The organism is Streptomyces sulfonofaciens (assembly GCF_014656295.1).
Taxonomy (GTDB): domain Bacteria; phylum Actinomycetota; class Actinomycetes; order Streptomycetales; family Streptomycetaceae; genus Streptomyces; species Streptomyces sulfonofaciens.
The window spans coordinates 1-57,379 of record NZ_BNCD01000031.1 but is presented as its reverse complement, the minus strand read 5'-3'; the positions used below and the strand labels follow the sequence as shown (position 1 = coordinate 57,379).

General features: G+C 72.9%; 47 protein-coding genes and 3 pseudogenes. 27 read left to right on the top strand and 23 right to left on the bottom strand.

What is annotated here, in order from left to right:
- Positions 1-248: 248 nt before the first annotated feature.
- Both IE313_RS31940 and IE313_RS31935 read right to left on the bottom strand, forming a co-directional pair.
- Positions 249-1,316 carry an asparaginase gene (locus IE313_RS31940; RefSeq protein WP_189938418.1) on the bottom strand — a complete coding sequence of 356 codons (1,068 nt, stop codon included), beginning with the start codon at positions 1,314-1,316 and terminating at the stop codon, positions 249-251.
- A gap of 69 nt (positions 1,317-1,385) precedes the next feature.
- The gene (locus IE313_RS31935; RefSeq protein WP_229925126.1) at positions 1,386-1,991 is read right to left on the bottom strand and encodes an RsiG family protein; all 606 of its coding nucleotides are present in this window, start codon (positions 1,989-1,991) and stop codon (positions 1,386-1,388) included.
- A gap of 191 nt (positions 1,992-2,182) precedes the next feature.
- Between IE313_RS31935 and dtd the strand changes: the two genes are divergently transcribed.
- Positions 2,183-2,728 (top strand): D-aminoacyl-tRNA deacylase, encoded by a 546-nt coding sequence (gene dtd / locus IE313_RS31930; RefSeq protein ID WP_189938417.1) that lies wholly within the window; start codon positions 2,183-2,185, stop codon positions 2,726-2,728.
- Positions 2,729-2,881: 153 nt separating this feature from the next.
- On the opposite strand, the gene ygfZ is transcribed toward dtd, so the two are convergent.
- The 3 genes from ygfZ to IE313_RS31915 all read right to left on the bottom strand — a co-directional run bounded on the left by ygfZ (position 2,882) and on the right by IE313_RS31915 (position 5,085).
- Entirely contained in the window at positions 2,882-3,847 is a 966-nt protein-coding gene (gene ygfZ, locus IE313_RS31925; RefSeq protein ID WP_189938415.1) for a CAF17-like 4Fe-4S cluster assembly/insertion protein YgfZ, read from the bottom strand.
- An 11-nt stretch (positions 3,848-3,858) separates the two neighbouring features.
- Positions 3,859-4,338, bottom strand: coding sequence for a Fur family transcriptional regulator (locus tag IE313_RS31920; RefSeq protein ID WP_229925125.1), 480 nt, complete (start codon positions 4,336-4,338; stop codon positions 3,859-3,861).
- A 174-nt stretch (positions 4,339-4,512) separates the two neighbouring features.
- Positions 4,513-5,085 (bottom strand): heme-binding beta-barrel domain-containing protein, encoded by a 573-nt coding sequence (locus IE313_RS31915; RefSeq protein ID WP_189938412.1) that lies wholly within the window; start codon positions 5,083-5,085, stop codon positions 4,513-4,515.
- 261 nt (positions 5,086-5,346) lie between these two features.
- On the opposite strand from IE313_RS31915, the gene IE313_RS31910 reads away from it, so the two are divergent.
- The gene (locus tag IE313_RS31910) at positions 5,347-5,709 is read left to right on the top strand and encodes a DsrE family protein (RefSeq protein WP_189938410.1); all 363 of its coding nucleotides are present in this window, start codon (positions 5,347-5,349) and stop codon (positions 5,707-5,709) included.
- Positions 5,710-5,958: 249 nt separating this feature from the next.
- Here the strand turns inward: IE313_RS31910 and IE313_RS31905 are convergent, their stop codons facing one another.
- The 7 genes and pseudogenes from IE313_RS31905 to IE313_RS31875 form a co-directional block, all read right to left on the bottom strand.
- Positions 5,959-6,216 (bottom strand): DUF3099 domain-containing protein, encoded by a 258-nt coding sequence (locus tag IE313_RS31905; RefSeq protein WP_189938408.1) that lies wholly within the window; start codon positions 6,214-6,216, stop codon positions 5,959-5,961.
- A 302-nt stretch (positions 6,217-6,518) separates the two neighbouring features.
- Positions 6,519-6,806 (bottom strand): DUF1416 domain-containing protein, encoded by a 288-nt coding sequence (locus IE313_RS31900; RefSeq protein WP_189938407.1) that lies wholly within the window; start codon positions 6,804-6,806, stop codon positions 6,519-6,521.
- 111 nt (positions 6,807-6,917) lie between these two features.
- Entirely contained in the window at positions 6,918-7,763 is an 846-nt protein-coding gene (locus IE313_RS31895) for a sulfurtransferase (RefSeq protein WP_189938405.1), read from the bottom strand.
- A 938-nt stretch (positions 7,764-8,701) separates the two neighbouring features.
- Entirely contained in the window at positions 8,702-9,451 is a 750-nt protein-coding gene (locus IE313_RS31890) for an LmeA family phospholipid-binding protein (protein WP_189938403.1), read from the bottom strand.
- A gap of 442 nt (positions 9,452-9,893) precedes the next feature.
- Positions 9,894-10,802 (bottom strand): annotated as a pseudogene (locus IE313_RS31885) (hypothetical protein); the annotation flags it as partial.
- An 18-nt stretch (positions 10,803-10,820) separates the two neighbouring features.
- Complete coding sequence (locus IE313_RS31880; protein WP_189938401.1) at positions 10,821-11,075, bottom strand: MoaD/ThiS family protein; 255 nt, start codon at positions 11,073-11,075, stop codon at positions 10,821-10,823.
- Positions 11,075-12,208 (bottom strand): alpha/beta hydrolase, encoded by a 1,134-nt coding sequence (locus IE313_RS31875; RefSeq protein ID WP_189938399.1) that lies wholly within the window; start codon positions 12,206-12,208, stop codon positions 11,075-11,077. The genes IE313_RS31880 and IE313_RS31875 overlap by 1 nt, the downstream gene beginning before the upstream one ends.
- Positions 12,209-12,373: 165 nt before the next feature.
- Between IE313_RS31875 and IE313_RS31870 the strand changes: the two genes are divergently transcribed.
- The 5 genes from IE313_RS31870 (at position 12,374) to IE313_RS31850 (ending at position 18,961) form a co-directional block, all read left to right on the top strand.
- A complete protein-coding gene (locus tag IE313_RS31870; RefSeq protein WP_189938397.1) occupies positions 12,374-13,231 on the top strand; it encodes a winged helix-turn-helix transcriptional regulator in 858 nt (285 codons plus the stop codon).
- Positions 13,232-13,544: 313 nt separating this feature from the next.
- On the top strand, positions 13,545-14,576 hold the full coding sequence (locus IE313_RS31865) for a LacI family DNA-binding transcriptional regulator (RefSeq protein WP_189938395.1): 1,032 nt from the start codon (positions 13,545-13,547) through the stop codon (positions 14,574-14,576).
- A 259-nt stretch (positions 14,577-14,835) separates the two neighbouring features.
- On the top strand, positions 14,836-15,918 hold the full coding sequence (locus IE313_RS31860) for a S1C family serine protease (RefSeq protein WP_189938394.1): 1,083 nt from the start codon (positions 14,836-14,838) through the stop codon (positions 15,916-15,918).
- Between the two features lie 794 nt (positions 15,919-16,712).
- Positions 16,713-17,438: a response regulator transcription factor gene (locus IE313_RS31855; protein ID WP_189938392.1), complete on the top strand. Its 726-nt coding sequence runs from the start codon at positions 16,713-16,715 to the stop codon at positions 17,436-17,438.
- Between the two features lie 116 nt (positions 17,439-17,554).
- Positions 17,555-18,961, top strand: a complete 1,407-nt coding sequence (locus tag IE313_RS31850) for a sensor histidine kinase (RefSeq protein WP_229925129.1) — start codon at positions 17,555-17,557, stop codon at positions 18,959-18,961.
- 314 nt (positions 18,962-19,275) lie between these two features.
- Here the strand turns inward: IE313_RS31850 and IE313_RS31845 are convergent, their stop codons facing one another.
- The gene (locus tag IE313_RS31845) at positions 19,276-19,827 is read right to left on the bottom strand and encodes a TetR family transcriptional regulator (protein ID WP_189938389.1); all 552 of its coding nucleotides are present in this window, start codon (positions 19,825-19,827) and stop codon (positions 19,276-19,278) included.
- 145 nt (positions 19,828-19,972) lie between these two features.
- Positions 19,973-21,805, bottom strand: coding sequence for a bifunctional metallophosphatase/5'-nucleotidase (locus tag IE313_RS31840; RefSeq protein ID WP_229925123.1), 1,833 nt, complete (start codon positions 21,803-21,805; stop codon positions 19,973-19,975).
- A 302-nt stretch (positions 21,806-22,107) separates the two neighbouring features.
- Between IE313_RS31840 and mshD the strand changes: the two genes are divergently transcribed.
- From mshD to IE313_RS31820, 4 genes are all read left to right on the top strand, one after another.
- The gene (mshD, locus tag IE313_RS31835) at positions 22,108-23,145 is read left to right on the top strand and encodes a mycothiol synthase (RefSeq protein WP_189938388.1); all 1,038 of its coding nucleotides are present in this window, start codon (positions 22,108-22,110) and stop codon (positions 23,143-23,145) included.
- A 370-nt stretch (positions 23,146-23,515) separates the two neighbouring features.
- The gene (locus IE313_RS31830) at positions 23,516-25,885 is read left to right on the top strand and encodes an RNA degradosome polyphosphate kinase (RefSeq protein WP_189938387.1); all 2,370 of its coding nucleotides are present in this window, start codon (positions 23,516-23,518) and stop codon (positions 25,883-25,885) included.
- Between the two features lie 208 nt (positions 25,886-26,093).
- Positions 26,094-27,326, top strand: a complete 1,233-nt coding sequence (locus IE313_RS31825; protein ID WP_189938386.1) for a CHAD domain-containing protein — start codon at positions 26,094-26,096, stop codon at positions 27,324-27,326.
- Between the two features lie 167 nt (positions 27,327-27,493).
- The gene (locus IE313_RS31820) at positions 27,494-27,958 is read left to right on the top strand and encodes an NUDIX hydrolase (RefSeq protein ID WP_229925128.1); all 465 of its coding nucleotides are present in this window, start codon (positions 27,494-27,496) and stop codon (positions 27,956-27,958) included.
- Between the two features lie 96 nt (positions 27,959-28,054).
- On the opposite strand, the gene IE313_RS31815 is transcribed toward IE313_RS31820, so the two are convergent.
- Positions 28,055-28,654, bottom strand: a complete 600-nt coding sequence (locus IE313_RS31815) for a TetR/AcrR family transcriptional regulator (RefSeq protein ID WP_189938384.1) — start codon at positions 28,652-28,654, stop codon at positions 28,055-28,057.
- Between the two features lie 81 nt (positions 28,655-28,735).
- On the opposite strand from IE313_RS31815, the gene IE313_RS31810 reads away from it, so the two are divergent.
- The 5 genes from IE313_RS31810 to pstB all read left to right on the top strand — a co-directional run bounded on the left by IE313_RS31810 (position 28,736) and on the right by pstB (position 34,447).
- On the top strand, positions 28,736-29,659 hold the full coding sequence (locus tag IE313_RS31810; protein ID WP_189938382.1) for an NADP-dependent oxidoreductase: 924 nt from the start codon (positions 28,736-28,738) through the stop codon (positions 29,657-29,659).
- A 644-nt stretch (positions 29,660-30,303) separates the two neighbouring features.
- Positions 30,304-31,428 (top strand): phosphate ABC transporter substrate-binding protein PstS, encoded by a 1,125-nt coding sequence (pstS, locus tag IE313_RS31805; RefSeq protein WP_189938380.1) that lies wholly within the window; start codon positions 30,304-30,306, stop codon positions 31,426-31,428.
- A 103-nt stretch (positions 31,429-31,531) separates the two neighbouring features.
- Positions 31,532-32,536 carry a phosphate ABC transporter permease subunit PstC gene (pstC, locus tag IE313_RS31800; RefSeq protein WP_189938378.1) on the top strand — a complete coding sequence of 335 codons (1,005 nt, stop codon included), beginning with the start codon at positions 31,532-31,534 and terminating at the stop codon, positions 32,534-32,536.
- Positions 32,533-33,597: a phosphate ABC transporter permease PstA gene (pstA, locus tag IE313_RS31795; protein ID WP_189938377.1), complete on the top strand. Its 1,065-nt coding sequence runs from the start codon at positions 32,533-32,535 to the stop codon at positions 33,595-33,597. The genes pstC and pstA overlap by 4 nt, the downstream gene beginning before the upstream one ends.
- Before the next feature lie 73 nt (positions 33,598-33,670).
- Complete coding sequence (pstB, locus tag IE313_RS31790; protein ID WP_189938376.1) at positions 33,671-34,447, top strand: phosphate ABC transporter ATP-binding protein PstB; 777 nt, start codon at positions 33,671-33,673, stop codon at positions 34,445-34,447.
- Positions 34,448-34,652: 205 nt separating this feature from the next.
- On the opposite strand, the gene IE313_RS31785 is transcribed toward pstB, so the two are convergent.
- Positions 34,653-35,651, bottom strand: coding sequence for an inorganic phosphate transporter (locus IE313_RS31785; protein WP_189938375.1), 999 nt, complete (start codon positions 35,649-35,651; stop codon positions 34,653-34,655).
- Between the two features lie 6 nt (positions 35,652-35,657).
- Positions 35,658-36,278: a DUF47 domain-containing protein gene (locus tag IE313_RS31780; RefSeq protein WP_189938450.1), complete on the bottom strand. Its 621-nt coding sequence runs from the start codon at positions 36,276-36,278 to the stop codon at positions 35,658-35,660.
- A gap of 396 nt (positions 36,279-36,674) precedes the next feature.
- On the opposite strand from IE313_RS31780, the gene IE313_RS31775 reads away from it, so the two are divergent.
- Positions 36,675-37,178, top strand: a complete 504-nt coding sequence (locus IE313_RS31775) for a metal-sensitive transcriptional regulator (protein WP_373317109.1) — start codon at positions 36,675-36,677, stop codon at positions 37,176-37,178.
- 543 nt (positions 37,179-37,721) lie between these two features.
- Here the strand turns inward: IE313_RS31775 and IE313_RS31770 are convergent.
- Together IE313_RS31770 and IE313_RS31765 are read right to left on the bottom strand one after the other, a co-directional pair.
- A complete protein-coding gene (locus IE313_RS31770) occupies positions 37,722-37,964 on the bottom strand; it encodes a hypothetical protein (RefSeq protein ID WP_189938458.1) in 243 nt (80 codons plus the stop codon).
- 216 nt (positions 37,965-38,180) lie between these two features.
- Complete coding sequence (locus tag IE313_RS31765; protein ID WP_189938373.1) at positions 38,181-39,020, bottom strand: SCO4651 family lipoprotein; 840 nt, start codon at positions 39,018-39,020, stop codon at positions 38,181-38,183.
- Positions 39,021-39,141: 121 nt separating this feature from the next.
- On the opposite strand from IE313_RS31765, the gene IE313_RS31760 reads away from it, so the two are divergent.
- Together IE313_RS31760 and IE313_RS31755 are read left to right on the top strand one after the other, a co-directional pair.
- Complete coding sequence (locus IE313_RS31760; RefSeq protein WP_189938449.1) at positions 39,142-39,354, top strand: hypothetical protein; 213 nt, start codon at positions 39,142-39,144, stop codon at positions 39,352-39,354.
- 621 nt (positions 39,355-39,975) lie between these two features.
- Positions 39,976-41,544, top strand: coding sequence for an FAD-binding oxidoreductase (locus IE313_RS31755; protein ID WP_189938372.1), 1,569 nt, complete (start codon positions 39,976-39,978; stop codon positions 41,542-41,544).
- A gap of 573 nt (positions 41,545-42,117) precedes the next feature.
- Here the strand turns inward: IE313_RS31755 and IE313_RS31750 are convergent.
- Both IE313_RS31750 and IE313_RS31745 read right to left on the bottom strand, forming a co-directional pair.
- Positions 42,118-42,822: pseudogene (locus IE313_RS31750) on the bottom strand (phosphatase PAP2 family protein); the annotation flags it as partial.
- A gap of 276 nt (positions 42,823-43,098) precedes the next feature.
- On the bottom strand, positions 43,099-44,115 hold the full coding sequence (locus IE313_RS31745; RefSeq protein ID WP_189938370.1) for a bifunctional lytic transglycosylase/C40 family peptidase: 1,017 nt from the start codon (positions 44,113-44,115) through the stop codon (positions 43,099-43,101).
- A gap of 294 nt (positions 44,116-44,409) precedes the next feature.
- Between IE313_RS31745 and IE313_RS31740 the strand changes: the two are divergent.
- Positions 44,410-44,622 (top strand): annotated as a pseudogene (locus tag IE313_RS31740) (DUF397 domain-containing protein); the annotation flags it as partial.
- 560 nt (positions 44,623-45,182) lie between these two features.
- Here IE313_RS31740 and IE313_RS31735 read toward each other — a convergent pair.
- Positions 45,183-45,836, bottom strand: coding sequence for a cysteine hydrolase family protein (locus IE313_RS31735; protein ID WP_229925122.1), 654 nt, complete (start codon positions 45,834-45,836; stop codon positions 45,183-45,185).
- 983 nt (positions 45,837-46,819) lie between these two features.
- On the opposite strand from IE313_RS31735, the gene IE313_RS31730 reads away from it, so the two are divergent.
- From IE313_RS31730 to IE313_RS31700, 7 genes are all read left to right on the top strand, one after another.
- A complete protein-coding gene (locus IE313_RS31730; protein ID WP_189938368.1) occupies positions 46,820-48,337 on the top strand; it encodes a hypothetical protein in 1,518 nt (505 codons plus the stop codon).
- Between the two features lie 334 nt (positions 48,338-48,671).
- On the top strand, positions 48,672-48,980 hold the full coding sequence (locus IE313_RS31725) for a DUF8827 family protein (protein ID WP_189938366.1): 309 nt from the start codon (positions 48,672-48,674) through the stop codon (positions 48,978-48,980).
- 369 nt (positions 48,981-49,349) lie between these two features.
- On the top strand, positions 49,350-50,222 hold the full coding sequence (locus tag IE313_RS31720; protein WP_189938364.1) for a DUF8175 domain-containg protein: 873 nt from the start codon (positions 49,350-49,352) through the stop codon (positions 50,220-50,222).
- Entirely contained in the window at positions 50,212-51,558 is a 1,347-nt protein-coding gene (locus IE313_RS31715; protein WP_189938362.1) for a hypothetical protein, read from the top strand. The genes IE313_RS31720 and IE313_RS31715 overlap by 11 nt, the downstream gene beginning before the upstream one ends.
- 32 nt (positions 51,559-51,590) lie before the next feature.
- Positions 51,591-53,132 carry an SCO6880 family protein gene (locus IE313_RS31710; protein ID WP_189938359.1) on the top strand — a complete coding sequence of 514 codons (1,542 nt, stop codon included), beginning with the start codon at positions 51,591-51,593 and terminating at the stop codon, positions 53,130-53,132.
- A gap of 131 nt (positions 53,133-53,263) precedes the next feature.
- Complete coding sequence (locus tag IE313_RS31705) at positions 53,264-54,676, top strand: ATP-binding protein (RefSeq protein ID WP_189938357.1); 1,413 nt, start codon at positions 53,264-53,266, stop codon at positions 54,674-54,676.
- Positions 54,677-54,719: 43 nt separating this feature from the next.
- Positions 54,720-56,588 (top strand): type VI secretion protein, encoded by a 1,869-nt coding sequence (locus IE313_RS31700; protein ID WP_229925121.1) that lies wholly within the window; start codon positions 54,720-54,722, stop codon positions 56,586-56,588.
- On the opposite strand, the gene IE313_RS31695 is transcribed toward IE313_RS31700, so the two are convergent.
- Entirely contained in the window at positions 56,585-57,166 is a 582-nt protein-coding gene (locus IE313_RS31695; protein ID WP_189938356.1) for a GNAT family N-acetyltransferase, read from the bottom strand. The two genes, IE313_RS31700 and IE313_RS31695, sit on opposite strands and share 4 nt — an antisense overlap.
- Positions 57,167-57,379 lie beyond the last annotated feature (213 nt).

Genomic DNA, 57,379 nt, shown 5'->3' with positions numbered 1-57,379 from the left:
GGCCCGCCGTGAGCACGGGAACCGCGTCGACGCACTCCCGACCGCCGGCCTGCACCGAGCGGACCGAGCACCACGCCCGCCGGGATCGAGTACTGGCGGCTTGTGGGCGTGCCCCGGCGCTACCGCCTACCCGGGCCGGTACCCCGCCATCGACCGGTAGTCATGAGGAGCCGGGACAGGAGCGGGGACAGGAGCGGGGACAGGAGCGGGGACAGGAGCCGGGAGCCCGGGCGGGGGCTGGGGCGGGCTCAGAACGCCGTCCGCACCTCGCCCACCACACGGCCGCCGCCCAGCAGCGGGCCGTGCCCGATCCGCGTGAGGACGTCCGCACGGACGCCCGCGAGGGTCAGGGCGCGGGCCAGTACCGGGCCCAGGGCGCGCTGACCCCCGTCATCGATCTTGAACGCGAGGGCCCGGCCGTCCGGCAGCGCCACCGCCTGCACCGCCTCCGCGCCCACCTTGGCGAGCACGCCGGGCACCTCCCGCATCAGCCAGGTGTCGGAGCGGTTCGTCCCCGCGACGTACTCGGGGTGGGCGCGCATCGCGTCGGCGACCCGGCGCTCGGGGCTGCCGGGGTCGGCAAGCACGAAGCAGCGGAAGGCGCGCGCCAGACCGGTGAGACTGATGGCCATCAGCGGCGCACCGCAGCCGTCCGTCCCCACGGCGGCCACCGGCTCGTCCGCGGCCTCCTCGACCACGGTGCGCACCAGCTTCTGGAGCGGATGGGCGGGGTCGAGGTAGGAGGCCGTGGGCCAGCCGGCGCGTACGCAGGCGGCGAGCATGGCGGCGTGCTTGCCGGAGCAGTTCATCGTGACCCGCTCCCGGCGGCCGCCCGCGAAGAGGTGCGCCTCCCGCTCGGTCGCGTCGAGGGGCAGGTCGGGCGGGCACTGGAGATCGTCCACGGTGAGCCCGTGCTCGGCCAGCACCTGCTGGACGAGCGCACGGTGGAAGCCCTCGCCGGAGTGGCTGGCCGCGGCCATCGCGAGCCGCTCACCGGTCAGCTCGGCCCCGGCGTGCAGCACCGCGGCGGCCTGCATCGGCTTGTTCGACGACCGGGGGAACACCGGCGCCGCCACCTCTCCGAGCGCCAGCTCCACGCCGCCGTCCGGCGCCAGCAGCACCAGACTGCCGCGGTGCAGCCCCTCGACGAACCCGGAGCGCACCACCTCGGCGAGCACGGGGTGCGCGGTGGCGCCGGCGGAGGCCGTGGGCGCCCCTGGCCTGGCCCGGGGGCCGGGGCCGGGGACCCCCGTGGCGCGCGGCGCCGTGTGCGCCGGAGCGTCCGAGGAGTGCGGTGCGGGGATGTCGGCGGGCATGGGTGCGGCCTTCCGGGGTGGCGGTGGGGCCTGCCACCCGCACGGGCGCCGGGGTCGCCGGGTGCCGCGTCAGGCGAGCAGGTCGTCTACTTGCGCTTCGCCCTCACGGTACCTGCGGGCGATCTCGGCACTGCACCCGTCCGCCGTGTGCTGGACCTGCTGGCGGCGCCGGGAGACCTGCTGCTCGTACCCGACGAGCCGGCCCATGGCCGCGCGCAACTCGTCGCCGGTGCGGGCGTCCAGGTCGGAGAGGGCGACCTCGGCGAGCATGTCGGCGGCCAGTCGTCCGTACTCCTCGCTGTGCGGCGGGCCGAGCGTCACGTGCCGGGCGGAAGAGCGCTGCCGGGCCGGCTGGTCCGCGAGGATCTCGGGGAGCCGGCCGACCAGCGGAGTCGTGCGCTCCGCACGGCGCGCCAGCTCGGCACGCAGGATGTCGACCCGGCCCTGCACGAGGCGCCGCACATAGCTCAGGTCGGCCTCCTCGCGCTGGGCGGCACGGCGCAGCTCCCGCAGTTCGGCGAGGCTGAGGTCGGCGAGGCCGGGCTCGGGCAGCGCGGGCAGCCGGGGGCCGCCGGACTCGCCGCGCACCGGTCCCGTCCGGGAGGGCCGGGACGTCATCCTGGTGGCGGACACCGTGCCGCGGGGCTGCCCGGCCCCGGTACTCGCTGTGCACATGCGGCTTGCTCCACTTCGCATCGCCGGGCTCCCCCCGTGTGAGGCTCATCGTGCCACCACCGGTGCGCGCCATGTGACCGAGAAGCCGTGATCCTCCCCGGATGGGGGGCTTGGGGGCTCATCGGTGGCCCGGATGGGGGGCGCCCGGGCGGCGCGTGGGACGGACGGGGCGGCAGGGCATGATGGTCCGCATGCGTGCGGTGGTGCAGAGGGTGGACGGCGCGAGCGTGCTCGTGGAGGACGGGAACGACCGGAACGGCGGGAACGAGAACCACGAGAACCACGGGAACGACGGCAACGGCGGGGAGGCGGGCGCGCAGGGGCCGGACGGGGCGGCGGGGGCCGCAGGCGGCGGTGGCCCGCGGACCGTGGGCGAGATCAGCGGGGAGGGCCTGCTCGTCCTGGTGGGCGTGACCCACGACGACACCAGGGAGAAGGCCGCGCAACTGGCCAGGAAGCTCTGGTCGATCCGCATGCTGCGGGACGAGAGGTCGTGCTCGGACGTCGGCGCCCCCCTGCTGGTGGTGAGCCAGTTCACGCTGTACGGGGACGCCAGGAAGGGCCGGCGGCCGACGTGGAACGCGGCGGCGCCCGGCGAGGTGGCCGAGCCGCTGGTGGACGAGGTGGTGGCCCGGCTGAGGGCCCTGGGCGCGACGGTCGCCACGGGCCGCTTCGGGGCGCGGATGCGGGTGTCCCTGACGAACGACGGCCCGTTCACGGTCCTGCTGGAGGTCTAGCCCGGCCGGACGGCGGACGGACGGCGGACGGACGGCGGACGGACGTGCGCTGCGGCCGGACGTGCCGCGGGTGTGCCCCGCCGGGGCGGGGCACACCGGTCGCGCGGGCGCACGGGTCGCGCGGGGTCCGTGGGCCGGACGCCCGCGCGTGCGTCACGGCTGGACGACGGTCTCCTGCGCCGCCGCCGTGGTCTCGGCGATCAGCGGGGCGTCCGGCGGAACACTCCGCTTGACCAGCGCGAGCGCGATCGGGCCCAGCTCGTGGTGGCGGGCGGAGGTGGTGACGAAGCCGAGCTTGCGGCCGTCCGGCCCCTCGTCAGCGAGCCGCACCGGGGCGCCGTGCGGCGGCAGGTGCACCTCGCTGCCGTCCAGGTGCAGGAAGACCAGCCGGCGCGGCGGCTTGCCCAGGTTGTGCACCCGGGCCACGGTCTCCTGGCCCCGGTAGCAGCCCTTGTCCAGGTGCACCGCGTCGCCGATCCAGCCCACCTCGTGCGGGATGGTGCGGTGGTCGGTCTCGAAGCCGAGCCGCGGGCGGTGCGCCTCGATGCGCAGCGCCTCGTAGGCGAGGAGGCCGGCCGCCGGGGCGTGCCGCTCCGCGAACGCGGGCAGGTCGGCGCGCGGCAGGAAGAGGTCGCGTCCGTGTGCCGTCTCGCGGACGACCGCGCCGTCGGGCGGCTCCGCGATGGACCCGGCGGGCAGGTGCACCACGGCGAACTCGCCCGTCCTGTCGGCCACCTCCACGCGGTAGAAGAACTTCATCGACTCCAGGTAGCCGAGCAGGGCCGCCTGGGTGCCCGGCTCGACGTGCATCCAGACGGTGGCACCGTCGTCGACGAGGTAGAGCGCGTGCTCGATGTGGCCGTGCGCCGAGAGGATCAGCGACTCGGTGGCACGGCCCGCGGGGAGGTCGCTGACGTGCTGGGTGAGCAGCAGGTGCAGCCACGTCAGCCGGTCGTCGCCGTGGACGGTGAGGACACCGCGGTGCGACAGGTCGACGAATCCGGTGCCGTCGGCGAGTGAGCGCTGCTCGCGGAACAGATCGCCGTAGTGGGCGGCGACGCCTTCGTCCACACCCTCGGCGGGGACGGCGCCTGGCAGGGACAGCAGAGGGCTCTTCATATCCACACAGCCTACGACCGTGTGCTCACCGTTTTTATTTCCTCACCGGCCGTGGTCCCGCCCTGCCGGGCTGCGTCCGCCACGCACGTGCGGCACCTGCCGAAGATCGCGAAGTGCTTCATGTCGGTCTCGAAGCCGAAGGTCTCCCGCAGCTTCTCGGTGAACTCGGCCGCGATCTCCACGTCCGCCTCGATGACGTCCGTGCAGTCCCGGCACACCAGGTGGATGTGGTGGTGCCGGTCGGCGAGGTGGTACGTCGGCGCACCGTGCCCGAGGTGCGCGTGGCTGACCAGGCCCAGCTCCTCCAGCAGCTCCAGCGTGCGGTAGACGGTGGAGATGTTGACGCCGGAGGCGGTCTTGCGCACCTCGCACAGGATGTCGTCAGGTGTGCCGTGCTCCAGCGCGTCGACGGCTTCGAGCACGAGCTGCCGCTGCGGCGTCAGCCGGTAGCCGCGCTGCCGCAGGTCGCTCTTCCAGTCGGTGCTCACCACGGAACCAGTGTAGGCGGCGGGCCCCCGACTCACGGGTCCTGCGGCGAAACGCCCGCCTCGGCGGACCCGCGAGGGCACCGTGCGCGGCCCTGTGCCGCGCGACCGACGGCACGGCGCGCACCGACGGCACGGCGTGGGTGCCCGGGGCGGTGCCCCGCGCGGCGCCCGCGGCGCTCACTTGAAGAACGCGATCCCGTCGTCGGGCAGGTCCCCGAGGTCCTTCGCCCAGGAGGCCACCTCCTCGGGGCTGACCACCTTCTTGAGCTGCGCGGACATGTACGGCCGCAGCGGCACCTCGGGGGTCTGCTTCTCGCCGACCCACATCAGGTCGCCCTTCACATAGCCGTACAGCCGCTTGCCGCCGGAGTAGGGCCCGGAGGCGGCGGTGCGGGCGACGGCGTCGGTGGCCAGGTCGATCTGCGGCTTGCGGTCGGCCAGCTCGCCGTACCAGACCTCGGCCACACCGCCGTCGCGGACCATCACGGTCTCGATCTTCCGCTCGGCGTCGATGCGCCAGAAGCCGGACTCCGACTCCAGCGGCCTGACCTTCCCGCCGTCGGCGTCCAGCACCCAGGTGTGCGAGTGGTACTCCAGGAAGTCGCGCCCGTCGTGGGTGAAGGTGACCTCCTGGCCGAAGTTGCACTTCTCGGCGCCGGGGAAGTCGGACACACCGGCTCCGGCCCAGGTGCCGAGCAGGAAGGCGAGGGGGACGAGGTCCTTGTGGAGGTCGGACGGAATCTCGATCATCGGGTGCTCAGTCGGTCTCTCTCTGGGGGCGGGCTGGGGCCTCGGCACGGGCTCGGCTCTGCGGCCGGCTCAGCGCTGCCCCTCGTACAGCTTGCTCACGGCCAGCCAGGTGAACGCCACGACGGCGACGCAGACCAGCGCGAGCAGTGCCTCGTAGAGTGCCTCAAGCACGGCGGCTCCTCGGCGGTCGGGGGACGGTACGAGCGGCACGAGGCCGGACTCCAGCTTAGACGGCCGCGGCCGGGCGCATACGATGCGGCCATGGCGAAGAACCTGGTGATCAAGGTGACGGCGGGGTCGGACGCGCCGGAGCGCTGCTCGCAGGCGTTCACGGTGGCGGCGGTGGCCGCGGCCAGCGGGGTGAGCGTGTCGCTCTGGCTGACCGGCGAGTCGGCGTGGTTCGCGCTGCCCGGCAGGGCGGCCGGGTTCGAGCTGCCGCACGCGGCACCGCTGCCCGAGCTGATCGAGGGGATCCAGACGGGCGGGCGCATCACGCTGTGCACCCAGTGCGCGGCCCGCCGCGGCATCACGGAGGACGACGTGATCCCGGGAGTGCGCATCGCGGGTTCGCAGCTCTTCGTCCAGGAGGCGCTCGCGGAGGACACCCAGGCCCTCGTCTACTGATCCCGCACCGCCGCTGTCCCCGGGACACCGCTTTCCCCCGATCCATGGCTGCCCCCGGGCCACCGTTGTCCCCCGGACCACCGCTGTCATCCGGACCACCGCTGTGCCGGCCCGCCGATGTCCCCGGGCCCCGGTCCGCGTCTCCCGTCCGCCGGGGTGCCGGGGGGTGCCGGATGACACGGCTGCCGCGGTGGGGGGCCGGCTCCGGCGAGGGCCCGCGGTCGCCGGAACCGGCGGGGCCGCGGCCGGTCAGCGGCGCTTCCTGCCGTCCAGCTCGTCCCACCACTCGTCGGACTTCGGGTCTCCCGACGGGTCGTCCCACCAGCGGTCCTCGGGGCCGCGGCGGTTGGCGACGATCGCAGCGAGCGGCGGCAGCACCATGGCCACCACGCACATGCCCACGGCGGCCGGAATGGACCAGATGCGCACGACGCCCCACGCCAGGACGAACAACGCGATGCAGATGCCCATCATGGTGAAGTAGAGACGGCGCCGGCGCGCGTACATACCCTCAGAGTAGGCCGTACGGCGCCATCCATGCCCGCCCCGGGCGGCCGATTTCCGCGGTCCCCGGCAGGGTCCTGACGCGGTCCCTGACGCGGTCCCGGCGCGGTCCCCGACTCGGGCCCGGGCGGGGTCCCGGGCGCTTTCCGTGCTGTTTTCCCGCGTGCTCCGGCATGCTCCGGCGTGCCCGGGGTGTTCCGGGGTGTTCCGCCGCGCACGGCCGGAGGGCCGCACCGCCGTCCGCCGGTTCTCCGGCGTGCGGGGTGCGGCCCTCCGGCCGTCGACGAGCCCTGCCGGGCAGTCGCTCAGACGGCGATCGCGACCTCCGCGAGGCCGCCCGTCTGCGCGACCACCGTACGGTCCGCGGTGGCGCCCGGTACCAGGGCGCGCACGGTCCAGGTGCCCTCGCGGGCGTAGAACCGGAACTGGCCGGTGGCCGAGGTGGGCACCTCGGCGGTGAACTCCCCGGTGGCGTCCAGCAGCCGGACGTACCCGGTGACGGGCTCGCCGTTGCGGGTCACCTGACCCTGGATGGTGGTCTCACCGGGCTTGATCGTCGAGGCATCGGGTCCGCCGACCTTAGCTCCACACATACGTCAGTCCTTATGGTCGAGGGTGGTGGTGCGTTGATTGCTGACTGCCCTGCACCGACTGCCGCGCGGTGCCGTGCCGCCTACCGGGTGTGACGTCCGCCTACCGGCGGCTCACTTGCCCGCGCCGAGCTCGATCGGCACGCCCACCAGGGAGCCGTACTCGGTCCAGGAGCCGTCGTAGTTCTTGACGTTGCTGACGCCCAGCAGCTCGTGCAGCACGAACCAGGTCAGCGCGGAACGCTCGCCGATGCGGCAGTAGGCGATGGTGTCCTTGGCGAGGTCCACCTGCTCCTCGGCGTACAGCTCCTTCAGCTCGTCGTCCGACTTGAAGGTGCCGTCGTCGTTGGCGTTCTTGGACCACGGGATGTTCCGGGCGCTCGGCACGTGGCCGGGACGCTGGGACTGCTCCTGCGGCAGGTGGGCCGGGGCGAGCAGCCGGCCGGCGAACTCGTCGGGCGAGCGCACGTCGACCAGGTTCTGGGCGCCGATCGCGGCGACCACGTCGTCGCGGAAGGCGCGGATCGAGGTGTCCTGGGCCTTGGCCTTGTACTCGGTGGCCGGGCGGTTCGGCACCTCGGAGCCGTCCACCAGGTCGCGGGAGTCCAGCTCCCACTTCTTGCGGCCGCCGTCCAGCAGCTTGACGCTGTCGTGGCCGTACAGCTTGAAGTACCAGTAGGCGTACGAGGCGAACCAGTTGTTGTTGCCGCCGTAGAGGACCACGGTGTCGTCGTTGGCGATGCCGCGCTCGGAGAGCAGCTTCTCGAAGCCGGCCTGGTCGACGAAGTCACGGCGGACCGGGTCCTGGAGGTCCGTCTTCCAGTCGATCTTGACGGCGTTCCTGATGTGGTTCTTGTCGTACGCGGAGGTGTCCTCGTCGACCTCGACGATGACGACCTTGGCGTTGTCGAGGTTGGCCTCGACCCAGTCGGCGTCTACCAGGACGTCACTGCGGCTCATGCTTTCTCCTCCGGGGCAGTTGCGGCGGGACTGTGCTGCTTCCTGTGGTGCACGGGTGCACCGGGTGCTGCGCCGATGCGTCGGGGACGGTGTCCGCCGGCGCGTCGGGCCGTGCATCGTGGCGGTCACGCGGGATACCGGGTCGGTACCCGCCGGGTACGGGACGGGGCGGAGTGGTGCGGCCGGATCCGGCCCTGTCGGCCGCGGGCGCGCTCGCGACGCTGCTGCGCGCTGTGTGCGGCGGCTTCCGGGGCGGGCCGCGGTGTCCGTGTCCCGCTCGGGTGCCCGCTCAGACCGTGCGACAGAGCATGGCGGCCATACGGCACAGGTCTACTGCCCGCCGCTTCGTCAGGTCCGCCTGTCCCCGTGAACGGGGACCGCTCATATAGCACCGCATGAGTGCGATCGTAGGGAGCCAGAGACGGACATGTCACCGTTTTCTCATATGGCGAGAAGCTATCGTCCATTATTTGAGACGACGGGCCGATACCGAATCACGGAACGGGGAACCGGGGGCATACCTGTGCACTTCCGGGGCGGCGGGAAGCCGGGTACGACGCCGCCGTATCTGCTGTGCGGACGCCGCTGTCTCGCTCTGTGGACGCCGACCGGCCCTCGCGGCACACCCGCCGCGCGGCAGACCGTCCCGGAGTCCCTGGGTCCGGCGGTTCCGGGACCCCTCGGTTCCCGGGGGTCCCGGGGTTCCTTGAGGGTCCCTGGGGGTCCCTGGTGGTCCCGGGGTTGCCCGGGATCCGGTGGCCCCGCCGACCGGTGGGGCCCGCCTGACCAGATGATCGAATCCATCCGATCAGATGATGCTTACCCGAAAAGGCCGACGCCTACCCGGCGAGCCCGATGAATATCCGACGAGCCCCGCGTTCACCCGACGAGGTCCACGTCCACCCGACGGGCCCACGTCCACCTGCCGAAGTCGACGTTCACCCGACGAGGCTGACGTGTGAACCCGCGACCGTGATGTGGACGCCGTCCGGGGCCGGCTCCACCTTGTCGATCTTGATACCGGCCGGCAGTCCCGTGATCGACTGCTGGAAGTCGGTGATCTGCCGGACCGTGCTCTCCGGCGTCGGCACGCCGCCGAACGAGGGGAGGTTGTCCGCGTGCACCTTCACGACGTCGCCCTCGACCCGCATGCTGCTCGTGACCGTGATCGGATCGGGCAGCTTCCGGCCGAGCACGGTCGCCTCCACGGTGACTTTCATCTTGCCGTTGCCGCCGTCCGAGAGCCGGATCACCTTGGCGGTCGCACCGGGCGCCACCTCCACGGGCTCGACCTGCGCGGCCCTCAGCAGCTCCGCGTACGAGACGTGGGCGGTGCCGGTGGCCGAGTCGGCGGTCGCGGAGGTGTAGCCGTTGGAGAACCGGACGCCCTGCATCCGCGCGTCGAGGTCCTGGATCCGGAGGGTGCCGGCTCCCCCGCCGGTGGCCCCGCCCGCGGACGCCTCGTACTCCTTGATCTTGATCTCCACGTCGTCGAGCTGCCCGCCGACGACCTGGGTGAGGAACGGGAACCCCTCGATCGAGACCTCCGGCTTCTCCGACAGGTTCTCGTTGCTGCGCAGCTCGTCGGCGGCCTTGCCCTCGGCGAAGCCCACCGCGACGCGGTCGGCGGCCACGAAGAGGCCGCCGAGGACCACGACGAGGATCAGAAGTATTCGCAGTGCGCGCATGCTTGGAGTTTCCCCCCGACTCGGCGGCGCCCGCCGCATCACCACCCGGGGACGTCCCGGGCCCGCGGGGAGCCTAACGCGCGGGGGTACGGGTGCGGGTGTGATGCCGGTGACGTGGCGGTCTTGTCGAGAAGCTGTGACGGTTTTCCGGCCAACCCCGGTGCCGGCCGCCTCCCGCCCACCTCCGCCGGCCTCACGCGCCGCCCGTTTCCCGCCTTTCCCCGCCCTTCCCAGTCGCCTTCCGGCCGCCGCCTCTCGGCTGCCGCCTTCCGGCTGCCCCTCTTGCGGATCCTGCCCGCCGGTGCCGGCTGTCGTTTCCCGCCTGCCGGCGGCCGCCCGCCTTCTGGCGTCTGGCGCCCGCTGTCCGCTGTCCGCCGTCTGGCGTCTGGCGTCTGGCGTCTGGCGTCTGGCGTCTGGCGGCCGGACGTACAGGGCCCGGACGTCAGCCGAGCGTGCGGCCCAGCGCGTAGACCGCCGGGGCCGCGGCGGCCAGGGGCAGGGCGATGCCCGCGGTCATATGGACGAAGCGGGACGGATAGTCGTAACCGGCGGCGCGGTGGCCGATCAGTGCGCAGACGCCCGCGCCGAGGGCGAGCAGCGCAGCCTCGCGCGTGCCGTAGTCGGTGAACCGGGCCGCGGCGTACCCGGCGCCGCCCGCGGCGGCGAGCGCGACCAGCACGGACAGCGCTGTCGGCAGCGGCACCGCGCGGACCACGACCGCCGCGGCCACCGCGATCCCGCCGACCGTGACCGCGTCCGGGTCGGCGGCGAGGTGTCCGGCCGCGGCGATCGCGAGCGCCGCCGAGACGACCGTCGCCATCAGGCCGTACATGCGCTCGTCTGCGGAGGCGTGGCTGCGCAGTTGCAGCGCGAGGGACAGCAGGACCCAGACGGCCAGGGTGCCGAGCAGGGCGCCGGGGGCGTGCGTGCGGTCCAGGGCCAGCAGGGCGCCGTCCGCGGCGAGCGCGCCGAGGAAGGCGAGAGCGATGCCCTGCCGGGCGGGCCACATCCCGTTCAGCCGGAACCACCCGGCGGCGGTCACGGCCTGGAGCACGACCAGCGGTGCCAGCAGCACGTACTGGCCCGCCGTGGCCGCGCCGGCCAGCAGCAGGCCCAGTACGGCCGTCAGCAGCGCGGGCACGATACCCGGTTCGATCACCGGTGAGCGGCCCTCGGCGCGGGCCCGCTGCGCCGCGGTCGGCCGGGCGTGGCCGCGCGCGGACTCGGGTGCCGGTGCGGATGCGGGCGCGGATGCGAATGCGGGCGCGGATGCGGACGCGGGCGCGGGCGGTGCCGCGGGGGCCGCACCCGCGGGGGCCGGGCCCGCGAGCTCTCCTGGCCGGTACGACTGATCGCTCATGTAAGAGAGTCACCCTCCTGCGAACGGCGGAAGCACCTCGACTGTGCCGCCCTCTGCCAGCCGTACCGTCTCATGTCCACGGGCCCCCACGGGATCTCCGTCGACCAGGAACGAACTGCGCTGGAGCACCCGGACCAGCTCGCCGGGATGCCGGGAGCGCAGCGCCTCCAGGGCCTCCGCCAGGGTCACCGCATCGTACGGCTCCTCGGCCGCGCCCGCGGCGGCCTTGGCCGCCGCCCAGTACCGCACCGTGCCACGCGCCATCAGACTTCCTCCTCGACAGCGGAAACTTCCGGACCACCAGGACCACCAGCACCACCCGGGCCGCCCCGGCCGCTGGGACCCCCCGGGCCACCCGGGCCACCCGGGCCGTTCGGGCCGTTCGGGCCGTTCTGAACACCGGGCGCCCGGTCCGCCGCGGCCACCGCCCACCGGGCGATCCTTTCGAGCAGGTCCGCGCCGGCCGCGTGCTCCGCGTGCCCCATCCCCCGCTCCACCCACAACTCGGCCGCCCCCCGGGATGCTTCCGCCAGCATCCGCGGGTGGTCCAGCGGGAAGTAGGGGTCCTGGTCCCCGTGCACGACCAGCAACGGCGTGGGCGCGATGAGCGGCACCGCAGCGACCGGGGACAGCGGCACGGGGTCCCAGTCGTGCGGATGGATCCGGGTGCGGAACCCGTAGCGGCCCACCGCCCGCCCCACCGGACGCGTCACCAGCCAGTGCAGCCGCCGCATCGGTGCCGTCCCGCGGTAGTACCACCGGGCCGGCCCGCTCACCGAGACCGCGGCATCCGCCCACGCATCCGTGCGCCCCTCACGCCCCGGCTCCGCGGCCCGCACGACCTGCGCACCGTCCACGGCGCACGCCTCGGCCCGGTGCAGCGCCGCGTGCCGCAGCACCACCGAGCCGCCCATCGAGAACCCGACCGTGGCCACCCGCCGGTACCCCAGCCGGCGCGCCCAGCCCACCGCGGCCGCCAGGTCGAGCACCTCGCGGTCGCCGACCGTGGAGTGCCCGCCGGAGCGGCCGTGGCCGCGGAAGGAGAAGGTGATCACATCCGCGTACTGGGCGAACACCTGCGCGATCCGGCGGATGTGCGGCCGCTGGAGATCTCCCGTGAAGCCGTGCGCGACCACGAGGGCGACCCCGGCCCGGCCCGCCCGCGCGCCCTCGCTCGCGCCCTCGGCCGCGGCGTCGTCCGCCCCCGGCGCACGCGGCGCACAGGCGGGCGCCGCGGCGCCCGCCTCGTACCGTGCGTCGATCGTCACCCCGTCGGCGGTGCGCAACAGCGCGCGGCATACGGTACGGCGCACCGTTCGCGGGGAAGGCTCCCCGGCACGTGGAGCAGGGGTCCGAGGAGCGCTCGGCACCGTTCGATCCGCCCGGCCTGGATTCATGTGGGCTATTCTGCTGGCATGAGGATCCGGGCAGCGACGCCCCCGGGTCCTTTTGTGCTTTGCGCAAGCCGCAGAGGTACCCCCACGCAGGGACCGAGGAGGAACCGACGTCATGGGCGACCGAACAAGGCAAGGCGGCCCGACCACCGGGGCAGGTGGGGCGCGATGAGTTCGCTGCTGCTGCTCACCAACGCGCTCCAGCCGTCCACCGAGGTGCTGCCCGCCCTCGGACTGCTGCTGCACCAGGTCCGGGTGGCCCCCGCGGAGGGCCCCGCGCTGGTCGACACCCCCGGTGCCGACGTCATCCTCGTGGACGGCAGGCGGGACCTGCCGCAGGTGCGCAGCCTGTGCCAGTTGCTGCGCTCCACCGGCCCCGGCTGCCCGCTGGTCCTGGTCGTGACGGAAGGCGGCCTCGCCGCCGTCACCGCCGACTGGGGCATCGACGACGTCCTGCTCGACACCGCGGGACCCGCCGAGGTCGAGGCGCGGCTGCGGCTGGCCATGGGCCGCCAGCAGATCGTCAGCGACGACTCCCCGATGGAGATCCGCAACGGCGACCTGTCGGTGGACGAGGCGACCTACAGCGCGAAATTGAAGGGCCGGGTGCTCGACCTCACCTTCAAGGAGTTCGAGCTCCTGAAGTACCTGGCGCAGCACCCCGGCCGGGTGTTCACCCGCGCCCAGCTCCTCCAGGAGGTCTGGGGCTACGACTACTTCGGCGGCACCCGTACCGTCGACGTGCACGTCCGGCGGCTGCGCGCCAAGCTCGGGCCGGAGCACGAGTCGCTGATCGGAACCGTCCGGAACGTGGGATACCGGTTCGTGGTGCCGGAGAAGGGCGAGCGTGCCGCGGGCGCGCAGGAGTCCGCCGGAACCGCGCCCGCCCGTGCGAAGGAGGCCGCTCCGCGTGCCGCCGGCGCCCGGTCGCGCCCCGCGTCCGACGAGTCCGACGCCCGCGTGCACGCCCGCCCCACCCGCCAGGCCGGGGCCGACCACGCGGCCGCCCGCTCCGCGAAGCGCTAGCCCCGGCCCGCGCTCCCGCGGGAGGCGGGGCCGGGGTGCGCCTCCCCGGTTCCGCGCGCCTTGTCCGTCCGCGCCACCCGCACCGGACCGTGCCACCGTGACCGACCGGCTCCCTCCGCACCGGAGCATGCCAACGGATCCGTCCGCGCCACCCGCACCGGAGCGCGCCGCCGTGACCGACCGGCTCCCTCCGCACCGGAGCATGCCGCCGCGACCAGGTTCGCGCCACGCGCACCGGAGCGTGCCGCCGGGTCGTTTCGTGCGCGTGCCCACCTGAGGACAGCCGCTCGTTCCATCCGCGTAGACTTCGCGCGTGGCCAAGGTGACGCGGGACGACGTGGCGCGACTGGCGGGTACTTCGACCGCGGTCGTGAGTTACGTGATCAACAACGGACCCCGGCCGGTCGCCCCGGCCACCCGTGAGCGCGTGCTCGCGGCGATCAAGGAGCTGGGTTACCGGCCCGACCGGGTCGCGCAGGCCATGGCGTCCAGACGGACCGACCTCATAGGCATGATCGTGCCCGACGCCCGCCAGCCGTTCTTCGCGGAGATGGCGCACGCGGTCGAGCAGGCCGCGGCCGAGCGCGGGAAGATGGTCCTGGTCGGCAACTCCGACTACCTCGACGAGCGCGAGGTGCACTACCTCCGCGCCTTCCTGGGCATGCGGGTCTCCGGGCTGATCCTGGTCAGCCAGGGCCCGAGCGAGACCGCGGCCGTGGAGATCGACGCCTGGGACGCCCGCGTGGTGCTGCTGCACCGCCGCCCCGAGGCCATCGAGGACGTCGCCGTCGTCACGGACGACGTCGGCGGCGCCCAGCTCGCCACCCGCCACCTGCTGGAGCACGGCCACGCGTACGTCGCCTGCCTCGGCGGCATCGAGACGACGCCCGCGATCGGCGACCCGGTGGCCGACCACGTCACCGGCTGGCGCCGGGCGATGGACGACGCAGGCAGGTCGACGGAGGGCCGCCTCTTCCAGGCCCCCTACAACCGCTACGACGCCTACCAGGTCGCCCTCGCCCTGCTCGCCGGACCGCACCGTCCGCCCGCGATCGTCTGCGCCACCGACGACCAGGCGATCGGGGTGCTGCGGGCGGCCCGCGAGCTGCGCATCGACGTCCCCGGCGAGCTGGCGGTGGCCGGCTTCGACGACGTGAAGGAGGCGGCGCTCACCGATCCGCCGCTGACCACCGTGGCATCCGACCGGCCGGCGATGGCCCGGGCCGCGGTGGACCTCGTCCTGGACGACGGCCTGCGGGTGGCCGGCTCGCGCCGCGAACGCCTGAAGCTGTTCCCCTCGCGGCTGGTGGTCCGCCGCTCCTGCGGTTGCCCCGTGCGCGGTTGAGCCCCGCGGGCCGTCGCTGACCCGGACGCCTACCGGCACCGGGCCCGTCCGACTCCCCCGCGCCCTGGGGCGAGCCCGGTCCTGGGGCGAGCCCGGTCCGGGGGTCGGACTGCGCCTGGACCCGCGGGGCGCGCCCCGCGCTCCGCTCCGCTCTGCCCGGGCCCCGGCGCCCGGTCTTTATTTCCGGCAAACGCACTTCTGCCGGGCTTCTCAGGCAGCCCTCACGGTCCTCTCATCATGGGCGCACAGTCTTGACGCCATGACCGAGAGCTTCCCGAACAGTGGCGAGTACTCCGACGACACGCAGTCCCCGTACCAGGGGCCGGCGTATGTGCACCCGGGGCAGCAGCAGTCCTCTTCGTACGGGGCTGCCGGCGGGGCCTACCCCCCGCCTCCGGGATACGAGCCGGTGCCGGGCGCGCACCACGCTCCGCCGGCGCGCCGCCGCACCAGGACGCCGTTCGCGCTGCTCGCAGCCGTGGCACTGGCGGCCGGTGTGGTCGGCGGCGGTGCCGCGTACGCCGTGCAGGCGGCCACCGGTGGGCACGACACGGCGCAGACGGCCGTCAGCGGCACGCCCGTCGCCGCGGACAGCAGGGGCACGGTCTCCGGGGTGGCCGCGGCGGTCAGCCCGAGCATCGTCGAGGTGAGCGCCTCGGTGCCGGGCGGGCAGTCCACCGGCTCCGGCGTGATCCTCACCGGGGACGGCGAGATCCTCACCAACAACCACGTCGTCTCCGGTGCCTCGCAGGTGAGAGCGAGGACAAGCAACGGGAAGTCGTACAACGCCGAGGTGGTGGGCACCGACCCGAAGAAGGACCTGGCACTCGTCAAACTGGACGGCGCCACCGGCCTGAAGGCCGCGACCCTCGGCGACTCGAACGGGCTCAAGGTCGGCGACCAGGTCGTCGCCATAGGCTCGCCCGAGGGCCTGACCGGCACCGTGACCAGCGGTATCGTCTCCGCGCTCGACCGCGACGTGACCGTGCCCGTCGAGGACCAGCAGCAGGGGCAGGGGCAGGGGGCGCCCTGGCAGCAGGGCGGCGGCGGGAGCTGGCCGTTCGAGTTCGGCGGGCAGCAGTTCAACGGCGACACGGGCTCGTCCAAGACCACCTACAAGGCCATCCAGACCGACGCCTCCCTCAACCCCGGAAACTCGGGCGGTGCGCTGATCAACATGAGCGGCCAGATCGTCGGCATCAACTCCGCGATGTACTCGCCGGCCTCGGCGGACAGCAGTTCCTCGTCGGACGCCGGCAGCGTCGGCCTCGGCTTCGCCATCCCGATCAACACCGTCAAGGCCGACCTCGACCAGCTCAGGAGCGGCGGAGCGGACGGCTGACCGCCGCGACCGCCACGGGCCGGCCCGCCCGCCCCCGGACCGCGGGCCGGCCCCCGCCGTGCGGCGGGGCCCCCGGGGTTGCGGGGTCGCGGAGCCCACGGGGCGTCCGTCGCGACCCCGTTCCGCCCGACCCCGTTCCGCCCGTCCCCGATCCGCTCGATCCTGATCCGCTCGTTCCCGTTCCGCTCGGTCCCGATCCGCCCGGTCCCGATCCGCCCGGTCCCGATCAGCCCGGCTCCGATCCGCCCGGCCCTGTCGCCACGACGGCGCGACGCGCGGCAGCGGCTGCGACTGCGGCTGCGGCTGCGGCCGGAGGCGTTTCCCCTGTCCGGAGCCCCGGTGCCCTTCGCCAAGGCCCGGTTCCCCGGTTCCACCGCACCGGCGAGCAGCGCCCGGACCACGGCGCACGCCCCCGGGCAGGCACCGGAGGCGGGCTGAGGCGGGCAGGGGCCAGGCGGGGAAAGCGGGCTGAGGCGGGCAGGGCGAGCAGGGCGAGCAGGGGGCAGGGAGCGGAAGACGGCGCACAGCGCTTCCCGCGCGCCATGGCCCACCCCCGGCGTGCGAGGCTGGTATCCGCCGGTCCGGCGGGTATCTGCCGGACCGGCGGGACCGGCGCACCGCGCCACGTACGCATACCGCACCGCGCCACGTACGAGCACCGCGGCCGCGTACACGCACGGCGGCCGGTCACCGGTGGCGGCCGTCGCGCACCCGTAACGCGCTGGGCCACCGCCTCGTCCGGCCCTCCCACCGTTCCCCCACTCCCCACTCCCACGACCCCGAGGACCCCGCCCATGAGCCCCGCCGACGGCGAACCGCAGCGCATCCTGATCGTCGACGACGAGCCCGCCGTCCGGGAGGCGCTGCAACGCAGCCTCGCCTTCGAGGGGTACGGCACGGAGGTCGCCGTGGACGGCGCGGACGCGCTCGACAAGGCGGCGGCGTACCGTCCCGACCTCCTCGTGCTGGACATCCAGATGCCGCGCATGGACGGCCTGACCGCGGCCCGCCGCCTGCGGGCGTCCGGCAGCACGGTGCCGGTGCTGATGCTCACCGCCCGCGACACGGTCGGCGACCGCGTCACCGGTCTCGACGCCGGTGCGGACGACTACCTGGTGAAGCCCTTCGAGCTCGACGAGCTGTTCGCCCGGATCCGGGCACTGCTGCGCCGCAGCTCCTACGCGGCGGCCGCGGGCCAGGCCGACGAGGACGACGTGCTGTCCTTCGCCGACCTGCGCATGGACCTCGCCACCCGCGAGGTCACCCGGGGCGCCCGGCGCGTGGAGCTGACCCGTACGGAGTTCACCCTGCTGGAGATGTTCCTCGCGCACCCGCGCCAGGTGCTCACCCGCGAGCAGATCCTCAAGGCCGTCTGGGGCTTCGACTTCGAGCCCTCGTCGAACTCCCTGGACGTCTACGTCATGTACCTGCGCCGCAAGACCGAGGCGGCCGGCGAACCGCGCCTCGTGCACACCGTGCGCGGGGTCGGGTACGTGCTGCGCGCGGGCGGCGCGGAGTGAGCGGTACGCAGCCGGGGGCACGGCAGGGCGGTACCGCTCCCTGGGGCGCGACCGACGCGGAGCGAGAGACGGGGTTCGGCGGGCCGGGCGGCGGCTCGGCAGCAGGCCCGGGCGGCGTGCGCTGGTTCCACGCGCTCCCCCTGCGTTCGAGGCTCGCACTGCTCGTCGCCGCGGCCGTGGCGATCGCGGTGGCGGCCGCCGCGGTGGCGTGCTGGCTGCTCACCCGTACCCAGGTGCGGGACGAACTGGACAGCTCACTGCGGAACGCCGCCGTCTCCCCCGAGTTTCCCGGGCTGCTCCTCGCCAACTGCCACAGCGCCTCGCAGACCGGCCAGAACACCGCACCCGCGTTCGCCTACGTCCAGTTGGTGCAGCCGGACGGCACGCGCTGCGTCGCGCCGGGCTCGCAGGCCGTGCCCGTGCAACGCTCCGACCAGGAGGTGGCGCTCGGGGTGCGGGACAGCGCGCTGCACGACGCCACCACCGTCGACGGCCGAGCGGTCCGCGTCTACACGCAGCGCACCCGCGCCACCGACGGAGTGCTCACGGTCTCCATCTCCCGCCCGCTGGACGAGATCGACAAGTCCCTCAACCGGCTGGCACTGCTGCTCACCGCCGTGGCCGGGATCGGTGTCGTCGGCGCGGGCGCGGCCGGGCTGTGGATCGCCCGCGCCGGACTCACTCCCGTCAACGAGCTGACCGGGGCCGTGGAGCACATCGCGGTGACCGAGGACCTGACGGTGCGGATCCCCGTCGACGGCGAGGACGAGATCGCACGGCTGTCGCGGTCGTTCAACTCGATGACGGCCGCGCTGGCGTCCTCACGCGACCGGCAGGCGCAGTTGATCGCCGACGCGGGCCACGAGCTGCGCACCCCGCTCACCTCGCTGCGCACCAACATCGACCTGCTGGTGCGCAGCGAGGAGACCGGACGCGCCATCCCGCCCGAGGACCGCAGGGCGCTGCTCGCCTCGGTGCGGGCGCAGATGACCGAGCTGGCCACGCTGATCGGCGACCTCCAGGAGCTCGCCCGGCCCGACACCGGCCAGCACACCGACAAGGTGCGGGTGCTCGCGCTGCACGACCTCGTGGAGACGGCGCTCGGCCGGGCCCGGCTGCGCGGCCCCGAGCTGACGTTCACCGCCGACCTGGCGCCCTGGTACGTCCGCGCGGAGCCCGCCGCCCTGGAGCGCGCTCTGGTCAACATCCTCGACAACGCGGTCAAGTTCAGCCCGTCCGGCGGCGCCGTCGAGGTGGCCCTGCGCGGGGGTGAGCTGACCGTGCGCGACCACGGCCCGGGCATCGCCCCGGAGGACCTGCCCCACGTCTTCGACCGCTTCTGGCGTTCCCCGTCCGCGCGCAGCCTGCCCGGCTCGGGGCTCGGTCTTTCGATCGTCGCCCGCACCGTCCAGCAGAGCGGCGGCGAGGTGACCCTGCGGCCCGCCACCGGCGGCGGCACGGTGGCGACCGTCCGCCTGCCGGGCGCCGCCACCCCGCCGCCGCGGCCACCGGAGCTGGGATAGGCGCACGCAGGCGGAGAAGGTGCCGGGCGCAGCAGGCGGGGAACGTGCCGGACGCGCAGGCGGGGGACGTGCCGGACAGGCGGGGGACGTGTCGGACGCGCCGAAGAAGCGCGCCGAAGAAGAAGGTGCCGGACGCACCGAGCCCGTGCCCGCTCAGCCCGCCGACCCGCCGGCCCACCGCACCGCAGGCTCACCGCCCGCAGACCCGACGACCGCAGACCCGCCGCCCCGACGACCGCGGACCCGCAGCCCGCAGACCCGCTGTGCTTTCTCGGCCCATCGGCCCACCGGCCCACCGGCCCGCTCGGCACCCGTCAGCCCGCCGTGCGTGCCGCCAGCGCGCGCAGGCCCTCCCCGATCTCCCGGCCGTCCGGCGCGTGCTCGGGATCGGCGAGCCACTGGACGAGCACGCCGGTGAGCAGGGCGAGCTGGACGGTGCCGACGGTGCGTACGTCATGGGCCGCGACCTCGGCGCCCGCCACGCCCGTGAGCCGCGCGGCCAGTGCCCGCCGTGCGTCGTCCTGGCCCGCCGCCAGGGTCCGCAGCAGCTCGGGCGAGCGCTGGGCGTGCACCAGGGCCTCCAGGGTCGCCGCCCACAGCCACCGGTGGGCACGGAACGACTCGGCGGTACGGGACCACAGGTCCTCGTAGTCGTCGCCCGCCGCGCCGCCCGTCTCCGCGCCGCGCTCCCGCATCGCCGCGAACAGCGCCTCGTGGAGCAGCGCGGCACATGAACCGAAGTGCTCGGCGACGGCCGCTTCGGGAAGCCGCGCGGCCGAGGCGACGTCCCGTGCGGTGCTGGCGGCGTACCCCTTCTCCTCCAGGCAGCGCCTCGCCCCGGCCAGCAGGGCTTCACGGTTTCCCATGCCCGGATCGTACGCACCGCTCCCCGCCGGCCCCCGCAACCGCCGGCGGACGGCGAGGCCCGGCCCCGGCACGCCTGCCCAGGGCCGCCCCAGGGGCGCGCCGCGCCCGCGCCTCGTCGAGGTGCGGGCGCGGCGCCCGCCGCTCCTAGCGCAGCACCGTGATCCGGTCCGCCTTCGGCGGCGCGAGGGGCGCGGCCGCGGACGAGTGCGCCGTCAGGTAGTCGGCGAATGCCTTCAGGTCATCGCTGCCGACCAGCGGGTCGGTGCCCTTGGCCAGCTCGGGGAAGCCGTCGCCGCCGCCCGCCAGGAAGTTGTTCATCGCGACCCGGTAGGTGGCGGACGGGTCGATCGGCCGGCCGTCGAGGCGGACGGAGTCGGCTGCCACGCGGTCCGCGCCCGACTTGGTCATGTCGAGCGTGTACGTCAGGCCCTCGGAGATCTGGAGGATCTTCGGAGCGGCCTCGTTGGCCCCGCTGACCTGCTGCTGGAGGACCTTGATCAACTGGGCTCCGGTGAGGTCGGCGAGGTTGACCGTGTTGCTGAACGGCTGGACCGTGAACGCCTCGCCGTAGGTCACCACGCCGTCGCCCTCGCCGCCGCCCGCCGCGTACGTCAGGTCGGCGCGGATGCCGCCCGGGTTCATGAGGGCGAGCACCGTCTTCGGGTCGAGCGACCTGCCGTGCTCGAGCTGGGCGTCCGCTATCAGGTCGCCGAGCGGCTCCTCGGGCGCGTCGCTCCCGCCGATGTCGGCGGAGATGTAGCCGACGGGACGGCCGGCGACCGGCGCCGCCAGCCTGTTCCAGCGCGCGATGAGGTCCGTCATGTCGGCGGCCTTGGGCTGGTCCCGGGTGACGACGTGGTTCGCGGAGGCGACACGGGTGCGCACGATGTCGCGGGTGCGGCGGTCGTACGTCAGCGTGGTGTCCGTGTAGAGCCGGCCGAAGGACGCGGCCGAGGTCACCATGCGCGGCCTGCCGGACGGGTCGGGGACGGTGCACACGTACGCCTGGTGGGTGTGGCCGGTGACCAGCGCGTCGACCTTGGGCGAGATGCCCTTGGCGATGTCGACGATCGGGCCCGAGATGCCGTCGCCGGCGCCCGGCGAGTCGCAGTCGTAGTCGTAGGACTGCGAGGCGGGCATGCCGCCCTCGTGGATCAGCGCCACGATCGACTTCACGCCCTGCCGGTCCAGCTCGTCGGCGTACTTGTCGACCGTCTCCACCTCGTCGTGGAACGCGAGTCCCTTGACTCCCTCGGCGGTGACGACGTCCGGAGTGCCCTTCAGGGTCACGCCGATGAAACCGATCTTGACGCCCTTGTGCTTCCAGACCCAGTAGGGCTTGAGGACGGGCTTGCCGGTCTTCTCGTCGGTGACGTTGGCGGCGAGGTAGGGGAAGTCGGCGCCCTCGAAGGTCCTGCCCTGCTCGAAGCAGCCGTCCTCGGGGTGGCAGCCGCCGTTCTGCATACGGGCCAGCTCGGTGGCGCCCTCGTCGAACTCGTGGTTGCCGACGCTGGTGACATCGAGGTCCAGGGCGTTCATCGCCTCGATGGTGGGCTCGTCGTGGAAGAGCCCGGACAGCAGCGGACTGGCGCCGATCAGGTCGCCCGCTGCGGCCGTGACGCTGTACGGGTGGCCCTTGCGGGCGGTGCGCAGCGATCCGGCCAGGTACTCCGCGCCGCCCGCGGCGACCTGCTTCGTCGTCCCGTCCGGCTCGGTCTCGGTGACCTGCCCGGAGGAGCCGGTGGGGGGTTCGAGGTTGCCGTGGAAGTCGTTGAAGGACAGGAGTTGCACGTCGACCGTCGAGGACGGGCCGTGGCCGTGGCCGCCGGGAGCGCCGTGGCCCGCGGGTCGGGCCGCGGCGCCCGCGGGGAGTGCCGCGATCAGCGCGCCGGCCGTGGCGAGGCCGGCGACGGCCGTGAGCAGTCGCTGCGCGCGGCGCCCCGGCCGCCGCCGCTGCCGATGGACTGTGGCTGACACATGCCCCCCTGTGGTTCCCCGGTTGCCGCTCCGGCCCGCGGCGCACACCGCCCGGACCGATTCCCTGTTCGAGCCGCAGCTTAAGGTCAACGCGCGTAGCGCAACAGGGGGTTGTGGATGACGGACGGGTAACCGTGCACGGCGCTCACCCTTTCGCCTGACGAACCGGCCGGCGCGTTTGCCCGGCACCGCGCCGGTGAAGCGGGCCCCGCGCGCAGATCGACGGCCCCGGACCAGCGGGCCAGGGACACCGGCCCCGGGCCGCCGCCCGCCGGGCAGGCCGTGACCTTACCCTCGTAGCCATGACCAGCGACTCGGGCTCCCTTCCCCTCCGCCGTATCGAGACCCTGGACGAGCTCACCGCCGAGCAGGCCGACGCCGTGCACGCGCTGATCGCGGAGGCCGCACGGAGCGACGGCCAGCAGGCGGTGTCCGAGCAGGGCCGGCTGCGCCTGCGCGGCGGGCCACGCGAGGGCGTGCGGCACCTGCTTCTCACCACGAACGGCGAACTCCTCGGCTACGCCCAGTTGGAGGAGACCGACCCGGTCGAGGCCCCGGCCGCCGAACTCGTCGTCCACCCGGCGTACCGCGGCCGCGGCCACGGCCGGGCGCTCGGCTCCGCGCTGCTCGCCGAGACCGGCAAGCGGCTGCGCGTCTGGGCGCACGGCGGGCACTCGGCGGCCCGGCACCTCGCGCAGGTCCTCGGGCTCACCCTGTTCCGCGAACTGCGCCAGATGCGCCGCCCGCTGACCGGCCTGGACCTGCCCGAGCCGGTCCTGCCGCACGGCGTGCGGGTGCGCACCTTCGTGCCCGGCGAGGACGACGCCGACTGGCTCGCCGTGAACGCCGCGGCCTTCGCGCACCACCCCGAGCAGGGCTCGCTCACCCAGCGCGACCTGGACGACCGCAAGGCGGAGCCGTGGTTCGACCCCGCGGGGTTCTTCCTCGCCGAGCGGACCGGAGCCAGGGCCGACGGGACCGACGGGGCCGACGGCACCGCCGGCACCGCCGGGACAAGCGGTACCGGCGAAAGCACCGCGGGCGGGGCCGGGGCCGGGGCCTCGGACACGGCGGGTGGCCGGATCATCGGCTTCCACTGGACCAAGGTGCACGCCGAGGAGGGGCTGGGCGAGGTCTACGTGGTCGGGGTGCTGCCCGGCGCGCAGGGCGGTGGCCTGGGCAGGGCGCTGACCACCGTCGGGCTGCGCCATCTGGCCGCCCTCGGCCTGCCGACCGCCATGCTCTACGTCGACGCCGACAACACCGCCGCGGTCCGCGTCTACGAACGCCTCGGCTTCACCACCCACGAGACGGATCTGATGTACCGCACGGAGTCGTGACCCCCGGCGGGGGCGGAGCCACCGCCCCCGCGCACGACACGCGCTCACATCCCGCACGACGCGCGCTCACACCCCCGCACCGCAGGCGCTAACACCCCCGCCGCACCGCACGCTCTCGCACCCCCCGCACCGCACGGAATCGCGGCCCCGCGCACAGTGCGGACCCGACGTCGCAGCGCGCGCCGGCGCACTCGTACACCGCGTCCACCCCGACCCGGAAAGGGTGCCGCGACGGACCAGGGCGGCCGGTGCGCGGGGCCGCGGACGGCACGGCCGGTCATACATAGGGACGCCCGGGAGTCGTCCCACGATGTCCTGCACGTCATATCGCCGTAACCAACGATTCAGACAGGCTTGCGACGCTCACGGAATGCAGCCCGCTGTGCCTGACCTGCCACCGAACGGGAAGCCCCGCCCGACAGACTCATGGTCCGACGCGCCCGAAAGGCGTGCTGCGCGGAAGAATGGTGCTATGAACCAGTCCGACGCCCAGGCACAGGCCCCGGTCAAGCACGCGCAGCCCTCCGTGGGGTCCCTCGCGGCGCACCGGCCGCACACGGTGAGCGCCGCCAGTTCGGGTCTGGAACCGGACCTCGACGCCGATCTCGACGTCTACGAGGAGGAGGCCGGCGAGAGCGCGGAGCTGCCGCCGGGGCGCTTCCTGGACCGGGAGCGCAGTTGGCTGGCGTTCAACGAGCGCGTCCTGGAGCTGGCCGAGGACCCGCGCACCCCGCTGCTCGAGCGTGCGAACTTCCTGGCGATCTTCGCCAGCAATCTGGACGAGTTCTTCATGGTCCGGGTGGCGGGCCTGAAGCGGCGCATCGCCACCGGTGTGGCCACCCGCTCGGCCTCCGGGCTCCAGCCCCGCGAGGTGCTGGAGATGATCTGGGCCAGGGCCCGCGAGTTGATGGCCCGGCACGCCGCCTGCTTCCAGGAGGACGTCTCCCCGGCCCTCGGCGACGAGGGCATCCACCTGGTCCGCTGGGGTGAACTGACGGAGAAGGAGCAGGCGGGGCTCTTCACGCTGTTCCGGAACAAGATCTTCCCGGTCCTCACCCCCCTGGCCGTCGACCCCGCGCACCCCTTCCCGTACATCTCCGGCCTCTCGCTGAACCTCGCCGTGGTGGTGCGCAACCCGGTCAGCGGGCACCGGCACTTCGCGCGCGTGAAGGTGCCCCCGCTGCTCTCCCGCTTCCTGGAGGCGTCGCCGCAGCGGTACGTCCCCGTGGAGGACGTGATAGCGGCGCACCTGGAGGAGCTGTTCCCGGGCATGGAGGTGCTGGAGCACCACATGTTCCGGCTGACCAGGAACGAGGACCTGGAGGTGGAGGAGGACGACGCCGAGAACCTCCTCCAGGCGCTGGAGAAGGAACTGATGCGGCGCCGCTTCGGGCCGCCGGTCCGCCTGGAGGTGGAGGAGACCATCGACCGGTACGTCCTCGACCTGCTGGTGCGGGAGCTGAAGATCAGCGAGGCCGAGGTCTACCCGCTGCCGGGGCCGCTGGACCTCACCGGCCTCTTCGGGATCGCCTCGCTCGACCGGCCCGACCTGAAGTACCCCAGGTTCATCGCGGGCACCCACCGCGACCTCGCCGAGGTGGAGTCCGCCTCGGCGCCCGACATCTTCGCGGCGCTGCGCGAGCGTGACGTCCTCCTGCACCATCCCTACGACTCGTTCTCCACCTCCGTCCAGGCGTTCCTAGAGCAGGCCGCCGCCGACCCGGACGTGCTGGCGATCAAGCAGACGCTGTACCGCACCTCGGGTGACTCGCCCATCGTGGACGCGCTCATAGACGCGGCCGAGTCCGGCAAGCAGGTGCTCGTACTGGTCGAGCTGAAGGCCCGTTTCGACGAGGTCGCCAACATCAAGTGGGCGCGGAAGCTGGAGGAGGCGGGCTGCCACGTCGTGTACGGCCTCGTCGGCCTGAAGACGCACTGCAAGCTGTCGCTGGTGGTGCGCCAGGAGGGCGAGACGCTGCGCCGCTACTCCCACGTCGGCACCGGCAACTACCACCCGAAGACCGCCCGGCTCTACGAGGACCTCGGTCTGCTGACGGCGGACGCCCAGGTGGGCGCCGACCTGTCCGACCTCTTCAACCGCCTGTCCGGCTACTCGCGCCGGGAGACGTACCGGCGGCTGCTGGTGGCGCCGAAGTCGCTGCGTGACGGGCTGGTCGCACGGATCGAGAAGGAGGCCCAGCACCACCGCGCGGGACGGCCCGCCGCGGTCCGCATCAAGGTCAACTCCATGGTGGACGAGGCCGTCATCGACGCGCTGTACCGCGCCTCGCAGGCGGGCGTGCCGGTGGACGTCTGGGTGCGCGGGATATGCGCGGTGCGGCCCGGCGTCCCGGGCCTGTCCGAGAACATCCGGGTCAGGTCCGTGCTGGGCCGCTTCCTGGAGCACTCCCGGATCTTCTGCTTCGGCAACGGCGGCGAGCCCGAGGTGTGGATCGGCAGCGCCGACATGATGCACCGCAACCTGGACCGCCGGATCGAGGCGCTGGTCAGGGTGACCGACCCGGTCCACCGTACGGCCCTGAACCGGCTGATGGACCTGGGCATGAGCGACAGCACCGCCTCGTGGCACCTGGGCCCGGACGGCACCTGGACCCGCCACGCCACGACGGCCGACACCACCGACACGGCAGACGCAGCGGCCGCCGGCCGTCCCCTGCGCAACGTCCAGGAGATGCTCATAGACGCCCGGAGGCGCCGGCGTGGCACAGCAACACCATGATCCCGCCGGGGGCGGCACGGGAACCAGGGACCGCACGGGACACACGGAACACGACCGGGCCGGGGGCGCGGAAGGAGCCCGGGGCGCGGTGCGGGCCCCGGTGGCAGACGGTGCACGGGGGACGGCCGGGCCACCGGAGGTAAACGGCCGGGGCGCGGACGCCGCGCCGGCCGCACCGGACGAGACGCGCGGCTTCGGGGGGCGTGCCATGGGCGGCGACGTACTGACGGAACACCTGCACAAGCACGCCACGGAGTTCCTCCGTGCGCTGCGGCTGCACCGCGAGAGCGGGGGCGCGGGCAGCGGCGGCGAGGAGTCCGCTCAGGCCGCGCGCGCCCTGCGCCGTGCCGCCCGGCGGATCGGCGGCGCCCTGCACACCTTCCGGCCACTGCTCGACCCCGAGTGGTCCGACGTGCTCCGCACCGAGTTGGCGTGGCTGTCCGGCACCCTGGGCCGCGAGCACGCCAGCGCGGCCCGCCTCGAACGCCTCCTGGGCGCCCTGCACCGCCTCTCCGGCGTGGCCGCGCTCCCGCTGGAGCACACGGCGGGCCCGGTCGGGGCGGCCGTCGACGCCACGGCGACCGCGCTGCGCACGGCGGCCGGGCGCGCGGGCGGTGCCGCTGCCCGGGCCTCGGCGGTGTCGGCGGCGCCGCGGCCCGCCACGGGCGGCGGCCCGCAGGGCCCACCGTCCGCGCCCCTGCCGTCCGGCACCCTCACCGTCGGCGCGGCCAAGGCCGGTGCGCTGCTGGAGCGGCAACTGACACTGGCCCGCACCCGCGCGCACTCCACCGCGCTCCAGGCGCTCGGCTCCGCACGGTTCCACGCGGTCGCGGACCGGGTCGCGGTGCTGGCCAGCGAGGTGCCGCTGGCGCCCGGCGCCGTCGGCCAGGACCTTGCGCCACTGGCCGCGGAGGCCGAGGCACGGCTGGCCGAGGCGGTCGCCGCACTGCCGTTGCAGCGCGCGGGACACCCGTACAACGCCGAAGGTCTGATGCACGGCCTCGCCGCCGAACCGGCCCCCCAGTCCCAGGACGCCCCCTGGCACCATGTGCGGCTGCTGCTGCGGCTGCACCGCTACGCCCGGGAGGTGCTGCTCGGCGGCCCCGGCGAGGCGGCCGGAGGCACGGCGGCGCTGCGCGGGGTCCCGCGGCCCGGGCGCGAGGCGGTCCAGGGCCGTGCCGTGGACCGCCCCGGGGAATCCGGGCGCTACGCGGACGAGGTCACCGGCCTGCGGCTCGCCGAGGCCGGCCGGGCGCTCGACCGGCACCGCGACGCCGCGGAGGCTGCCGCCGCGGCGGCAGCCGCGGCCCGTACGCCGCGCATCGCACCGGCGACCGCCTATGCCCTCGGGGTGCTGCACGCGGACCAGCGGCAGGAGGTGGAGGCGGCACGGTTCGCCTTCCAGGACATCTGGCTCCGGGAGGCGGTGGGCCCACGATGAGGACGCCCGGCGGAGAGCGGGGAACCGGCCGTGCAGCGCACCGCCCGGCCGGCCCCGAACGCGACCGCTCCACCGCCCCCGCGGACGAGGCCCGTCCCGAGGAGGACCGTCCCGAGGAAGCCCGCACCGACGAGGCCCGCACCGACGGGAGCCGCACCGGCCGGACCGTGCACGCGGCGGGCTGCGTCCTGTGGCGGCACGCGCCCGGCGGCACCGGCATCGAGCTGGCCCTCGTGCACCGACCGAAGTACCGGGACTGGTCGCATCCGAAGGGCAAGCTCAAGCACCGGGAGGACGCCCGTCACGCGGCGGTGCGGGAGGTGCTGGAGGAGACCGGCATGAGCTGTGCGCCGGGCACCGAGCTGCCGGCGGTCGAGTACCGCGTGGAGGACCGCCCCAAGCGGGTCCGCTACTGGGCCGCCGAGGCCACCGGCGGTTCCTTCACACCGAACCGCGAGGTGGACCGCGTCCTGTGGCTGCCGCCCGCCGAGGCCCGCGCCCGCCTCACCCAGGACCGGGACCGGATCCTCGTCGACGCCCTGCTCGGCGCGTTGCGCCCGACGCACGGGAGGCACGGGGCGGACGGGACGGACGGGACGCACGGGGCGCACGGAGACGTCGGCGAGCACTGAGCCGGACGCCTCCGACGCCTCGCCGTCCTCGCGCCGTGAGGACCGGCGCGCCACGGCTCGACGTCCACCGGGCCGGGGCGGCGGACCTCCCGTGGATCACGGGCGCGGGAAGCGGCCCGGGCCCCCTTCGACGGTCAGGGCGGCGGCCTGCACCTCGCCGAGGGCCCGCCGGGCAAGAGCACCGAACTCGTCGGTGTTGCCCGAGTCGCTCCAACGCCGGTAGGCGATCCTCAGGGCGAGGGCCCCCAGTTCCGCCGTCACCCGGGCGACGAGGTCGGGCAGACCGCGGTCCGCCATGGCCCGGGTCATCGAAGCGGTGAGGCTCACGCCCTTGAGGGCTTCGCGCTCCTGGAGGTCGGGGTGGGCATCGATCACCGCCCGCCTGCGGACGGTGAACGCACGGCGGGCCGGAGTGAAGACGTCCCGTGCGAGCGCGTCGAAGCCGCACGCCACCGCGTCGAGCGGGGCCGCTTCGGCGGGCGCGGCGGCGATCGCGGCGACGAGCGGCCCGGCCAGCGCGTTCTCGCCGAAGAGCACCTCTCGCTTGTCCTGGAAGTGCCGGAAGAAGGTGCTCTTGGCGAGTCCGGCGCGTTGCGCGATGTCGAGCACGGTCGTGTTCTCGTAACCGCGCTCCGCGAACAGTTCGAGCGCGGCGTCGGCGAGCCGTTGTGGTGCGTTGGGTTCCCAGCGGGCCATGAACTCAGCCTACGGGACTCGGTCCCGTCACCGCTGTACAGTGATGGGACTTGGTCCCATCACTAGGTGTGGAGGCACGCCATGAGTCGAGCCGTCGTGTACGAGACGTTCGGAGGGCCTGAGGTCCTGGAACTGCGCGAGGTGCCGGAGCCGCACGCGGGGGCGCACGAGGTGCGCGTGCGCGTGGCCGCCGTCGGCCTCAACCCCATGGACTGGATCCTGTCCTCGATGCCGGAGGTGGCGGAGCGGTTCGGCATCACCCTGCCGTCCGGCTTCGCCACCGACTTCGCCGGCACCGTGGACGAGGTGGGCGAGGGCGTCCCGGGCTTCGCGGTGGGCGATCGCGTCCACGGAGCCGCGACGGGCCGGGCGGCCGCCGACTTCGTGGTGGTCGACCCCTTTGGCGCGAACGCCCTCCAGCACACTCCGGCGGAGATCGGCGACGAGGTCGCCGGCACGCTCGCGGTGGCCGGACGGACCGCCTCGGCGGCCCTCGCGGCGGTGGACGTGAAAGCCGGCGACACCGTCCTGATCGGGGGCGCCGCCGGCGGTGTCGGCGTGTTCGCCGTCCAGCTCGCCAAGCTCGCCGGCGCGCGAGTGATCGGAACCGCCTCCGAAGGCACCCACGACTTCCTGCGGCGGTTCGGCGCCGAACCCGTCACCTACGGTCCCGGCCTGGCGGACCGGGTGCGCGGGACGGCTCCCGACGGAGTGAGCGCGGCGATCGACCTGTTCGGCACGGAGACGGCCGAGGCGGCGCTCGCGCTCGACGTCCCCGCGCAGCGGATCTCCACGGTCGCCGCCGGACCCAACCCGCCCGGGGGCGTGCGCGCGACCGGAGGCGTCGACGCACGGCCCGAGGATCTGGAGCGGATCACCGAAGCCATCGTCGCCGGCGAGATCACCGTGCCGATCGCGGCCACCTACCCCGTCGAGCGGATCCGGGAAGCCGTGCGGTTGCAGGCCGGACGCCACGTCCACGGAAAGATCGTGGTCAAGCTCTGATCGCGGTCGACCTCCTACCAAGGTCGACCTCTGACCAAGGTCGACCACTGATCACGGCCCCCGAAAGAACTGCGTCCCCCTGATCCCGGCCCTCGCGCGGTGGAGCTGCCCCGGCGGCTCCACCGCGCGGCAGCTTGCCCGGGCGCTCCCCCGGCCCACGACGAGCCGGCCACCCGCGCGCCGGGTGTGCCTTCCGGGCGGCGCCCGAAGGCTCACGCGCACCTCGCGAACCTCGCGGACTCGCACATCCCGGCCACCCCACCACCTCAGGGCCGAAACGGAAGTCACCCTTCCGTGGGCACGCACCGCTCCGTGCTCCACCGCCGCTCCCCGCGCGCTCCGGCAGGCGCCGCACGAACACTCGTCCACAGAAGATGAAAACCGCAGGTCACTGCCCATAAAAGGCCCGTTTCCCGGTGGCCGCCCGCCTCCGTAAGCATTCCGTGACCTAACCAGGCCGCCCGCCGAGGTTCACCCTCCGTTCACCTCCGTCCATTGGGCGCTTCACCTCATCTGCCTAATTTCGGCCTTACACGGTGCGCGCCGCACCCCACAGGCGGCCTCTCACCGCCTCACAGTCACGACACGCAGACCGACTTGGCACGCCGCCCACGGGAGGCGGCTCCCGGAAGGAACTCCCTCAAGTGAAGCTTCAGCGCAAGAACCGGCTTCGCGCCCTGTCTCTCGGTGCCGTCGCCGTCTCCGGCGCCCTGGCCCTCACGGCGTGCGGCTCGGACGACACCGGCGGCGGCACCGGCAGCGGCGATGCCACCCAGAGCAGCTCGATCAAGTGCGACAACGCCAAGGGCGAGCTGCTGGCCGCGGGTTCCTCGGCCCAGAAGAACGCCATCGACGCCTGGGTGAAGAACTACACCGCGTCCTGCAAGGACGTGCGGATCAACTACAACCCGAACGGCTCCGGCGCCGGCGTGACCGCGTTCCTCCAGGGCCAGACCGCGTTCTCCGGCTCCGACTCGGCGCTGAAGCCCGAGGAGATCCAGCAGTCCTCGAAGGTCTGCAAGGACAGCCAGGCCATCGACCTGCCGATGGTGGGCGGCCCGATCGCGGTCGGCTACAACGTCCCGGGCGTCGACAACCTGGTCCTGGACGCGCCGACCCTCGCCAAGATCTTCGACAACAAGATCAAGACCTGGAACGACCAGGCGATCAAGGCGCTCAACCCCGACGCCAAGCTGCCGAGCACGAAGATCCAGGCGTTCCACCGCTCGGACGAGTCCGGCACCACGGACAACTTCACCAAGTACCTGAAGGCCGCGGCGCCGAGCGACTGGAAGTACTCGGGCGGCAAGTCCTGGCAGGCCAAGGGCGGCCAGTCGGCCACCGGCTCCTCCGGCCTCGCCCAGCAGGTCAAGCAGACCGCGGGCGCCATCTCCTACTTCGAGCTGTCCTACGCGGGCACCGGCATCCCCACGGTCCAGCTCAAGACCAAGGCATCCCAGCCGGTCCAGGCCACCGTCGACAACGCCTCCAAGGCGATCGCCGAGGCCAAGATCGCCGGCCAGGGCAAGGACCTCGCCCTGGACCTGAACTACACGCCCAGCGCCGAGGGTGCGTACCCGATCACCCTCGTCACCTACGAGATCGCCTGCGAGAAGGGCAACAAGGCGGACACCCTGGCCGCCACCAAGTCCTTCCTCACCTACATCGCCGGCGAGGACGGCCAGGCCCTGCTGAAGAAGGCCAGCTACGCCCCGCTGCCCGACGAGATCGCCACCAAGGTCCGCAGCACCATCGCGAGCCTGAGCTGACCCAGCGTGCGGGCGGAGCACATGCCCACGAGCTCCGCCCGCACCGTCCGGTGCACCGCCGCCCGGAGCCGCACCGCAGCGGCCCCGCAGACCGGAGAACCTCATGGACACAACCACCAAGAACCCGACCGCGCCACCCGTGCCCGGCCCCCTCGGCGCCGAGCAGAAGCGGGCCGCACGCGGCGCCACCCGCCCCGGTGACCGGATATTCCTCGGTCTGTCCCGGGGCTCCGGCATCCTCCTGCTGCTGATCATGGCAGCCATCGCGGCCTTCCTGACCTACCGCGCCGCCATCGTCCTCACCAAGGACCAGGGCAACTTCTTCACCACCTTCGAGTGGAACCCGACGATGGACCCGCCCGTCTTCGGCATCGCGGTCCTCGCCTTCGGCACGGTGGTCTCCTCGGTGATCGCCATGGCCCTCGCGGTCCCGGTGGCCGTCAGCATCGCGCTGTTCATCACGCACTACGCGCCCCGCAAGCTCGGCGGTCCGATCGCCTACGTGATCGACCTGCTGGCCGCCGTGCCGTCGATCGTCTACGGCCTGTGGGGCGCGCTGGTCCTCGTCCCGCACATGAACGGCCTCTTCGGCTGGCTCGACAGCTACCTCGGCTGGACCGGCATCTTCGAGTGGCAGGGCGGCGCCCCGCGCTCCCTGCTCACCGCCAGCGTCCTGCTCGCGATCATGATCCTGCCGATCATCACGAACGTGAGCCGCGAGGTCTTCCGGCAGGTCCCGAAGATGCAGGAGGAGGCGGCCCTCGCCCTGGGCGCCACCCGCTGGGAGGTCATCCGCATGTCGGTGCTGCCCTTCGGGCGCTCCGGCGTGATCTCCGCGAGCATGCTCGGCCTCGGCCGCGCACTGGGCGAGACCATGGCCGTGGCCACGGTCCTCTCGCCCACCTTCGAGATCCACGCCAGCCTGCTCGACCCGGGCGGCGGCACCTTCGCGCAGAACATCGCCAGCAAGTTCGGCGAGGCCAACGAGCAGGGCCGGGACGCGCTGATCGCCTCCGGTCTGGTGCTCTTCCTCATCACCCTGCTGGTCAACGGCGCGGCACGCGCGATCATCGCCCGCCGCAAGGAGTACTCGGGGGCAAGCGCATGACACACGCAGCAGCCAGGGCGGCCCAGGCCCGCCGCAGCACCCTGCAGGGCGCCCGCCTGCCCCGCTGGTCGCCCTGGGCGATCGCCGGCGGCTCCGTCGTCGCCGCCGTCGCCGTCGGCCTCGGCGCGGGACTGGACAGCAGGATCCAGTGGGGCCTGATCGCCGCCCTCCTCTTCGTCCTCGGCACCTACGCCATCGCGGCCCGTACGGAGGGCCGGCGCCAGGCCAGGGACCGGGTGGCCACCAGCGTCGTATGGGTCGCCTTCGTCGTCGCCGTCATCCCGCTGGCCTCGCTGCTCTACGCGACCGTCAAGCGCGGTGTGAAGGTCTTCAACGGCTACTTCCTCAGCCACTCGATGGGCGTGGTCGCCGACACCGAGCCGGGCGGCGGCATCTACCACGCGATCATCGGCACCCTGGAGCAGGTCGGCATCGCCACCCTGATCTCCGTGCCGATCGGTGCACTGACCGCGATCTACCTCGTCGAGTACGGGCGCGGCAAGCTGGCCGCCGCGGTCACCTTCTTCGTCGACGTCATGACGGGCATCCCGTCGATCGTCGCGGGCCTGTTCATCCTCAGCTTCTGGATCCTCATCCTGGACCTCGGCCCGTCGGGCTTCGCGGGCTCGCTCGCCCTGTCGATCCTGATGATGCCGGTCGTGGTGCGCTCCACCGAGGAGATGCTCAAACTCGTCCCGAACGAGCTCCGCGAGGCGTCCCTCGCCCTGGGCGTGCCCAAGTGGCGCACCATCCTCAAGGTGGTCCTGCCGACCTCCGTCGGCGGCATCACGACCGGTGTGATGCTCGCCATCGCCCGCATCACCGGCGAGACCGCGCCCGTGCTGCTGCTCGTGTGGGGCACCGGCTTCATCAACAACAACCCCTTCGAGGGCGCCCAGGCGTCGCTGCCGCTGTACATCTACCAGCAGTACGCGAACAGCGCCGGATCCAACGCGGCGTACGACCGCGCCTGGGCCGCGGCGCTCGCCCTGATCGCCTTCGTCATGATCCTCAACCTGGTGGCCAGGGGCATCGCCCGCTGGAAGGCACCGCGGCACTGACCATGCGGCTCCGCCGCGCGGCCGACCGCTGCCGCGGCATCACCGAAGACCCCCGGAAGAAGCAGTGATTCACATGGCCAAGCGAATCGACGTCAGCGGACTCACCGCCTACTACGGCTCCCACAAGGCCATCGAGGACATCTCGATGACGGTGGAGCCCCGCTCCGTGACCGCCTTCATCGGCCCGTCCGGCTGCGGCAAGTCCACGTTCCTGCGCACCCTCAACCGGATGCACGAGGTCACCACGGGCGGCCGCGTGGAGGGCAAGGTGCTGCTGGACGACGAGGACCTGTACGGCACGCACGTCGATCCGGTGGCGGTGCGCCGCACGGTCGGCATGGTCTTCCAGCGGCCGAACCCGTTCCCCACCATGTCGATCTACGACAACGTGGCGGCCGGGCTCAGGCTCAACGGCTCGTACAAGAAGAGCGAGCTTGGCGACATCGTCGAGAAGTCCCTCAAGGGCGCCAACCTCTGGAACGAGGTCAAGGACCGGCTGAACAAGCCCGGTTCCGGTCTCTCCGGCGGCCAGCAGCAGCGGCTGTGCATCGCACGGGCGATCGCCGTCGAGCCGGACGTGCTGCTGATGGACGAGCCCTGCTCGGCCCTCGACCCGATCTCCACGCTCGCCATCGAGGACCTGATCGGGGAGCTGAAGGAGCGCTTCACGATCGTCATCGTCACGCACAACATGCAGCAGGCGGCCCGGGTCTCCGACCGCACCGCGTTCTTCAACCTCTCCGCGGTCGGTCAGCCCGGCAGGCTCATAGAGATCGACGAGACGGAACGGATCTTCTCCAACCCGTCGGTCCAGGCCACCGAGGACTACATCTCGGGCCGGTTCGGCTGAACAACCCCTCGCGGTGCTGCATGGCGGTGCCACCGCGAGGCCACAAGGGCCCGCCCCCTTCGGCTCCCGAGGGGGCGGGCCCGCCCGTCTTACCGGGTCGGCGGTCTTCCGTCTTACGGGGCCGCCGGGCCCGCCCGTCTTACCGGGTCGGCGGGCCGTCCGTCTTGCGAGGGCGGCGGAGCGTCCGTCCCCCGGGCGTCGGCGATCAGCCGAACAGCAGCCAGACCACGCCGTAGCAGGCGGCGGCCATCGCCGCGGCGGCCGGCATGGTGATGAACCAGCCCATGACGATGTTCTTCGCGACGCCCCACCGCACCGCGTTGACCCGCTTGGTGGCCCCCACCCCCATGATCGCCGAAGTGATCACGTGTGTCGTGGAGATCGGCGCGTGGAACAGGAACGCCGACCCGAACATGATCGCCGCCCCCGTGCTCTCCGCCGCGAACCCCTGCGGCGGATCAAGCTCGATGATCTTGCGGCCCAGTGTCCGCATGATCCGCCAGCCGCCCGCGTACGTCCCCAGGGACAGCATCATCGCGCAGACCAGCTTGACCCACACCGGAATCTGGTCGTCGCTGCCCTGCACACCGGCGATGACCAGCGCCATCACCATGACGCCGATGGTCTTCTGCGCGTCCTGGAGACCGTGGCCCAGCGCCATGGCCGCCGCCGACACCGTCTGCGCCACCCGGAAGCCCCGCTTGGCCTTGTGCGGGTTGGAGTGCCGGAAGAGCCAGAGGATCAACAGCATCACCAGGAAGCCGACGACCAGGCCGATGACGGGCGACACGAACATCGGGACGACGATCTTGTCGATCACCCCTGACCAGATGACCGTCGTGCCACCCGCGAGCGCCGCCCCCACCAGGCCGCCGAACAGCGCGTGCGAGGACGACGACGGGAGTCCGAAGTACCAGGTGACCAGGTTCCAGATGATCGCCCCGACCAGCCCGGCGAAGAGGATGGCCATGCCCTTGCTGCCGTGCGGTGTCGAGATGAGGCCCTTGCTGACGGTCTCGGCCACCTGGTTGCCGAGGAACGCACCGGCCAGGTTCATCACCGCGGCCATCGCGAGCGCGGCCCGCGGCGTCAGCGCCCGGGTGGACACCGAGGTCGCGATCGCGTTCGCCGAGTCGTGGAAGCCGTTGGTGTAGGTGAAGAGGAGCGCGACGAGGATCGTGACGATCAGGGCGAAGGTGTCCACGAAGCCTCAGGACTCCTTGACCGCGATGGTCTCCACCGTGTTGGCTACGTGCTCGAAAGCGTCGGCCGCCTCCTCCAGCACATCCACGATCTGCTTGAGCTTCAGCACCTCGATCGCGTCGTACTTGCCGTTGAAGAGGTGCGCGAGCAGCTTGCGGTGGATCTGGTCGGCCTGGTTCTCCAGGCGGTTGACCTCGATCCAGTACTCGGTGAGGTTGTCCATGGTGCGCAGGTTCGGCATGGCCTCCGCGGTCAGGTCCGCGGCTCTGGCCAGCACCTCGATCTGCTGCTCGACGCCCTTCGGCAGTTCCTCTATCTGGTAGAGCACCACCAGGTCGACGGCCTCCTCCATGAAGTCCATGATGTCGTCGAGCGACGAGGCCAGCGCGTAGATGTCCTCGCGGTCGAACGGGGTGATGAAGGAGGAGTTGAGCTGGTGGAAGATCGCGTGGGTGGCGTCGTCCCCCGCGTGCTCCGCGGCCCGCATCCGCTCTGCGATCTCGGCCCGGGCCGAGGAGTCGGCGCCGAGCAGTTCCATCAGGAGCTTCGAGCCCGTGACGATGTTGTCCGCGGACGCGGCGAACATGTCGTAGAAGCTCGTCTCCCTGGGGGTCAGACGAAAGCGCACGTAGGGTCCTCGGGTGCTCTGGTAGTCGGTCAGGCTGATGCTAGGCACATCATCCGGCCACGGCTGTCCGGCGTCCACCAGTGTCGCCCATAGGAAACTGCGAGCAGCACGTGGTCTGGTCCACCCTCGCATACCCGGGAAAATTCGGTACAGTATACCCATCGGGGGTATAAGAATTCGGGCCGTCGCCCGGGCAATTCAGGACGTCCACCCCTCTTTATTGCGATTGTTTTCGGCCTGGCTCGCAGCGGCCGCGGCTGATTCCAGCAAGCCCGTCGCGGTGGTGGGCGCGGCTTCGGCAAGGTGGAAAATGTGGGATTTCGCACGCCGCCGGGTGCGGCGGGGCCGGGTCCGGCGGACAGGCACAGTCAGGAAGACCAGCAGCGGGAGGACGCTATGACGACCACAGGGGCCGGCGCGGGGGCAGGGGCCGCCGGCGCGGGCGCAGGGGCCGGCACGGCGGCCGGTACGGGTGCGGGAGCGGTGGCCGATTCCGATGGGGTCGGCGGGACGGCCGCGGCAACTGGTGCGGGTGCGGTGCCCGGCGCGGGCGTGCCGACTGGTGCGGGTGCGGTTGCCGATGGGCCGCAGGATGTGGTCACGGACCACGACCGCGGGGTGCACGGCTACCACAAGCAGAAGGACGAGCACCTGAAGCGGCTGCGCCGCATCGAGGGGCAGATCCGGGGCCTCCAGCGGATGGTCGACGAGGACGTGTACTGCATCGACATACTCACCCAGGTCTCCGCGTCCACCAAGGCCCTGCAGTCCTTCGCCCTCCAACTGCTTGAGGAGCACCTGAGGCACTGCGTCGCGGACGCCGCGCTCAAGGGCGGCGACGAGATCGACGCGAAGGTGGAGGAGGCGACCAAGGCGATCGGCCGGCTGCTGCGCACCTGACCGCTCCTGTCGGCTGCGGTGGGATCGGGGGAGGCGGTCCGGAAGGCGCCCTGCCCCGATCCCCGCGCCCCAGCACTTCCCGACCACCCCCGCCCATTGGGCAAAGCCCCTCGGATCCGGCGCCGCAGCACTTCCCGGCCACCGGCGCCCTGGTACGGGAAAGCCCCTCGGACGCGGCACCGCAGCGGACACCGCCGGCGCCGGGGTGCTGCCGGGCCGGGGCGCTGTCGGTGCCACGGCCCCCGCCGGCAGGCGCGGCCCGCCACCCGGCTCCGGGCAACCGCCCGGCCCGGTCCACCAGCCGGTCTCGACCCACCACCCGGCACCGAGCCACCACCCGACTCCGGGCCCTCACTCGATCTCGGCCCACCACCCGGCTCCGAGCCGCCACCCGGTTTCGAACCCCGACCCGGACTCGACCCGCCCAGCCGTCTCGGCCCACCACCCGGTCTCGGCCCACCATCCCGGCTCCGGCCCACCGCAGGGCTTCCGCTTACGGGCGGCAGGGCCCTGCTTCCCCCGTCCAGGCGGCGCCCGGCCATCTCACCGGGAGCAGCGCGGCGCACCACCGCAGACGTCGTCCGCGGTCGCTTGCCGAGCCCACCCGGTGACGTCCGCGGGCCCGCCCCGGGGGCGTTCTTCGGCCACCCTCAGCACCTCGTCGATGCGGTCCGGGCTGAGCCGCTCCTCATGTGCGGCCGACGCCGCGATGATCAGTTCGCCGCACATCTCGATCTCGGCGAGGGCGATGTGGTCCTGGACGGCCATTTCACGCACCAGAGCCATGCACACCACCTCTTCCTGCCGTTACCGGCTTCCTAGCGTAGGTAGTGGTCTACACACCGCGCATGGCACGGACGGACCATTTCCGGCCCCTCGCACACCCCCCACCCGCACCCCCCACGCGCGCCCCTCAATTCCCACCTCCCCCATCCCTCCCCCACCCCGCAGGGGCCCCCGGCGTACCGCCGCAGCCGCCACGATCCGTCCGCTCCGATTCCGCTACGACTCCGCGATCTTCCCGGCGTAGATGTCCTGCGGATCCGGCAGCCGTACGACCACGGGGGCGCCGAAGTCGTACAGGAGCGTGACCGAGGTGACCGCGACGGGGCGGTCGGTGCGGCCGTTGTCGTAGCTGAAGCGGTGCCGCAGCTTGCGGATCCTGCCGTCGTCGTCGAGGTACGCGTCGAACGGCACCCGCTGCACGGACAGTCCGTGCGCCGCCGCCGCCAGCACCCGCGCCTGCGTACCGGAGTCGGCTGCACGGGCCGCCCGCACGAGATCCGCGACGCCCCGGTAGTGCCGCACCGGCGTGCCCGCGACCACCGCTTCGCCCAGGTACGCCACCCGCCGCGCGCCCGCCAGGATCTGCGCGGCGGTCAGCGGGTCCGTGGCGCCGCCGGTGACCAGGTTCCCGTCCGAGAGCGACGCGGTGTCGACCCGCACCCACTTGTCCACCGGCACTCCCGCGCCGCGGTTCTTCATGTAGAGGGCGCCGGGCGCGAGGAGTTCGGTGATGGGCCGGTGCTCCTCCGTGCCTGCGGGGTCCGGCGGCAGCACCACCCGGAGCCTGCCGAGCCGTGCCCGGTAGTCGTAGACGCCCTCGCCGCGGATGGTGACCCGGGTGCCGCCGGCGGCCATCTCCATCGCCGTACTGGCCCGCGAACTGCCCTGGCCGACCAGCACACGGGCAGCGTCGCGCACGGCGTCGACCGGGTGGGCGGCGCGCCGGCTGTCGGCGGCGGCCCCGCCGCCCGAACACCCGGCGGTGGCGCAGACCAGAACCGCCACCGCGGCGGCCGCCACGACCACCCTGCCGACCTGCCCGTGCTGCACCACCATCGCCTGCCAACCCCCAGAACCCGTCCGTCGGTGTGGCCCCCCTCGCTGTCCGGTTAACGAACGGTAAGGGCTCTTGTCACGCGTCTGCCGTCCACCCGGGCCGGGTACCGTCCCCTGCGTGGTGTGGCAGCAGCGACCAGCGGAGCCCGCTCCGGACGACCATCGGACGACCACCGTCGAGCAGGGCCGCTTCTGCGCGGCCCGGTGCAGTTGCGGCTGGCGCGGCCCCGCCCGCAGAGCGCGCAGCCGGGCACGCTCGGACGCGGCGGAGCACGCGACGGCGCTGCGGACCGACGGCGCGTCCGGCACCGCCCCGCCGGACGGCCTCGGCTGACGCCCCGCCACGAGGGCCGCCGATGCCGCGTGTGCGAAGGGCACGCGCGGCGCCCGTGCCCCTCCGCACGCGCGGCGCATGCCCCTCCGTACGGGCACAGTGCACCATTTCGCACGTCCGTCCGCGATCTCCCCGTGTACGGCGCCCGGTAGCGGAACCCCCACCCCCTTCCCACCGTCTGGTCCTTCCAAGGGGACCGGCCGGGTCCGACCCGGTGACGGGGCGTGCGGCGCACGGGTACGCACACGGCGGCCACGGTGGTCAGGGCCGCCACGGCACTCCACTGCGGACGCGGCGCTCCACTGCGGACGCGGCACTCCACTGGTCACCGGCCGGGGAGGCCACCGTCCGCCGGATGCGCCGACCAGCCCGCCGGGGGGAGGCAAGGCGACGGCGGGGAGGCAGCGCGGCGCCGGGGAAGGCAGTGGGCGCCGGGGGCGCCGGCCGGCTCGTCCATCGGGGTACACCGGCCGCGCCGGTGCACTACGACGGTCGTGGCACACGCGAGCGTGCGCGATATCCGCCTGCGCGTGCGGCAGGCTTCGGCCCTGACCGGCAGGGCAGGCGACGAGACGCCCGGTGGGACGACCGCCGGGAGAACGACAGGAGGCAGGACGGTACATGGAGAGGCGCACGTTCGTCGGTACGGGGGCCGCGGTGCTCGCCGCCGCGGTCACGACCGGATGCAAGGGTGGCACGTCGAGCGGTGGGACCGGCACCAGCGGCAAGGGGGGAGCCGGCGGTGCCCGTCCCTCCTCGGGCGGCGGCGCGCCCCAGCAGGCGGCCCCGGCCGACCTGAAGGCGCTCGCCACCGACCTGGACGGCACCCTCGTCCGGCCGGGTGACGCTTCCTGGACGGCCGCCCACCAGCTCTACAACACCCGCTACGACACGCTGAAGCCGGCCGCCGTCGCCTATGTCTCCGGTCCCGACGACATCCGCACGGCCCTCTCCTACGCCCGCGCCCGCCGGGTCAGGGTCTCCATCCGCAACGGCGGCCACTCGTACGCGGGCTGGTCCTCCGGCGACGGCCGCCTGGTCATCGACGTGTCGAAGATGGCGCGCATCCGGGCGAGCGGCTCGGAGGCGGTGGTCGGCGCGGGAGCCAAGCTCATCGACGTCTACCGCACCCTGGCCGCCAAGGGCGTGACCATTCCCGCCGGCTCCTGCCCCACGGTCGGCGTCTCGGGTCTCACTCTCGGCGGCGGTCACGGCGTCGTCTCCCGTGCCTACGGCCTGACCTGTGACAACCTCACCCAGGCCACCCTGATCACCGCCGACGGCAAGCAGCTCACCGCCAGCAGGTCCGAGAACAGCGAACTCTTCTGGGCGCTGCGCGGGGCGGGCAACGGCAACTTCGGCGTCGTCACCGAACTCCGCTTCCGCACGCACGCGGCGCCGCAGGGCGTGGCCGCCTATATGACGTGGCCGTGGAGCATGGCCGCCCAGGTCATCAGCGCCTGGCAGGAGTGGGGTCCCGACCAGCCGGACGAGATCTGGTCCGCGGCGCACATCGACGACGCCGCGGGCAGTACGCCCACCGTCTCCATCTCCGCCTTCTCCCTCGGTACCTACGGCGAACTGCAGAACGCCGTCGACCGCCTGGCCGATCGCGTCGGCTCCTCCGCGCGCAGCGTCTCGCTGCGGCGGCGCTCCTACGAGGCGTCCATGGAGGTGTACGCGGGGTGCTCCACGTACACCGATACTCAGTGTCACCTTCCGGGGCCGACTCCCGGGAGGGCGCCCGAAGGCGCGCTGGGGCGTGAAACGTATGCGGCGCGCTCCGACTTCTTCGACCGCTCGCTGTCCGAGGCGGGCATCCAGACGCTGCTGAGGCAGATGCGGTCGGTCCCGGCGGGCTCCGGCAGCGTGGCACTGACCGCCCTCGGCGGTGCCGTGAACCGCGTCGACCCCACGGCGACCGCGTTCGTGCACCGCCGTTCGCGGATGCTGGCCCAGTACCTCGTGTCCTGGCCTGCGGGCACGTCGGGCAGCTCCGCACAGTCCTGGCTGGACCACGTCCACTCCGCCATGCGCCCCCACGCCTCCGGAGCGGCCTACCAGAACTACACCGACCCCACGCTGAAGGACTGGCGCTCCGCCTACTTCGGCCAGTCGGCGGACCGGCTCGGCAAGGTGAAGAAGCAGTACGACCCCGAAGGCTTCTTCAGTTATCCACAGGCCGTGTAGCGACTGTCCACAGGCGGTACGGGGCTCGGCGGGCCCGCGGCCGAGCGGTACCGCCTGTGCGCGGTACCGGCCCTCTCCAGTACCGGCCCCGAGCGGTGCCCGCCCCGTGCGGTAACCCGCCCCGGACGGCACGCCGGGTCCGTGCGGACCGGCTCCCAGAGCGGTGCGCTATGCCGCCAGGTCCGGCTCCCGCGGCCCCTGCGGGTCCCGTGGTCCCGACTCCGACGGGTCCTGCGGGGCCCCGCTCATCGCCGCCTCCTCGTCCGCGTCCGGGCCCGGACGCCGCGTCGTGTCCGTGTCGGACCGCCGCGTTCGCTCGGCCCCCGTCCGTAACGCCGCTTCCGGATCCCGCCGGGGCGAGCGCTCCGCGTCCCGCGCCACGGCGCGGCCCCTGTCCTGCGGCGCCGTGCGCGACTGCTGGACCCGGGCGGGCCGCTCGCCCTGCCGCCCCGCGAGCAGCTCGGCTTCCGGCTCCGCACCGGCCGCGTCCGAGCGAGCCGTGACGGCAGGCCGACCGGGCCACGGGGCCGGATCCGCGGCCGCCCCCTCCTCATCCTCGCCGGCGTCAGCGTCAGCGAGCACGCGCGCGTGCACGTGCGACGACGAGTCAGCACCGCCCGGCCCGGCCGAGGCGGCGTCCGTCGCGCTCGCGCGGGACCGGACCAGCCACCCGGCATGCGCCGAGCGTCCGATCGCCTTCATCAGCGGTGTCAACGCCGCCGAGGCGAGCGGCGACAGCAGGAGGACCACCGCCGTCCCGAGCGCGAAACCCCCGATGACGTCGGTCGGGTAGTGGACCCCCATGAAGACCCGGCAGAAGCCCTCCGCGAGCGCCAGCACCAGGCCGGCGATCCCGAACTTCCTGCTGGCCACGAAGAGGCCCACCGCCATGGCCATGGCGAGAGTGGCGTGGTCGCTGACGAAGGAGTAGTCGTTCTTGCCGTGGATCAGGACATCGATCCCCTCGTGGTCCACAAAGGGCCGGGGGCGCCCGACGAAGCCCCGGATCGGCACGTTGACCAGGACGGCGATTCCGGCCGCCAGGGGCGTCCAGACGACCGCGGCGACCGATGAGGCGGCGGCGTCCAGCGAGGGGGCGTGCCGTCGCTGGCTCCACCAGCAGGCCAGCACCAGGAGGACGAGGCCGAGCAGCAGACCGTACTCCCCGAGGAACTCCAGCGTGCGGTCCGCCCAGCCCGGCGAGTCCTTGGCCAGGCCGTTGATCTCGTAGAGCAGGCTGACATCGGGGTTCGACCCGGACGTTGCGAGTCCAGCCATCGCGCAGCGGCCCCTTCGTCTTCTCTCGTCTGCTCACCGGCGCACGTCGCTGTACGCCGCTCTACACCACCCCCCGTGGCCGCGGACCCGCTCCAGCGGAGCCGCGTCAGTCAGAAGCCCACGTCTTCGGAAGTCCACCGACCCCCGCCCCTCCGAGGAACGCACAGTCTCTGTCCACACGTTCCACTCTCAATCGAAAGATCATGCAGACGTTACCGAAGAGAGACTCAATCGCCGCAGCTCAGGGGGCAGCTTTGACGGAGAGTCATGGCGCCGTCACGACGTCGCCGGCGATGCCTCGGGCAGGGCCCGCGCCCCGTCCTGAGTGACCCGGGTCGCCCCGAAATAGTCGGGTGTGTCGATGGGGTCAAACCGGATTTTCGTGTGCGGTCGTGGTGCATCGATCATGTACCCCCCACCCACGTATATGCCCACATGCCGGATGGCTCGGGAATTCGTCAGATCGTCCGAGAAGAAGACCAGGTCACCGGGGAGGAGCTCACTCCTGCGGGGGTGCGGGCCCGCGTTGTACTGGTCGTTCGCCACCCGGGGCAGGGTGACGCCCACCGATTCGTAGGCCGCCTTGGTGAGGCCCGAGCAGTCGAAGCGGCCGCCTTGGTCCGCCGTGCCGTTCCCGCCCCAGAGGTATTCGGTGCCGAGCTTCTTCTGCGCGAAGTAGATCGCCCCCGCCGCCTGCTCCGAGGGGTCCACCCTGGCGGCGGGCTTCGCGAAGCTCTTCTCCAGGGTGGTGATCGTCTTGACGTAGTTCTGCGTCTCACGGTAGGGCGGGACGCCGTTGTACTTGATGACCGCGTAGGCGCCTGCGTTGTAGGCGGCGAGCATGTTCTCCGTCTGGTCGCCGGCGGCGTCCTTCACGTACGAGGCGAGCTTGCAGTCGTACGAGGCGGCGGAGGGAATGGCGTCCGCGGGGTCGTAGACGTCACGTCTGCCGTCGCCGTTCCCGTCCAGGCCGTGGGTGGCCCAGGTGCCGGGGATGAACTGGGCTATGCCCTCGGCGTCCGCTCCGCTGCGCGCGTTCGGATTGAAGCCGCTCTCCTGGTAGAGCTGGGCCGCGAGCAGGGCGGGATTTATGGCCGGGCACAGGCGCCCCCAGTTCTGGACGATGCCCTGGTAGGCGGCGGGCACGGACCCTTCCGCCAGGTCGACCGCTCTTCCTGCCGCGCCCCCGAGGTTCCCCGACGTCATGTACGTACCGACGACGAGCAACAGGACGAACGACAGGCCACCACCACCGGCGAGCCCCGCGACCAGCCATGCCTTACGCACCGTCAACCCCCCTTCGCCACAACGTGATCCATCGAGCGCCAGTGTAAGCGGGCAGGGCCGGGCGTGGGGCCGACCTCCGGCAGCCTGTGGACAACGAGCCTGTGGATAACTCCGGTGCGTCCCGGAGAGACCGCCGCCCGGCCCCTTCAACCCCGTGGCACGGGCCCGCGGTGGCGATACGGTGGCGGCGGAAGTACCGCTCACGGAGCGGCACGGCCCGCTCGCACCCCCGGGCCCCGCCACCCCCCGCCCCGTCTGCCACACCTCTCAAGGAACCGACCACCCGTGTCCGAGCACACCATCCCCGCCGACCTCGACTGGGTCCGCGCCGCACCCGACGACGCCGCCGGCCCCGGCCCCTGGATCGAGGTCGCCTTCGGCCCGGCCGACCACGTCTACCTACGCGAGACGAGCAACCCCGAGAACGTCGTCACCACCACACGCCGCAAATGGGACGCCTTCGTCCTCGGCGTCCAGGCCGGTGAGTTCGACCACTTCGTGGCCGGCCTCGACAGGCGGCCAGGCGCCGGCGGCCACCTCCTCGACGCCGCACGACCCCGCGACAGCGGTCACCCCCTCGATGCCGCGCCGCCCCTCGGCACCGGTCATCCGGCCGACGGCGCGGGGCTCGCGGACCACTCCGGCAGCCTGGACACCCAGATGTGAGGACGCCGGTAGGAGAACGCCGGCGCAAGGACACCGGTGCGAGGGCCCGGCCGGACGGAGCAGACGGCGCGGGCGGGGGCGGCAGGCGACGGCCGGCGCCCCGCCCGCCACGGCCGGCCCGCGCACTCCGCCGACCCGCGGACACGGCCGACGCGGCGGCCCGCACCCGCGGCAGACCGGCAGACGCGATCGACGCGGTCGACGCGGACGTTCGGCCCACCGGGAGGCGCGGTCAGCGCCGTCAGCGCGGTCGACGCGGACGTTCGGGCCGACCCGGAAGCGCGGTCAGCGCGTCAGCGCGGTCTCCCGGTCCAGCAGGAAGCGCGGTCGGCGCAGCAGATCCAGGCGGCGGCCGACCGGGCCCGCGGCCGACCGCACGACGCGGCCGCCCCGGCGAAACGCGCCGCTCAGCCGGCAGCCGCGGCCGGCTCCAGAAGATGCGGCAGTTCCGCGATGCCCAGCACGTCCGCCTGACGGGGGAAGACCCGCTCCATCAGGACCTCGTGCGCCTGCGCGTCCGGATCCGCACAGCCGTCGGAGAGCACCAGCAGCCGGTAGTCGCGGTCCGCCGCGTCCCGCACGGTGGACAGGACGACGCCGCTCGTGGAGATGCCCGCCAGCGCCAGGGTCGTGACGCCGCGCCGGGTCAGCCGGTCGTGCAGGTCGGTGGTCGAGAAGCTTCCGACCCGGGTCTTGCGCACCACGATGTCGCCGTCGGCCGGAGCCAGCTCCCCCACGACGGCGGTGGCCGGCCCGTCGGCGTCCATGCCACCCCGTCCGGCGATGGCGGAGAACATCTTGTTCTCGGCCGGGATCGCGGCGAGTTCTTCCGGGGTGAACCCCACGCGCACGTAGGCGATGGTGCCGCCGGCGCGGCGCACCGTGGTGATCGCGTCCGCCACCCGGCGCACCAGCGCGGCGCCCTCGGTCTCCGGCAGGAGCCGCACGATGGGCGTCTGGTAGTCCATCACGAGCAGTGCGGTGCGCCGCGGATCGGCCGCGGGCACCGGTACGGACGTCGTCATGAGGTTGCCTCCGTCGCGACCCTTCTTTTCGATCATGCAGACCATACCCGCAGGGGCCCCGACCGGCGGGCCTGGGGACGGCGCGTCGCCGCACGCCTCCGCCGGGCGTACCGCCGCCCGCCCCCGCCGGGCGTAATCGGCGCGCGCCCCCGCAGGCGCATCGGCGTGTGCCCCTGTCGGTGCGTCGACGCACGCATCCCCCACCGCGACGCCCGCCCCGCCGACAGCACCGGCACTGGCACTGGCACTGGCACTGGCCACGGCCTCACACCGGGGACCGGTCCCCCACCGCTTCCGGTACTCCTGACTCCGTCAGCCGCGGGGAGGCCGCACGGTCGGGGACGGACGCTTCCGCACCGCGGAAACCCGGCCCCGGCCCGGGCCGGCGTGGATAAGGTGAACCTGTCGAATTGCTGTGATCCCGCCTGTACCCGGGCAGAATCACCACAGGAACGACTCGGGGGTGCGCACGCGGACGCGTGCCGAGCGCCGTCCGACGATCGGGGGGAATCGCGATGGCCTGGGATCAGCCACGGGAAGAGCCGGACGGGAACGCGGAAGGACCCACGGAACAGAGCGCGGAAGGACCCGCGGAACAGAGCGCCGAAGGACCCACGGAGCAGAGCGGGGACCGCTCGGGCTCGGCCCCGGCCGACCGCCCCACCGCCCCCGCCGACCGCTCGGGCACCGCCCCGCCCGCCGCACCAGGCGCACCAGCCGCGCCGCAGGCCCCACCCGAGACACCATTGGCCCCACCCGAGACGCCAAAGGTCCCGCCCTCCGCACACCAAGTCCCGTCCGCCGCACCGAAACTCCCACCCGAGGCACCGCAGGCCCCGCCCGAGGCACCGAAACCCGCGCCCTCCGCCCCGGCGGCCATACCCCCCGCCGCCCCGACGGCCCCGCCCGCCGGGCCGGAGAACGCGTTCGGCGCACCCTTCGGCGCCCCACCGCCGCCCGCCCTGCCCCCGGCCGCACCGGCCTTCCCTGCGGCGCCCCCCGCGCCCCCAGCGCCTTCCGTGCCCCCGACGCCGCCCGCGCCGGCCGATCCCCTGCGAGCCGTCGCCGTCGCCCTGCTCAACCTGAGCGGACTCGGCATCGGCTACGCCCTGATACGCCGCCGGTTCGCCATGGCGGTCTGCTGGCTCGCGACCGCCGCCCTGCTGCTCGTGGCACTGCCGGCCGACCCGGACGGCGTGCCCCGAGGAGCCCTGGTCGGCTACCTCGTCCTCCTCGCGCTCGCCGCCGCCCACGGCGCCGTCCGCGGTCTGCGCACCCGCCTGGCCTGGCCGCCGCAGGCCCCCGTGGCCGCCCTGCTCGGCCTGGTCCTCCTCGCCGTCCCCACCGGTGGCGTCCTCCTGTACGGCAACGCTCGGGACGAAGCCGTCGAACAGGCCCTGCTCGACCGGCTCCACGAGGCCGACACCCTCGTCCAGGACGCAAAGAACGAGCCATTCGGCGCGGCCGAGCCCGACTTCACCGACGCCCTCGCCACCTACCGCGACCTCGACCGCAGGTACCCGGACTCCCGCGCGGGAAAGCTCGTGCCCGACCGCCTGGAGAGGTACTACGAGGCGGTGGCCACTCCGTACGACCGGAAGAAGTACTGCGACGCGATCGAGCCCCTGGAATACCTGCGCAAGGTGCCCGACAGCATCAGCAGGCAGCGCCTCGGCCACCTGGCCGCCTGGCCCGACGACCGACTGGCGACCTCCTTCTACGAGTGCGGCATCGACGACCTGGGCAGCGGCGACGGCACCGGCACCCGCAACGGCACACTCGCCCGGTTGCTGACCACCTTCCCCCGCTCACCCCAGGCCGCCAAGGTGGAGCCGGTCCTCAGCGACAGGATCGACGCCGCCGTCAAGGACCTCGGCGGCGACGAGCCCTGCGCGGCCAACGACCGGCTGCGCACCCTGGGCACACAGGCCGCAGACCTGCCCGGCGACCGGGCAGGCATCGCCGACGCGCTCTCCAAGGACGCCGACAGGGCCGGCGAGAAGGTCCGGTCCGGCACGTACGCGTGCGGCGTGGACCAGTACGAGGACGGCGACTTCGACAAGGCGCTCGACACGCTGAACGACTTCACCAGGACCTACAAGCACGACGGGAACCGCGACCGCGCCAAGAAGATCGCCATAGCCGCCGAGATCGCCCGGAGCATCCCGGCCGCGGGCAAGCACCTGCCCTCCAGCGGCTCCGGCGGCAGCATCCCGGTGACCATCAAGAACGACAGCCCCGACGAGATCGAGATCCTCTACACGGGCCCCGTCACCGGCAGCATCAAGATCCCCGCGTGCCACGGCTGCTCCACCTACTTCAGTGACGCCGCGGCATCGCTGTCCGCGTGCAAGGACAGCGGCAGGCACTACCCGTCGAAGACGATCCACCTGCCCGCCGGCACCACGTACTTCCTCCACAAGCCGACGGACGGCTCGACCAGCGTCGGTACGGACACCGCCAAGATCGACCCCGGGTACGTCTACACGGAGTGCGCCTACGTCGTGCAGAGCTTCGGCAGCGGGTACAGCTCCTAGCGGATACAGCGGTCGGCGGACAGTTCCCGGGAGGTACGGCTCCCGGGAACTGTCCCGGCGGGGAGCAGTTCCCGGTAGCCCGCCCCAGCGCCGGGCTCCATCCGGCAGCCTGCTGCGGGCTCCCGGGAGAGCGGCGACCGCCGCCCCGCCCGGCGGCCCCGACCGACCGGCGCGCAGGAACATGCGTACGACAAGCGGTTGTAGATCCGCACGAAACACGCCAACCGATGACGCGAGGCCGCCATCCACAGGCATCATTGTCAGCGAGAATGATGCCTGACCTCTGCACAGCGGCAGAGGGTGCGGAACTACCCAACAGGGGGCGGTGAGTTACATGCTTCTGGCAGCCGACAAGGGCGATATCTCCACCATCATCGGCGGAATCGCCCCGGACTGGGGGCCCTTCGGGAGCCTGGGCAACGAGGCGCGGGTGATGATCGAGGTCGTGATGGCGGTCGCCATCCTCCTCTGCCTCGGCATTGCGATCTGGGGCGCGGCCAAGCAGCGCATCGGCGCCACGGCGCTGCGCGACACCTTCAGCGCGGAGCAGGGCAAGGGCCTCATCATCGCGGGCCTGACCGGTGTCTTCATCATCGGTTCACTCGGCACGCTCTTCACGATCGTGTACGGCATGGCCGTGTAGCCGCGGCAGCCCGGAGCCCGGGCCCGCGCCCCGCCCGACCTCCGGGCGGTTCGCCGGCCCCCGAGAACCCGGACCGGACGGCCGCTCCCCGTACGCGTCCGCCCGTACATCCCGTTCCCGCCGGTTGACCCCCGTCCTCCCGTCACTCCGTTCCGACCCGCCCACCCCTTCCATCCTTTCCGTCCTTTCTGTTCTTTTCGTCTCTTTCTTGTCCCGTTCGTCCGATCCACCCGCCGTGCCCACCGACTGAGGTTGCGTCTCCCTGATGTCGAGTCACCACACCGCTTCCACGCGGCATGCAGCACGGCTACCACGGCGACTACCGTCGTACAGCGGGGTCCAGCTCAACGGTGAGGGAGCGAAGGCGGCATGAGTCTCGGTGACGACCACGGCTACGGATCCGGCGAGCGCGGATACGGCGGTGATCCCGGCCGCGGCAGGGGCCGCGCGGGCCAGACCCGCACCCGGCTGCCGGAGGGCGACAGCTCCCCCTACGGCGGCCCCCGGCGGCCCGGCCGCCCGGCCGGGCGCGGCTCCCGCAGCCTGGTCACCATCGTCGGCGTCGTCGTCCTCCTGATCGCCGCCATCGCGTTCGCGAACCGCGGTAGCGGCGGTTCCGGTTCCACGGCCGACGACAGGAAACCCGGCACGTCCCCCACCTCGGCCACCGGCAAGCGCCCCGTGAGCACCACGTCCCAGAGCGGAATCCCGTCCGGCTTCGCACATGACGAGCAGGGGGCGCAGAGTGCGGCGGCCAACTACGCCGTCGCACTGGGCTCCGCGGACATGTTCGGAAAGTCCCGGCGTGACACCATCCTGGAGGCGATCGTCGCGCCCTCCCGGATCGAGGAGTTCAAGAGCAGATTCGACAAGGCGTACTCCCCCGAGCTCGACAGGAGCGTCGGCCTCCACGAGGACGGTTCGGCCCCCGAGGGCTACACGTTCGTCTCCCGCACCAGCCCGATCGGCAGCAGAACCACGGCCTTCTCCAGCGACCGAGCGACCGTGTCCGTCTGGTGCGGCGGCCTGCTGGGGCTGGCCGGCGAGGACTCCATCACTCCCGTCACCGACAGTTGGTTCACGATCACCATGACCCTGCAGTGGACCGCGAACGACTGGAAGATCGTCACGCACTCGCAGAAGGACGGCCCCTCACCGGTCCCGGGAGACAACCGGGCGTCCAGCGCCGACGAGATCGCCAAGGCGGTCGAAGGGTACGGAGGCTTCACGTATGCCCGCTAACGCCCGTGCACTCAGGCTCACCGCAGTGATCGCGGCCGTGCAGAGCACGGCCGTGCTGCTGGCCACACGCGCCGTCGCCGCACCCGATCCGGACAAGAGCGGCGATCCCTGCGCGAACATCCACGGACCCGCCAGGGACTACTGCGACAGCGGCAGGAGCGGGGGCCCCAAGCCGCCCGACAACCTCTCCAACCCGCTCGACCCCCTCTCCTCCCTGGCCAAAGGCTGCGCCGACGCCGCCTCCTGGACCATCAACCAGCTCAGCGACACGGTGAAGGCGACCGCCAACGTCGACTTCACCAACGCCACGTTCCTCAAGCAGTACGCCGTCGTCTTCGCCGCCTCGACGATCCTGACGCTCCTCCTGTGGCTGCTGGCCGTCGCCAAGCGCGCCGTGCGCGGCGTACCGCTGACGACCGCGCTGTCCGAGGCGATCGGGTTCCTGTGGCTGACGGTGCTCGCCTCCGCCTTCACCCCGCTGATCCTCTACACGGTGGTGTCGGCGGCAGACGGCGTCACCGATGTGCTCGCCAAGACCACCGGCGGCCAGACGGACGTCTTCTTCGGCTCCTTCTCCGCCGCGCTCAGCAAGGGCGACGACATCGGCGGCGGCCCCATCATGCTGATCGTCGTCTCCCTGGTCTCCATCCTCGCCGCCGGCGTTCTCTGGCTGGAACTCGTCATCAGGGCCGCGCTGCTCTACGTGGGTGCCCTGCTGGGCACCGTCGTCTACGCCGGGCTCGTCGACAAGAACCTGTGGGGACACGTCCGCCGCTGGGCCGGCATCATGATCGCCGTCATCCTCGTCAAACCGATCATCGTGATCGTCCTGGGCCTGGCGGGCGCCCTGAGCGCCTCCGACGACGGCCCCGGCGCCTTCTCCGCCGTGGTCTCCGGGCTCGCCATCATCCTGCTCGCCATCTTCGCCAGCGCCGTGATCTACCGGTTCGTGCCGGGCTTCGGCGACGAGATCGCCCACACCCGCAACAACCGCATCCACCAGGGCGCCGAGAACCGCGCCGCCGCCGTCATCAGCTCGCCCGCCGCGCTCGTCTCCCAGGGCATCAAGACGCACAGCACCCGAGCCGGCGAGGGCTCCGCGGGCGGCGGGGGCGGCGGACAGGGCCCGGCGCCCGCGAACCCGGCGAGCGGCGGTGTCGCCGCGCACAGCACCCGCCCCTCCGACGGCGGCGGGCAGGCCGCAGGCGGCTCCGTGCCCGCCGCGCCGCCCGTGCCCCGCAGCAGCCCCGTCAACAGCCCGCACGCGGCCACCAACCGGGGCGGCTCCGCCGGCGGCGGAGGCAGCAATCGCACAGCAGGAGGTGACGGGCGTTGACAACCGACTCCCATGTCGCACACGTATCCCATATGTCCCATTCGGTCGCACCCCGTCGCACGTACCTCATCGGACGCGCACGCCCCAACGCCATCGTGGGGCGCAACCGGGAGACCGGCGAGATCGCGCTGATCATCGGCGGCGCCTTCCTCGGCATGATGTGCGGACTGCTCGTCCCCGTGCTGTCGATGCGGATCGTGCTCCTCATGGGCTTCCCCCTGCTCGCCCTCGCCGCCGTGTACGTGCCCTACCGGCGGCGCACCTTCTACAGGTGGTTCGAGATCAACCGAAGTTACAAAAGGCAGTTGAAGCGCGGCACCGTCTACCGCTCCGCAGCCATGGAGGCCGGCATCGCGCTCGACGGCCGTGAGGTGGAGGTCGGCCCGCCTCCCGGGATCGGCCGCATCAACTGGCTCGCCGCCCCGTTCGGCCCCGACGAGATCGCCGTCCTGCTGCACGCGGACCGGCGCACCGTCACCGCCGCCATCGAGATCGAGGGCCCCGGCGTCGGGCTGCGCGACTCCGAGGACCAGGAGGCCCTGGTCGACCGGTTCGGCACCCTCCTGAAGCACGTCGCCAACGGCGACGGCTTCGTGACCCGCCTCCAGATGCTGGCCCGGACACTGCCCGCCGACCCCGACGCCCACGCCAAGGACGTCTCCCTGCGCGGCGACGAGAAGGCGCCCGGATGGCTCCAGAACTCCTACGACCAACTCCAGTCGATGGTGTCGACGAGCAGCGAGCAGCACCGCGCCTACCTGGTCGCCTGCATGCACTACACGCGCGAACTGGCCGCCGAGGCCCAGGCGCTGGCCCGGGCCGCCCGCCCCAGGGGGACCCGCAGGATCGACCGTGACGGCGGCCTCGCGATCGTCATGGCACGTGAGCTGACCGACATCTGCTCGCGCCTCCAGGAGGCCGACATCCGGGTGCGCCAGCCCCTCGGGCAGAGCCGCCTGGCCTCCCTGGTGCACTCGATGTACGACCCGGACCACCCCATCGACCACATACAGGCGATGTCGCAGCGCAACGCCTGGCCCGCCGAGCTCGACGCCGTCGAACCCACCTACCTCCAGGCCAAGACCCGGGAGTCCCCCACGCGTGCGCCCTGGTGCCACGCCACGGCCTGGATCAAGGAGTGGCCGATGACGCCGGTCGGGGTCAACTTCCTCGCCCCGCTCCTTGTCCACACCCCCGACGTGATCAGGACCGTCGCTGTCACAATGGACCTGGAACCCACCGAGATCGCCATCGAGAGGATGCTCACGGAGAAGACGAACGACGTCGCGGAGGCAAGCCGCGCCGCGAAGATGAACCGCACGGTCGACCCGCGTGACATAGCCGCGCACTCACGCCTCGACCAGCGCGGCGAGGACCTCGCGAGCGGCGCGGCCGGCGTCAACCTGGTCGGCTACATCACCGTCTCCGCGCGTTCCCCGGAGGCACTGGCCCGCGACAAGCGCACCATCAGGGCCTCGGCGGGCAAGTCGTACCTGAAGCTGGAGTGGTGCGACCGCGAGCACCACCGGGCGTTCGTCAACACGCTCCCGTTCGCGACCGGAATTCGACGGTAGCCGGACGGCGAACGGGCAAGGAGCCGGGGACGGCACGGCACGGCAGGCGAGCGGACGCCCGCGCACGGCACACGGCCGAACAGGCAGGAAGAGGTGGGTAGAGGTGGGCAGGGGCTGATGTGGTGATGGCGATGCGGGATCCGCTCTCGGTCCTCACGGACGCGTTCACCGCCTTCCTGTTCGGGAAGGTGGAGACGACCCGGCTTCCGGTGCGCACCTCCACCGGTCAGGCCCAGGCCGTCTACCTGCCGACGGCCGCGCCCGGCCTCGGCGACTCCGGCGTGATCATCGGCCGCGAGGTCTACTCCGGCAAGGGCTACATCTACGACCCCTTCCAGCTCTACGGCCAGCAGTTGCCGGCCCCGCACTGGCTGGTCCTCGGCGAGTCCGGGAACGGCAAGTCGGCGCTGGAGAAGACCTACGTGCTGCGCCAACTGAGGTTCCGCGACCGCCAGGTCGTGGTGCTCGACGCGCAGGGCGAGGACGGCGTCGGCGAGTGGAACCTCGTCGCCCAGGAGATGGGCATCACCCCCATCCGGCTCGACCCGACGGCCGCACTGGACGACGGCATCCGCCTCAACCCCCTCGACCCGGCGATCACCTCCACCGGCCAGCTCGCCCTGCTGCGCACCATCATCGAGGTCGCCATGGGGCACGGCCTGGACGAGCGCTCCGGCTTCGCCCTGAAGGTCGCCCACGCGTACGTCAACGAGACCATCACCGAGCGGCAGCCCGTCCTCACCGACATCGTCGAGCAACTGCGCCACCCCGAGCCCGAGTCCGCCCAGGCCATGAACGTCGCCCTGGACGACGTCCGCGCCTGGGGCCTGGACGTGGCGCTGGTCCTCGACCGTCTCGTCGACGGCGACCTGCGCGGCATGTTCGACGGCCCGACGACCGTCGGCATCGACCTGGACGCCCCGCTGATCGTCTTCGACCTCTCCCACATCGACCGCAACTCCATCGCCATGCCCATCCTGATGGCGATCGTCGGCGTCTGGCTGGAGCACACCTGGATCCGGCCGGACCGCAGGAAGCGCATCTTCCTGGTGGAAGAGGCCTGGCACATCATCAACTCGCCCTTCGTCGCACAGCTCTTCCAGCGCCTGCTGAAGTTCGGCCGCCGGCTCGGTCTGTCGTTCGTGGCGGTGGTGCACCACCTGTCCGACGTCGTGGACGGCGCTGCGGCCAAGGAGGCCGCGGCGATCCTCAAGATGGCGTCGACCCGCACGATCTACGCCCAGAAGGCCGACGAGGCCCGCGCCACCGGCCAGGTGCTCGGACTGCCCCGGTGGGCCGTCGAGATCATCCCCACCCTCACCCCGGGCATCGCCGTCTGGGACGTCAACGGCAACGTGCAGGTCGTCAAACACCTCGTCACCGAGACCGAGCGCCCACTGGTCTTCACCGACCGCGCCATGACGGAGTCGTCGAGCACCGCCGACGACGACGCCCTGCGCGCCGCGGAACGGGAAGCGGAGGAGCGGGCCGCCGCCTTCGTCGAACAGCAACTGGGCGACTCGTCGGAATCCACGGTGGCCTGAATGGAGGCGACGGTGGCCCGGCCGGAAACGACGGTGTCCTGACATGCGGCCGCACCACGGCGACCACGGCCACGACGACGAGTACGGGGCAGGCGCCGGCGGGTACGGGGATCAGCCGTACGGCGGCCCCGTGCAGCCGTCGGCGCGCGGCGCGGCACAGCGGGGCCGCAGCACACCGGCGGGCGGCCGCGGCGTCTCCGACGGCCTGCTGGTGGGCTTCCTGGTCTTCCTGCTCGGCATCACGCTGCTCGTCTGGACCGCGACCGGTCTCGCCGGCCTCCTCGCGCACGGCTCCTGGCCCACCGGCGTCACGTTCTCCCAGACCCCCCTGGCCATGCGCCACCTCATGGGGCAGCCCCATGACGTGGCGGGCGCCTGGCCGCACACCCCGAAGGACCAGGTGTCGGGCTACGGCCTGTTCTGGGGGCTGTTCATCGGCCAGTTGATGGTCCTGCTCGTCCTCCTGGTGTTCGCCCTCGGCACGGTGGCCAGATGGCGGGCCCGCAGGGCGCTGGAGCGCAGACAGGGCACGGCGGGGCGGCCCGGGTCCCTCAGGAGGGCACGGCGGGCGGCTCCTTCGCCATCGTCCTCCATGGACGACGTTCCGCTTCCGGCTCCGCGGGCGGCGGCCGGGTCCGGTACGCAGGAGACGGTCCTCCTCGCGAAGGGCGTCCACGACGCGGGCGCGGCCGCGCCGCCCGTGCCCGGCCAGGGCGGACCGGCCGGCAAGGTGCCGTTCAAGGAGGGGCCGGTCCAGGGCGCGGGACAGCCCATCGCCGAGGGACCGTCCACGGAGGCCACCGGCGTCCCCGCGCGCGGTGCGCCCGCGCACACCGCCGTCGCCGCCGTGCCCCAGGCGCCGTCCGCCGCGCAGGAGACCTCGCTGCCGAGCGGCGGTGCCCCGCTGCTGGCCGACGGCGCCCCGCTGCGCGCCGAGGAGGCCCCAGGACGCCCCGCACAGGGCCTCGTCCTCGGCCCGGCCGGCACCCGCCGTCCCCTCGCCGTACGGGCCGTACGGGACGCCGAGGGTCCCGCACTGGTCGTGACCTCCGACCCTGCCGTGTGGGCGGAGACGAAGGACGCCCGCGCCAAGCTGGGTCCGGTCCTGCTCTACGACCCCGACCACCGCTGCGAGACCCCGGCCCGTCTGCACTGGTCGCCGACCGCGGGCTGCGAGGACCGCGGCACCGCGGCGGAGCGGGCCAGGGCGCTGCTCGCGCCCGTACGGCCCGCGGCGAGGATCGACGGCGCGGTCGCCGACACCGCGGAGACCCTTCTGCGCTGCTTCCTGCACGCCGCCGCGGTGGACGGCCGCCAGGTCCGCCATGTGCACCGCTGGGCGCAGGGCACGCAGGTGCAGGACGCGGTCCGGATACTGCGCAGCCATCCCAGGGCCACCTCGGGGACCGCGGGCGAACTGGAGGCCGCGCTGACCGCCCACCCCGAACGCCGCGACATCGCACAGGAACTCACGGCACGCGCGCTGTCGGCCCTGTCGTCGGTACACATCCGCGATGCGTGCACACCCAACAGAACTGATGCGGTCAGCTTGGATTCCTTCGCCGCCGAAGGGGGCACGCTCTATGTGGTGGGCGAGGCCGTCGAGGACCCCAAGTCCCACCCTGGAGCCATGCCACTGCTCACAGCACTGGCATCAAGCGTGGTCGAGCACGGCCGGCGCATGGCCGAACGGTCATCCTCCGGTCGGCTCGACCCACCACTGCGGCTCGTCCTCGACGACATCGCGGCGGTCGCCCCGCTCCCCCAACTGCCGGGCCTGCTCGCCACCGGTGCCGACCGCGGCATGCCGACGCTCGCGTTGATGCGCTCCCAGGAGCAGGCCCGCGCCCGTTGGCCCCATGACGCACTGCCCTTCCAGGCCCCGTCAGGGCCGGACCCCGACCGCGTCTAGGCCGGGCCCGCCGACCCGGGGGATCCCGGAGATCCGGGACGGTACAGCACCATTTCGAGATCGCGCGCGTCGGCGCCTCCCGGTGCCGCGGCGCTGTGCCCGCTGTGCACGAACCCGGCTCTCAGGTACACCCGCTCGGCATGTGTGTTCCGCTCGTCCACGAACAGCCGGATCCGGTCGAGCCCTTCGAGCGACCAGGCCCACTCCAGCGCGGCGTCCAGGAGGGCCTGGATCAGTCCTTGCCCGCGCCGCTCGGGCCGTACGAACACACCGACCACATGGCCCTGACGCTCTTTCACCACGGTTCCGTAGTGGTCCGCCGTGCCCGGTTCCTCGACCAGCACGGTGACCGTGCCGCTCAACGCGGCGTCGGGTGCCTCGGCGACGAACTGACGCGAGGTCTTCCCCTTGACGGCGTCCAGGACGCGGCGCTGCCAGAAGAGGTCCGTCTTCGCGGACGCCTCCTCGTAGCTCTCCAGGAAGGCCAGCGGTGCCATCGGGTCCCGCAGTGCGGCAAGTCGCAGATCCTTCACTGCGAGCCACTCTTCGGCGCGGACGGGTCGTACGGCGTGGTCCATACGGTGATGGTCCCCGTGGGGCACCCGGGACGCAATTCCTTTACGGTCCCTGCCCCGGGGCGCACGTCCCGGTGTGTCTGTTCCCGTAGCCTGCCCTCCACACCGGCCTTCCGTCCCCCCATACCGGCCTTCTGTCCCCGGGCATGCGAAAGACCCCCGTACCGGAACGGTACGGGGGTCTCCCTCACAAAGAGTTCGGCGGCGTCCTACTCT

Bases quoted from the DNA above. Each gene is read 5' to 3' on its own strand.
- IE313_RS31940 (WP_189938418.1), bottom strand. From the start codon at position 1,316: ATGCCCGCCGACATCCCCGCACCGCACTCCTCGGACGCTCCGGCGCAC.
- IE313_RS31935 (WP_229925126.1), bottom strand. From the start codon at position 1,991: ATGTGCACAGCGAGTACCGGGGCCGGGCAGCCCCGCGGCACGGTGTCC.
- dtd (WP_189938417.1), top strand. From the start codon at position 2,183: ATGCGTGCGGTGGTGCAGAGGGTGGACGGCGCGAGCGTGCTCGTGGAG.
- ygfZ (WP_189938415.1), bottom strand. From the start codon at position 3,847: ATGAAGAGCCCTCTGCTGTCCCTGCCAGGCGCCGTCCCCGCCGAGGGT.
- IE313_RS31915 (WP_189938412.1), bottom strand. From the start codon at position 5,085: ATGATCGAGATTCCGTCCGACCTCCACAAGGACCTCGTCCCCCTCGCC.
- IE313_RS31910 (WP_189938410.1), top strand. From the start codon at position 5,347: ATGGCGAAGAACCTGGTGATCAAGGTGACGGCGGGGTCGGACGCGCCG.
- IE313_RS31905 (WP_189938408.1), bottom strand. From the start codon at position 6,216: ATGTACGCGCGCCGGCGCCGTCTCTACTTCACCATGATGGGCATCTGC.
- IE313_RS31900 (WP_189938407.1), bottom strand. From the start codon at position 6,806: ATGTGTGGAGCTAAGGTCGGCGGACCCGATGCCTCGACGATCAAGCCC.
- IE313_RS31895 (WP_189938405.1), bottom strand. From the start codon at position 7,763: ATGAGCCGCAGTGACGTCCTGGTAGACGCCGACTGGGTCGAGGCCAAC.
- IE313_RS31890 (WP_189938403.1), bottom strand. From the start codon at position 9,451: ATGCGCGCACTGCGAATACTTCTGATCCTCGTCGTGGTCCTCGGCGGC.
- IE313_RS31880 (WP_189938401.1), bottom strand. From the start codon at position 11,075: ATGGCGCGTGGCACGGTGCGGTACTGGGCGGCGGCCAAGGCCGCCGCG.
- IE313_RS31875 (WP_189938399.1), bottom strand. From the start codon at position 12,208: ATGAATCCAGGCCGGGCGGATCGAACGGTGCCGAGCGCTCCTCGGACC.
- IE313_RS31870 (WP_189938397.1), top strand. From the start codon at position 12,374: ATGAGTTCGCTGCTGCTGCTCACCAACGCGCTCCAGCCGTCCACCGAG.
- IE313_RS31860 (WP_189938394.1), top strand. From the start codon at position 14,836: ATGACCGAGAGCTTCCCGAACAGTGGCGAGTACTCCGACGACACGCAG.
- IE313_RS31855 (WP_189938392.1), top strand. From the start codon at position 16,713: ATGAGCCCCGCCGACGGCGAACCGCAGCGCATCCTGATCGTCGACGAC.
- IE313_RS31845 (WP_189938389.1), bottom strand. From the start codon at position 19,827: ATGGGAAACCGTGAAGCCCTGCTGGCCGGGGCGAGGCGCTGCCTGGAG.
- mshD (WP_189938388.1), top strand. From the start codon at position 22,108: ATGACCAGCGACTCGGGCTCCCTTCCCCTCCGCCGTATCGAGACCCTG.
- IE313_RS31830 (WP_189938387.1), top strand. From the start codon at position 23,516: ATGCAGCCCGCTGTGCCTGACCTGCCACCGAACGGGAAGCCCCGCCCG.
- IE313_RS31825 (WP_189938386.1), top strand. From the start codon at position 26,094: ATGGGCGGCGACGTACTGACGGAACACCTGCACAAGCACGCCACGGAG.
- IE313_RS31815 (WP_189938384.1), bottom strand. From the start codon at position 28,654: ATGGCCCGCTGGGAACCCAACGCACCACAACGGCTCGCCGACGCCGCG.
- IE313_RS31810 (WP_189938382.1), top strand. From the start codon at position 28,736: ATGAGTCGAGCCGTCGTGTACGAGACGTTCGGAGGGCCTGAGGTCCTG.
- pstC (WP_189938378.1), top strand. From the start codon at position 31,532: ATGGACACAACCACCAAGAACCCGACCGCGCCACCCGTGCCCGGCCCC.
- pstA (WP_189938377.1), top strand. From the start codon at position 32,533: ATGACACACGCAGCAGCCAGGGCGGCCCAGGCCCGCCGCAGCACCCTG.
- pstB (WP_189938376.1), top strand. From the start codon at position 33,671: ATGGCCAAGCGAATCGACGTCAGCGGACTCACCGCCTACTACGGCTCC.
- IE313_RS31775 (WP_373317109.1), top strand. From the start codon at position 36,675: ATGACGACCACAGGGGCCGGCGCGGGGGCAGGGGCCGCCGGCGCGGGC.
- IE313_RS31770 (WP_189938458.1), bottom strand. From the start codon at position 37,964: ATGGCTCTGGTGCGTGAAATGGCCGTCCAGGACCACATCGCCCTCGCC.
- IE313_RS31765 (WP_189938373.1), bottom strand. From the start codon at position 39,020: ATGGTGGTGCAGCACGGGCAGGTCGGCAGGGTGGTCGTGGCGGCCGCC.
- IE313_RS31755 (WP_189938372.1), top strand. From the start codon at position 39,976: ATGGAGAGGCGCACGTTCGTCGGTACGGGGGCCGCGGTGCTCGCCGCC.
- IE313_RS31735 (WP_229925122.1), bottom strand. From the start codon at position 45,836: ATGATCGAAAAGAAGGGTCGCGACGGAGGCAACCTCATGACGACGTCC.
- IE313_RS31725 (WP_189938366.1), top strand. From the start codon at position 48,672: ATGCTTCTGGCAGCCGACAAGGGCGATATCTCCACCATCATCGGCGGA.
- IE313_RS31720 (WP_189938364.1), top strand. From the start codon at position 49,350: ATGAGTCTCGGTGACGACCACGGCTACGGATCCGGCGAGCGCGGATAC.
- IE313_RS31715 (WP_189938362.1), top strand. From the start codon at position 50,212: ATGCCCGCTAACGCCCGTGCACTCAGGCTCACCGCAGTGATCGCGGCC.
- IE313_RS31710 (WP_189938359.1), top strand. From the start codon at position 51,591: ATGTCCCATTCGGTCGCACCCCGTCGCACGTACCTCATCGGACGCGCA.
- IE313_RS31705 (WP_189938357.1), top strand. From the start codon at position 53,264: ATGCGGGATCCGCTCTCGGTCCTCACGGACGCGTTCACCGCCTTCCTG.
- IE313_RS31700 (WP_229925121.1), top strand. From the start codon at position 54,720: ATGCGGCCGCACCACGGCGACCACGGCCACGACGACGAGTACGGGGCA.
- IE313_RS31695 (WP_189938356.1), bottom strand. From the start codon at position 57,166: ATGGACCACGCCGTACGACCCGTCCGCGCCGAAGAGTGGCTCGCAGTG.